Origin of the sequence: Methylocystis sp., assembly GCF_051062815.1 — a bacterium.
GTDB lineage: Bacteria > Pseudomonadota > Alphaproteobacteria > Rhizobiales > Beijerinckiaceae > Methylocystis.
Window position 1 is genome coordinate 227,264 of record NZ_JBPFDU010000074.1, and the last position, 56,064, is coordinate 283,327.

The following is a 56,064-nucleotide window of genomic DNA, read 5'->3' on the forward strand; positions in this document are numbered from 1 at the left end:
TCGGCGCATCATTGGAGCCGTCTTTCCTGGCGCCAAGCTATGGTTCGAGCACCGAATCCCAATAGAGATAGTCCATCCAGCTTTCGTGCAGGTAATTGGGCGGAAACAGCCGGCCGTTGCGATGCAGGTCGGCGACGCTCGGCTGAAAGGGCGCCTGCGCCGGCGACATATGCGCCTCCCTCGGCAGGCGGTCGCCCTTGCGCAGATTGCACGGCGAACATGCCGCGACGACGTTTTCCCACGTCGTCGCGCCTCCCTTCGAGCGAGGAATGACGTGATCGAACGTCAGTTCGTCATGTTCTCCGCAATATTGGCAGGTGAAGCGATCGCGCAGGAACACGTTGAACCGCGTGAACGCCGGCTGACGGGTCGGCCGCACATACTCCTTGAGCGACACGACCGACGGCAGACGCATCTCGAAGCTCGGGCTTTTGACGGTTTTGTCGTATTCCGAGACGATGTTCACGCGATCAAGAAAGACCGCCTTGATTGCGTCCTGCCACCCCCACAGCGAGAGCGGATAGTAGCTTAGCGGCCTGTAGTCGGCGTTGAGCACGAGCGCGGGGCACGCCTGCGGCGACACGGTCTGTTGACGAAAGTGTGCAGTCACCCTGCTTCCTCTCGGATTGAGGAGGGGCCTGACGGACCGCGCCAAGGTCCAGCCCTATGCGATGGCGCATATTTTACAGGCACGACGACAGGGTTGTGAAGGCCCGCGCCGCGACTTCCGCCGCGGAGGAGCGCCACGCCTCTAGAAAGAGATAAACGCTGGTGAAACAGTAAGCTGCAAGAAGCGGCCTGGATCTGAAAAGTAATCGGTATGTCTTTGTTTCGACGACTTCTACGCTGAACTATCGCCGCTCGCCTATTCGCCGCTCGTCCCTGGCTGTCAGATTGGGGCAAAAACCGCGAATTATTCGTCCCAACGCCTGCGCGCCCAAGCGTGGCCCTTGCCCAGCACCGAAGGCCTGATGCCTACTGCCGGAGTGATTCGCCTTCTTCACACGGCCGACTGGCATCTGGGCGCGACGCTGCAGGGCTGGTCGCGCGACGCCGAGCACCGCGACGCGCTGGCGCAGCTTGTCGCCATCGCCCGGGACCGGGCGGTCGACGCCGTCATCGTGGCGGGCGACGTTTTTGACAGCCTCAATCCTTCCGCCGACGCCCAGCGGCTGCTCTACGACACATTGCGCGACTTGCGCGTCGCCTGTCCGCATGCGCGCATCGCGCTCGTCGCCGGCAATCATGACCCGGCGGCGCGACTCGAAGCGCCGCGCGCATTGTTCGAGATGGCGGACGTTGTTTCGATCGGCGCCTTTGCGCGTCGCGACGGCGCCTTCGACGCGCGCGCGCATCTTTCGCCAATCCGCGACGCCAGCGGCAGAATTGGCGCATATTTACTCGCGCTGCCTTATCCGCGCGCGGTGGATCTGCCCGTAATGAGCGGAGGCGGCGCCGCCAGCGCCGTGCGTGAGGCCTATCGCGAGGCGGTCGAAAGCGCGCGGCGCGAAATCGGCGCGGCGCCGCTCATCGTCACCGGCCATCTTCATGTCGCAGGCGCGCTCGAATCGGAAGGGTCCGAACGACGGATTCTCGTCGGCGGCGAACACGCCCTTCCGTCCGACGTGTTTTCGCCGGATATCGCTTATGTTGCGCTTGGCCATCTGCATCGTCCGCAATCCGTCGACCGCGAGACGATCCGCTACTCCGGTTCGCTCATTCCCATGTCCAAGACCGAGATCGGCTATGCGCATGGCGTCAGCATCGTCGATGTCGATGACAGCGGCGCCGTTGTCGTCCAACATGCGCCGATCGTCCGCCCCGTCCGTCATTTGCGGGCGCCGGCGAGCGGCGCTCTGCGCCTTGCTGAAGTTGAGTCCGCGCTTGCGGCGCTCGATTTGGACGCCTCGGCGCCGATAGACGCCTGGCCGTTCGCGCATCTTGCGATCAGGGTCGACGGCCCGGCTGTTGGATTGAAAGCCGAGATCGACGCCATCTGCGAGAAATTCCCGCTGCGCGTCGTTTCGACCAGCGTCGAACGGCCGCAAGCGCCGGCGGCGGCCCCGACGCCGCTGCGCCTCGCCGAGCGCAAACCGATGGATTTGTTTCGCGAAGCCTTTGAGCAGGCGCACGGCGTCGCCCCGACCGACAATCATTTCGACTGTTTCGAGCGTCTTCTGCAGGAGGCGTAACATTGCGCATTCTGGCGATCAGAGGCGCTAATCTCGCCAGTCTCGCCGAAGGCTTCGCCATCGACTTCGACAGCGAGCCGCTGCGCTCGGCCGGCCTCTTCGCCATCACCGGCGAAACCGGGGCCGGCAAGTCGACGATTCTCGACGCGATCTGCCTCGCGCTTTACGACAAATTCCCGCGCGTCGTCGCAGCCGGTGCGAGCGAAGGCGCGCCAGACCCGTCCGGAGAGACGCTCGGCTCTGGCGACCCGCGCACAATTCTTCGCCGCGGCGCCGGACGCGGGTTCGCGGAGGTCGATTTTATTGGCAAGGACGGGCTGCGCTATCGCGCGCGCTGCGACCTGCAGCGGGCCCGCGGCAGAGCGTCGGGCGCGTTGCAAAAGCGCGCCAGGTCGCTGTGGCGAATCGACGAGGCCGGCGAAATCGTCGCGCCGGTCGAGAGCGGCATAGAGCCCGTCAACGCCCGGGTCGTCGATCTGACCGATCTGACCTTCGACCAGTTTCGTCGCACGGCGCTTTTGGCGCAGGGCGAATTCGACGCCTTTCTGCGCGCCGACGCGAAGGAGCGCGCCGAACTTCTCGAAAAGATCACCGGGGCCGAAATCTATGGCGTTCTGTCGCAGCGGGCCTTTGAGCGCGCCCGCGAGGCGCAGCAGGCGACAGCTCTTATCGAAAGCAGTTGCGCCCAGATCGGCGTGATGTCGGAAGACGAACGCGCCGCGATCGACGCAGACGTCGCAGCGGCCGAAGCCGAACGCGCGCAAGTCGCCGAAAGGCGCAGCGCGATGGCTGACGCGCTGCGCCGGTTCGACGCCTTGGCTCAGGCGCACGCAAAGCTCGCGCAGGCGATATCGGCGCGCGAGGGCGCCTTGCGGGCGTTTGACGAGATGGCGCCGCGGCGCGAAACGCTTGCGGCGTTGGCGCAGGTCGAGCCGATGCGCGCCCCGCGGGACGAGATGCGGCGCGCCGAGGAAACGCAAAAGGCGGCGATCGAAGACGCCGCCGACGCGAAAGCGAAAGCGGGCGCCGCTCAAGAAGCGTTCGTCGCTCAGGAGGCGCGAGCGCGCTCGGCTTCAGAGGAAGTCGCCGCCTGGGAAGCGGAAATCGCCCGGTTCGCGCCGATATGGAGCGAAGCTGCGGCGCTCGACGCGCGCATCGCGAATTTGTCGCAGGAGGAAGCGAAGGCGTGGAGCGTCGCTCAGGACGCCGCGTCGCGGGCGCAGGCGAAGCGGGACGAGCGCGCCGATGCGGTCGCACGGCTGGCCGACGTTCAAACTGAGAAGGTGGCGGCGAACGTCGAACTTCAGCGCCTCGCGCCGGCGCGCCCGCTCAGCGAGCGCTGGCCGGAAATCGACGAATGGCTGACGAAGCGGGGCGAGCTTCTGGAGGCCAAGCGCATATGTGACGGCGCGCTGGCGGCGGCGACCGCCGAACTCGGCCGCAGCGAAGCGACGCTCGCCGATTTCTATTCTCGCGATATGCAGGATCGAGCGGCCAGCGAGAGACTGACGACGCAGATCGACGAGCGCGATCGCGCGCTACTGGCCCTCGATGAGCCGGGTTTGCTCACGCGTGACGACGTCCTTTCGGCGTCGATCCAGCTGGTCGACGGCTTGCGCCGCTGGGCGCGCGCCTTTGACGAGGCCGGCGCGGCGGCGGCGTCGGCGCATCAGGAGATTGCGCGCAGCGCCGAGGACGAAGCCGCGCTTCGTCGGACGCTGGAGGAATTGCGGACGCGCCGCGCGCAACGTGTGGCGCAGAGCGCCGACGCCGAGCGCCTGGGCGAACTGGCGGACGCGGCGGCCGATCCCGATGCGCTGCGACTGCGCGCGGCGCTCAGCGACGACGCGCCATGCCCGGTCTGCGGCGCGCTGGAGCACCCGTTCGCCGACCGGCATGACGCAGCGAATGCACTGATCGAAGAGCTGCGCGCACGACGCGATGAGTCGCGGCGGACGGTCATCAAACTGGACGAAGAGATTTTCGCGCTGCGCGCGCGCGCCGCCGAAGCCCAAGCGCTTCATAAGGACGCGTCGCGTCGCGCGGCGGAAGCGCTGTCGTCGCGCGCGCGCGCCGAAGCCGAATATGCGTCGACGCTCGGCGACGATGGCGCGCGAAACATTGCGCGCCAATTTACGCCGCCGCCGTCGATCCTGTCAGCCTCGCCGCGGCTGGACGAACTGGCGAGGGAGGCGGCGGCGGCGCGTGGCGCCGTCGCGCAAAAGCTTCTCGTCGCGCGCCGGCTGCGCGAGGAGCGCGATCGACTGCGTGGCGCGCGCGAGGAGACCCGCCAGGCTCTGGACGCACGCCAGAAGGAGCGCGCGGGGCTCGCCCAGACGCTCCAGTCGGCGCGCGAGACGCGCGCCCGCGCCGAAGCGGAAGGCGCCGGACTCGTCGAGCGTCTGGAGTCGATCGATCGCGCGCTCGCGCCTTTTCTGCGGCTTTGCGAACTCTCGGCGGGCGACATTGATCGCGACGCCGATTCCGCGCGCCGGGCGCTCGAACTTGCGAGCGCGCGTTATCGGCAAGCGCTGGCAAGTTCGAACGAGTTCGACGCGATGCTCGCCGCGATCAGTCTCAAGGCGGAGCGCCTCGCGGCAGAGTCGGACGCCTTATCCGCCCGCGAGGCCGAAGCCAAAGGCGATCATGAGGGGCGCGCATGGAGCCTGACTGAGGCGCGCGATGGGCGCGCGCTGCTTCTGGAAGGAGAAGCGACGGCCGCGCATCGGTCCCGCCTCGAGGCGCGCCACCAGGCGGCTATTGCGGCGCGCGACGAGGCGCGCCAGAGGTTCGCTGAAGCCCAGCAGTCGAAAGCCGCCTGCGAGGCGCGTCACGCCCATTGTGCAAGCGCGGTGGAAAGCGCGGCGGCGCGCGCCGGGCAAGCGCGCGCGGTTTTTGCAATGGCGCTCGGGGGCGCTGGCTTCGACGAAGCGACTGCGGCGCCTCTTCTTGCGATGTCGCGCGAAGAGCAGGCGGAGCTGCGTCGCCTCGTGCAGGCGGCTGAATCGGATTGCGCCGCGGCACGAACCGCCGTCATGGAGCGCCAGAAGGACTTTGATGACGCGCAGGCGGTCGCCCCGGTTGAAGCGTCGCGCGAGATTCTCGCGGCTCAGGAGAAAGACATCGCTGGTCGCCTTGACGAATTGTCGGCGCGGCTCGGCGCGCTGCGCGAACGTGGCGCGAAGGACGATGAGGCGCGGGAACGCGCGACAGCGCTCGCCGACGAGCTCGAACGGGCGCGCATAAACGCCAAACTCTGGAGCGAGATCAATGAAGCCATCGGATCGGCGAGCGGCGACAAGTTCCGCCGTTTCGCGCAGGCCGCGACGCTGCAGCATCTCGTCGCGCTCGCCAATCAGCGCCTGGCGCTGCTTGCGCCGCGCTATGCCCTGGAGCGCTCGGGCGACGCGGGCTCGCTGGGCCTCCAGATCATCGACCGCGATCTTGGCGACGAGCGCCGTTCGACGCGTTCGCTCTCCGGCGGGGAGCGCTTCCTCGCGTCGCTCGCGCTTGCTTTAGCGCTTGCCGGGCTCGAGGGGCGCGATTCATTCGTCGACACGCTGTTCATCGATGAAGGATTCGGCGCGCTCGATTCCGCGACCCTCGACGTCGTCATAGACGCGTTGGAGACGCTGCAGGGGCAGGGCAGGCGGGTGGGGGTGATCAGCCATGTCGATTCGCTCCAGCAGCGCATCGCGACGAAAATCTGCGTCGAGCGTCGCGGCGGCGGAGTCAGCGTGGTGCGGCTGCGCGCGCCGAATTACGCATGAGCGTGATGCCACTCGCCAACCCCGAAAGAAGTAGCCGATCGATTCTTCCTGGGGATGAGTCGCGCTGAGACGGTCCCAAATTTGCGGCGACGACTCCAAAAAAACGGCTGCTGTGGCGGCAAAGCCACAAAAAACAATGATCAGCCGCCAGGACTGTGGCGCTGGCGCCACACCTGCTGTCCCTTGCAGCGTCACATTACAGCTAGGGCAAAGTTTGTCACGGCTCTGTCATCCAGCGTCGGCTTCACTGTCGCCCGAAAGTTAACCGGGGGATCAAACTTATGAAACTTGGAGTTGGACAACGCGCGCTCGCCATCGCTGCGTTCGGCTTATTTGCGACGGCTTCGGCCTCTCCGGCCGCGGCCGACACCGCGTCCGAACTTCGCGAGTTGAAGGCGCGACTGCAGCAGCTTGAAGCGCAGGTCGCCAAGCAGCGCGCCGAGGTCAAGCGCGCGACCAATGTCGCGAACGCCGCTCACGCGCATGTCAGTAAGGACGGTCATGGCCATCCGCCGCCGCCGCCGGTTTTCGTCAGCTTCAAGAACGGCCTGTTCGTCGAAACCGAAGATAAGGCCTTCTCGATCCATATCGGCGGCCGCGTCCATGCCGACGGCGGCTGGCAGAGCGACCCGGGCGATGGCGACGCGAGCAATGTGCTGCTGCGCCGCGCCCGTCTCGACATCGCCGGCAAGGCGTTCAAACATTGGTATTACCGGACGCAGTTTGAATTCGGCGGAAGCAGCGGCTCCGTAAGCTCAGCCAATGTCCGCGACGCCTGGCTGGCGTTCAAATACCCGCTGTTGACCACCGTCGGGCTTCCCTATGAGTGGCCCGTCGTCATTCAGCTGGCCAATCAGCTTCGGCCTCTCGGCCTCGAGGCGATGAGCACCTCGAATTCCGGCATCACCTTCATCGAGCGTTCGATGATGTCGGACGCCTTCAACACGCCAAGACGACATCTCGGCGCGTCGATCTCCAGCGGCGGCCATAATTGGGGCGTCAAGGCCGGCATCTACAGCACCAGTCCGCAAGACAAGCTCATTCGTCCGTTCAACAATCGGCTCGGCCAGTATTGGGAAGTCGACGGCCGCGCCGTCTTCCTGCCGATCCGCACCGAAGAAGATCTGATCCATATCGGCGCCACGGGCCGCTACTATCAAAACAATGGCGCGAGCGGCGCTTCGAACGACGAACTGCTCGTCGGACGCGGCGTGCGCAACGAAGCCAACGCGCTCAACACGCGCCTGCTCGGCACGCCGGATATGTCGTGCAATCCGGGCGGACCGTTCAATCTCACTGGCTCAGTGTGGGCGGCTAACCCGGCGTTTGGCGGCTCGCTCGCTCAGAATAACTGTCTGAAAAACTCCACCCAGTTCAACGTCGAATTCGTGGCCATTCACGGGCCCTTCAGCATTCAGGCCGAATACTCTCAGCAATACTACAACCGCAACTCCTACAACTCGGCCGCTCTGCTGATTACCCCCGGCGCGCTTACGGGCGTTCCCGCGCTTCAGGCGGCGCGGCTCGCTGCGGGACAGGGTCTCCAAAGCTCCGCAGCGTTTGACGGCTTTTATGCGCAGGCTCAGCTGTTCCTGACCGGCGAAACGCGCATCACGGCCTATACGGACATAGACCACAACATCAACACGCCCTACACCTTCTCGACGCAGCCCAAAATCCTCAATCCGATCAGCAAGGGCGGCTACGGGGCCTGGGAAGTCGCGGCGCGCTGGAGCTCGATCAACCTCGACAACGGCTCGCAAGGCGCCTGGAGCTATCTTCCGGCCTATGGCGCGCTCGGCCTCGTTCCCGGCGTCAACATTCCCGGGGGACTGTTCCCGGCCACTCTCGCCGCGAATTCGGTCGGGCTCACCGGCGGGCGGGTCAACAAGATCACGCTGGGCCTGAACTGGTATCCGGAAAAGGGCTACCGCTTCCTGTTCAACTACGGCCGCGTCCTTGCCAATGTCGCGCCATTCAACCAGCCCTGGCTCAGCGCGAACGACACCAACTCCTTCCTCACGCGCGCGGAAGTCTGGTGGTAACAATCTCTTCCGTCTGACTCTCAAGCAATCCCGCTGGGTTCTCCCGGCGGGATTTTCATTTTGAACTACCTTTGCAGGAACCGGATTCGAGGCGAAATTTCTTCACTCGTGCCACATCCGGATCAGATCGCCGATGATTTTGAGCTGCAGATCGGCGATCGCGTCATGTCCGTTCTTTTCCATATAGGCGCCAAGGACGGCATTGAGATCGCGTAGAACTTTGCGGCGGCCTTCGTCGCGGATGCGGCTCTTGATCCAGCCGACGCAGGCGAGACGGCTGCCGCGCGTCACCTTGGCGACGCGATGCGTCAGGCCGGTCGAATAGACGAAGATGCTGCCGATTTTCGGTTTGACCTTGATGAGCCCGTGCTCCTGCTCGAGCACAAGTTCGCCGCCATCGTAGTTGCTGTGATCCTCCAGAAACAAAGTGAAGGACAGATCGCAACGGACGCCTTCCATGATCGGCGAATCCGAATGATTGCCGTATTCCATTCCCTCGTCGTACCGATTGATGATCACGCCGACGAGCTTCTCCGGCATCGCGAAAAGATCGACGCCCGGGTGCGCAAAAATCAGTGACTTGATCTCGTCGACGACTTTGCCTGCCTTCCGCTCGTCAAGCTGAAGATTTTTCTTGACGTTCGCCGCCATTCCGCCGGCCGTGGACGCCCCCGAAACAAAGGGCGCGTTGAGAATGCGCTGGCGGAAGCGCGCGCATTGTTCTTCGTCGAGGAAATCATCGATGAGCAGCACGTTCGTCGCTTTCTACAGGAATATGTCGCAACGCGTCCCTCGCCACGCTCTACGAGAACATGCCGTTACGATAAAGCCGAGCGGACTGCGTTGTGATCGGCCTAAAGGCGTCCGATCTCGCATCGGCCCGCATACTGGAGCGCTCGCCAAAATGCCTAAAGATCGCGGGCGCAGCAAGTCCGGCTGTCTGGAGGAGCAGGACTCGATCCTCGCGATGGCGGAGTTCGCCTAACGCAAGCGTGAGCAGGCGTTGTCGGGGACCAGCGCCGAGGAGGCAAAAATGTCGCTAACCATTCGTTAAGGTTAACGCCGCACCCTGTGGCCGAGCATAAAAGGGACGTGCGGGGCTGGACTTGGCGATTCGGCGGGCGAAGCAAGCAGCTGTCCTGGCGACGCTCGGGGCATTGCTCTCGACCAGCGCCGGCGCGTCAGAGAGCGCCATCGAGGCGCGATTGCGCATGCTGGAAGCGGAGATCGCCAGGCTTCGTCCGCTGGAAGCCGAGGTCGCCAAGCTTCGTCAGGAGGCGCGCCAGTCGAAGTCGCCGTCGCGAAGTTCGAACTCGAAGGATCGCTCACAGCGAAGCGCAACGAACATCGCCAATGCCGCCGCCGCCGCGAAGGGGTCGTCCGATACGCCCCCACGGCCGCCGGTGTTTGTCAGCTTCAAGAACGGCCTCTTCGTCGAGACTGAAGACAAGGCGTATAGCTTCAAGGTCGGCGGCCGCATCATCATCGACGGCGGCGGCATCGCTCTGCCGCTCAACGGCTTCGACAATCAGGTCGGCGGGCGCCAGCTTCGGCTCGAGGTCGAAGGCAAGGCCGCGAAGATCTACTTCTACAAGCTGCAATACGACTTCACCGGAACAAGCCAGATCACCGGCGTCAATCACGTGTACGGCGGCATTCGCGACGCCTATTTTGGCATCCAAAGCCCGCTGTTCACGCTGCCTTTCGCCAAGGAGCCGGCCTACCTCATGGTCGGCAGCATGTTCGAGCCCTTCAGCGTCGAGGCGATCAATTCCTCAAAATACCGCGACTTCATCGAACGCTCGCTTGCGGTCGACACCTTCCAGCCGGATCGTCATATCGGCCTTGCAATGGGCGCCTACGGCGACGACTGGACCTTCAAGGGCGGCATATTCAGCACCAGCTTTGGCGATGCGAGCCTGAGCCCCGCGCGCGGTTATCCGGCGACCTGGGGCATTCCGCGACTTTACATACCCAACGCGGGCGGCGGCGCGCCATTCCCGTCCAACACGACTTGGTTCCAAGCCACAGGAGGCGGTCAGTATTTCGACGTGACCGGCCGCTTGACCTATGCGCCGATCCACACCGAGCATGATCTCCTCCACGTCGGGGCTTCCGGCCGATACCATCAGCCAAACGACTCCACGGCTGTGAACAACGACCGGGTCCTTGCGCTGGGCAACCGCATCAGATCGGAAGCCAATATCCTCGGCCAGGGCCTCATTGGCACGCCGGATCTTTCCTGCGGAACGATCGTGGGACCAATCCCCCAAAACCTCTTCAACAGCTCCGCCTTCGCCGGAAAATGCACCAAGAGCGTCGAATCCTTCGGAATTGAATTGGCGGCGTCGCATGGGCCGTTCGGCATCCAGGCGGAATATTTCGGCGCCTTTTACAACCGCGATCAAAACGCGATCAACCGTGCGACCTATCTAACGGCGGCTTCGGCGGCGACCGGCGCCATTCCCGTTAACGGCTCTCTGGTTCCATTCAATCCGGGAGGACGGTCCGCCTATTTCGACGGCTATTACATCCAGGGCACATATTGGATCACCGGCGAAGAGCGCGCGCAATCCTACGATATCCGCGACAAGAACGGCGCAACCTTTAATCAGCTCAAGATCAAAAATCCCCTCAGCGCAGGCGGTTATGGCGCCTGGGGCTTGGCTGCGCGCTTCAGTTCCGTTGATCTCAACAACGGGCCCTTCAACGGGAATACCCTCTATAACCTGATGGCGATGACGACCTTCGTCGCGCCAAATCCATTCGCCCGGACCTACATCGCCAACGCCGGGATAAACGGCGGCCGTCAGCAGAATCTTACGATCGGCGTGAACTGGTACCCGGACGTGGGCGTCGCATTCCAGGCGAACTGGACGCGCGTGATGAACGTCGTCGCGCCATTGAACCTTTACAATGGTGGTCCGCTGCCCATGCTTCTCGGCGCCAATTATACCGGCGCGCATCCCAATTTGTTTGAGGTTCGCGCCAAAATTTATTGGTAAGCGGCGCCGCTTTCAGGCAAACGACCGCCGGCGGGCGTTTCCTTGTACGCCCTGCGATGCTATATCTCGAGGAATCTAATCCGCCGAAAGGGAGCGTTCGGCTTCGCCGATGAGGTCGCTTGTGACGACGCTCAGGCGCCTCGTGGGGCGTCCATTTCCCCGGCGCTACGGGTCGAGAACGCGCATGAACCGCTATGACCGCCAGCCTCAGCCCGCTGAAGAGGCTGTCGTCGAATATCTCGACGGCGAATATCGCGTGCGCAAGCCCGGCGCCTATGTGCGCTGCGCCGTGACCGGCGAACCGATCCCGCTAGAGGATCTGCGCTATTGGAACGTCGATCTGCAGGAGCCTTACAGCGGGCCGCACGCCAAGCTGATGCGTCTTGGCGTCAAGAAGCCCGATTAAGGATCGGAAAGGCGCGCCTCACACAGCCCGCGAAGCGCCTCGTCCAAAACGTCGGCGTCATCGAAAACTAGAGTGACCGGTAGCGTATCGACGCCAAGCGTCGCAAGCTGACCGCCCATTCGCGCCGCATCCTTTTCCGTCGTGACGAGCCGCGCGCCATGCTCGTGCCGCAACTTCGATAGCATCGCGAAATCTCTTTGCGTGAATCGGCGGTGATCGCCGAAGGAGACCCGCGCCGCGACTTCGGCGCCGGATGCCTCCAACAAGCTGAAGAATTTCTCTGGCCGCGCGATGCCGGCGAAGGCGACGAGGCGCGCGCCGTTTATCGCCTCCGCGGCTCCGCTGTCGGGCGACAAATGGGCGGCGAAGACAGGCTTGCTGGCGCGCGCGGCGATGTCGCGCGCGCGCGCGCCATCGCCGATCACGACCAGAATATCCGCCGCCGCAAGCTGCGCATCGAGCGGCGCGCGCAAAGGACCGGCCGGGATGCAGCGGCCATTGCCCGCGCCATAGTCCGAGTCGATCACGATGAGCGTCAGGTCGGGCGCGATGCGACGGCTGTGGAAGCCGTCGTCGAGAATGACGACGGTGGCGCCGAGGCGCTGCGCCAGGTCTGCGCTCGCAAGTCGGTCTGCGCCGATGATCGTCGGCGCGACGCGCGCAAGCAGCAGCGCTTCGTCGCCAATCTCGTCCGCGCCGTGACGCGTCAAGTCCACGACGAAGGAGGACGCTCCGCCGCGCCTGCGGCGATAGCCGCGCGTGAGAAGGGCGGGGCGCTCTCCTGCCGCCTTGAGACGGCGCGCGAGGGCGATGGCGAGAGGCGTCTTGCCGTCGCCGCCCGCCGTCAGCCCGCCGACGACGATGGTCGGCAAATTGGCGCGCGGCGCTTCGCGCGCGAGCCGCTTGCGCGCGATGGCGCCGTAGAGCGCGCCAAGCGGAGACAGCAGCCGCGCCGTCGCGCCGTCTTCACGCCAGAAGGCGGGCGCGCGCATCTCAAAAAGCGGCGCCGCGCGCGACGCTCATTGCTGGGCCACCGCCATTTGCGCGAGATAGGGTTCGACGGCGGTCATGATGCCGCGCGAGGCGCCGCCCAATCTCTCGACGGTTTCCGCGGCCGCGCGTCCCATCTTGCGCATGCGCGCGGGTTCCGCGAGGAGATACTGCGCGGCCCGCGCCAGCGATGCGGCGTCTGTAACGCGCGCGGCCGCCTTTGCGGCTGCGAGCTCGCCATAGGCTTCGGTGAAGTTTTCGACATACGGGCCATGAAGAATCGCGCAGCCGAGCTTCGCCGGCTCGATTGGATTTTGTCCGCCGCCGCCGGGCAACAGCGACTTGCCCATCAGGACGACCCCGACGCTTCGGAAAATGAGGCCAAGCTCACCGACGCTGTCGACGACATAGACGTCGACATCGCGTCGCGGTTCTCTTTCCTGCGAACGCAAGGCCGCAGTCAATCCTCTGGCGCGCGCGGCTTCGACGATCTCGACGCCGCGCTCCCAGCGCCGTGGCGCGATGATCGTCAGCAGCGACGGGGTTTGCGCGGCCATGTCGACATGCGCGTCGAGCACGAGGTCTTCTTCGCCGGGATGGGTGGAGACCGCCGCCCAGGCTGGCCGCGCGCCGATCGCGCCATTGAACGCGGCAAGTTTTGCAGAGTCGGCCGGCGGCGGCGGCACGTCGAATTTGAGATTGCCGGCGATGCGCACGCAACGCGCGCCGAGCGCCAGAAAGCGGGCCGCATTATCCGAATCCTGCGCGAGGCATAGATCGACGGCGCCGAAGACGGATTTCGCCGCGCCGGGAACGGCGCGCCAGCGCTCGGCGGATTTGTGGGAGATGCGGGCGTTGGCGAGAACCAGCGGCGCGCCGCGCGCGCGCACGGCCGCGACGATATTAGGCCAAAGCTCCGACTCGGCGAAGACCGCGATGTCGGGACGCCAATGATCGAGGAAGCGCTCGACGAATTTCGGGGCGTCGATCGGCGCATATTGATGAAAGGCGCCCGCCGGCAAGCGCGCGCTGAGAACGCGCGCAGACGAGACGGTGCCGCTTGTCACGAGCACTTCGAGTCCGCGCTGAATGAAGCGGTCGATGAGCGGCAGCAGCGACAGGCTTTCGCCCACGCTCGCGCCGTGCAGCCAGACGAGTCGTCCGCGCGGTCGGGGGCGATTCGACTCGCCCATGCGTTCGGCCAATCGCGCGGGATCTTCCTTGCCATGGTTGGCGCGCCAATTGAGCGCGGCGCTGGCGAAGGGCGTCGCCGCGATCGTCGCCAGCCGGTACACTGTCAGAAGCGACATGTTTCCAATCTATTAAGAATCCGGTCCACATGCGCCATCTGACGGCGTCTTGTCCGCGCGCGCCCGGCCGACCGGAACGACAATTCTATGCCTGGCAAAACCGGCGATTTTTGGAAGGCCGCCTATAGCTTCTCCACATCCGGATCTAGCAGCCGATAAAGGTGAACCACGAAATAACGCATATGCGCATTGTCCACCGTGGATTGCGCTTTCGCTTTCCATGCGGCGAGCGCGCTATCATTGTCCGGATAGATGCCGACGACGTCGAGCTTGCTCGGATCGCGGAACGCGACGCCGTCGAGCGTCTCCAGCTCGCCGCCAAATACAAGATGCAACAGCTGTTTTTCTTTCTTCGCCGAGGTTGCTTGCGTCGTCTTGTTCATAATTTTCCTTCCAAGACCTCCCGCGCCAGCGCGAGGCTATCGTCGAACAGCGATTTCGGAGCCGCGATGAGCATGTCGCGGGCGAGTGACGCGCGATTATAGGTGAGCGCGACGCCCTCCGGCTCGCTCAACATTGCGCCCGCTTCTGCGAGGAGAATATCCGCGGCGGCGATGTCCCAGTCGCGCGCATTGGGCGCAGCGACCACGATATCATGCCGGCCGGAGGCGATATCGGCAAGCCGCAGCGCGAGCGAGGGCGTTCGCGGCGCCATCACGAATTCCCGTGGCGACGCGGCCAGCCGGTCCTGCATCGTACGAGGCGCGACGAGCGCCGCGCCGGCGATTTCGGCGCGCTGCGGCGCGATGAGGGGGGCGCCGTTGAGGAAGGCGCCGAGCCCAAGCGCGCCGACATAAGTCTCGCCCAGCGCCGGCGCGTGGATGATCCCGGCGACCGGCCGGCCGCCAACCACCAGAGCGATGGAAACCGACCAGCGCGCGTCGCCGCGCGAGAACGCCAGCGTTCCATCGATCGGATCGACGACCATCAAGGCGTCGCGCGTCAGGCGCTCGGCCGTGTCGACGCTCTCTTCAGAAAGCCACGCCGCCTCGGGCGCGATCCGCGCCATCTCATGGAACAGGAACCGATCGACCGCGAAATCGGCCTCGGTGACCGGCGAGCCGCCGTATTTGTAGGAAACAGCCGCGGTCGTCCGCTCGCCCGCGCGGAAATACGCCATGGCGATCTCGCCCGCCCTGCGCGTGACGCTCTCGAGTTGTGGAAGAAAAGCGGCGAGTTCCGCTTGGCTGGAGCCCATCATGAAGAGGAGTAGGCGAGGCGCCGACGGGCCGCAAGCGGGCGCGTTGCGCGGAATAGGAGCAATTTGAACGAATTCGTTTTCATGGACTTCACCCTCATCGCCTAAATCATGCGTAGAAGCAATGATTTACGTGCTGTTCACCAGGCTTTTTAGCGCCTTCGCGGGCAGGGTGCGGCAATATGGAGCCGAGACGGAATTCAAGCCGCAAGGAGCGATCGATGGTTGAGGCCAATACTGCGCGCAGGATCGAGGAAAATGTCTTTGTTCAGCGTGACCGCCGCGCCGACGGCGGGGCGCGGCGCATCCGCGTCACTCGCGACGACGTTTTGATCTCCCGTCGCTTCAGCGGCATCTCCATGGTCATCTCGGTGCCTGTCACCGCCTATTGCGGCGTCGCTCTCGAGGTGCAGCCCGCGGACGACGGATCGGCGCGCTACGTTCTTTCGCTGGCGCACAGCGACCCGGACCTCGACATTCTTCTCGGCGAGACTCAAGACTGCGGCGCCGCCGCCTCCGACTGGCGTCACTGGGCGGCCTGGCTTGGGCTGCCGCGGGTCACCGAGGAAGATGGCGCGCTGCGTTCGCGCGAGAGCGTTGACGAAGAGATCGCCGCCGCCTTCGTGCGCCGGCGCTGCGAGACCAGTCTGGGCAAGCGTCGTCCGCGATTTCTCATGCGCCGCAAGGCCGGCGACTCCCGCCGCGCGAAGGTCGTGTATGGCGCAGAGCGCGAGATCATTTCTTATGAATGAGACGTCTCCTGCGCGGCCGACGCGCCAAGGACGATCTTCTCGAAGCCCTCGCGGATCTCCTGCTCCTTGAGCTTCCTGCCAATGAAGACGAGGCGCGATTCGCGCTTCTCTCCTGCTTTCCATTCTCGCTGCAAATCGCCATCGAGGATCTGATGGACGCCTTGAAACACGAACCGCCGCGGTTCGTCCTTGAAGGCGATGATTCCCTTGCTGCGCAGAATGTCCGGTCCGTCGCGCTGAATCAGATCGTTCAGCCAGGGGACGAACCGTTCAGGATCCACCGGGCCGTCGTGGCGGATCGAGACGGAATGCATCTCGTCGTCATGGAAATGCTTCATCCCGGCGTGAGGCGCGTGATGATTTTCATGCGCGTGGCCAGGGCCATGCTGATGATCGTGGTCGTGATGATCATGGTCGCAATCTGGGCCGCATTCGTGATCATGGCCATCGTCATGATCGTGACTCGACTCCTCGGCGTCGAGGAACGCCGGCTCGATCTCCAGAATCCGGTCGAGGTCGAAGGCGTTGCGCTCCAAAACCGCTTGCAGGGGAACGTCCGACCTCACCGCGCGGTGCAGCGCGGCGTAGGGATTGATCGCGCGGATGCGGCCTTCGACGTCGGCAAGTTCTTCGTCTGACACGAGATCGGTTTTGTTCAGGACGATCACATCGGCGAAGGCGATCTGACTCTTCGCTTCCGGCGCGTCCTTCAGCCGTTCGCTGAGCCATTTGGCGTCGGCGACCGTCACCACCGCGTCGAGCCGCGCCGCCTCCTTGACGTCAGCGTCCATGAAGAAGGTCTGCGCGACGGGCGCCGGATTGGCGAGCCCCGTCGTCTCGACGACGATCGCGTCGAACTTGCCGCGTCGGCGCATCAGGCCCTCGATGATGCGAATGAGATCGCCGCGCACGGTGCAGCAGATGCAGCCGTTATTCATCTCGAAGACTTCTTCGTCGGCGCCGACGACAAGGTCATTGTCGATGCCGATCTCGCCGAACTCATTGACGATGACGGCGTAGCGTCGGCCATGCTGCTCGGTGAGAATGCGATTGAGAAGCGTCGTCTTGCCGGCGCCGAGATAGCCGGTGATGACGGTGACGGGGATTTTCTCGGTCAATGCCGCTTACTCCAGTTTCGTTCGCCCCCACCCTGTCCCTCCCCCGCAAGCGGGAGAGGGGACCCTAATGATCGGCCTTGCGCGAAACTCTCTAAGAGGGCCGGGCCTGCTCCCTCTCCCACGAAGTGGGGGAGGGGTGGAAAGGGGGCTACGGCGCCAAGGCTTTCGCCAATTGTCTTACATTGTGGCGCATCATGTCGATATAGGTCGCGCCATCGCCCTTGGCGTCGGACAGCGCGTCGGAATAGAGCACGCCGCCCATCCGGGCGCCGGTCTCGCTGGCGATCCTTTTGGCGAGGCGCGGATCGGCGATATTCTCGATGAAGACCGCCCGAACCTTATGCGCCCTGACCGCGTCGATGATCTTCGCGACGTCGCGGGCGCTGACGTCAGCCTCTGTCGACACGCCCTGCGGCGCGATGAACTCGACGCCGTAACGCGCGGCGAAATAGCCGAAGGCGTCATGGGTCGAAACCACCCGGCGCCGCTCCTGGGGAATGGCGGCGATCGCCTGCTGGATTTCCGCGTCGAGCGCGTCGAGCTTGGCGAGATAGGCGTCGGCGTTGGCCTTATAGGTCTGGGCGCCGTCAGGATCGACTGCCGTCAGCGCTTCCCTGATGGCCTCGACATAAACTTTTGCGTTGGCGACGTCCTGCCAGGCGTGCGGATCCTGTCCCTCTTCGTCCTTTCGCGCAGTGACGCCTTTGCCCAAGGTGAACACCTCGCCCTTGCTTTTGGCGGCAGTGACGAGACGGTCGAGCCAGCCTTCAAATCCGAGCCCGTTGACGAAAATCAGCCGGGCTTGCGCGATATTGCGGCCGTCGGCCGGACTGGGCTGGTAGACATGGGCGTCGCCGTCGGGCCCGACGATGGTGTTGACAGAAACCCGGTCGCCGCCGACCTGCCGCACAAGATCGCCGATAATCGAAAAGCTGGCGACGATTGGAATTTTCTGCGCCTCCGCCATCGCTGGCGCGACGAGCGCGGCGAGTGAAAACGCGAGCGCGCTGCGGCGTGTAAGCATCGCTTTCATCCTTCGAGATGCCGGCGCGGCCGTTTCAACCGCAGCACGCCGCCGGCGCGGCCAAAAATCATCGAGAAAAAATAGACGACGCCTGCGGCGAGAATTATGGCGGGTCCCGTCGGCGCGCTGGTCTCGTTGGAGAAGACGAGACCGCCGTAACAGCAGAGGGCGCCGATCGCCGCGGCGAGGGGCAGGGCGATGGCGAGATCGCGCGTCCACAACCGCGCCGCAGCGGCGGGAAGCATCATCACGCCGACGGCCATCAGCGTACCGAGCGCATGAAAGCCCGCGACGAGATTGAGCACCACCAGGGCGAGAAAGAGGAACGGCGTGAATTCGCCAAATGCGCTCGTCTGCCGCAAGAACAGAGGATCGAGCGTATCCAACACCAGCGCTCGGTAGAAAACCGCCAGCAGAATGAGCGTGACGGTCGAGACGCCGACGAGCAGCAGCAGCGCCGCGTCGTCCAGTCCGACGACCGAGCCGAAGAGCACGTGGAGCAGATCGACGTTGGAGCCGCGCAGCGATACGAGCGTCACGCCGAGCGCCAGCGAGACGAGATAGAAGGCCGCGAGCGACGCGTCCTCGCGCAGCGTCGTAAATCGCGAGGCCGCGCCGGCGGCGAGCGCGACGACGAGTCCGGCGAAGAGGCCGCCGAAGGTCATCGCCGGCAACGACAGGCCGGCGACGAGATAGCCGACGGCGGCCCCGGGCAGGATCGCATGGGACAGCGCGTCGCCGGCAAGCGACATGCGTCGAAGGATCAAGAAGACGCCGAGCGGCGCGCCCGAAAGCGCGAGCGCCAGGGAGCCGACAAGCGCCCGTCGCATGAATTCATAATCGGCGAATGGCGTGACGAAGACGTCAGTGAACATGCAGCTGATCTTCGGCGTCAAACTCATCGCGAAGACATTCGCGCGCGCGCTCGTCGAAGGCCTCCGACATCGCGCGCGCGCGAACGAGATTCTTTTCGCAAAGGGCGTCGCGCGTGTCGCCCCAGAAGATGCACTCGCGGGCAAGCAGCAGCGTGCGCGGGAAGGCGCGGCGGACAATGTCCAATTCGTGCAGAACGGCGACGACGGTGCGCCCTTCGGCGCGCCATCGCGCGATCAAGGCCAAAAGATCGTCGATCGTCGCTGCGTCGATCGCGCCGAAAGGCTCGTCGAGAAGAATGACCGGCTGATCCTGGACGATCAGACGCGCGAACAGCGCCCGCTGCATCTGTCCGCCGGACAGGGTTTCGAGCGTCCGCGATTCGAAGCCGACGAGTCCGACCGTTTCGATCGCCGCGCCCACCCGAGACTGCTCGGCCGCGTTCAGCGCCCCGAAAAGACCGACGCGCGCCAGAGCGCCCATGGCCACGAAATCGCGCACATTGATCGGGAAAGCGCGGTCAATGTCGACGACCTGCGGCAGATAGGCGACGGCGCGCGGCGACAGGGCGCCGAAATGGATATCTCCGCCAAGCGGCGTCAGCAGCCCGGCGAGCGCCTTGAGCAGCGTCGACTTGCCGGCGCCGTTCGGGCCGCAGACGGCCAGTCCTTCTCCAGGGGCGATTTCGCCCTCAAGGTGATGAACCGCGGGGCGACGATCATAGCCGAGGGTGAGATTGACGAGCCGGATCGCCGGCGCTTCGGCGGCCGCGCTCAATGCAGCGCCCAGTAGGCCCCGGCCCACAAGGCTGCGAGAAGCAGCGTGGCGACGATAACCCGGGCGCCGGCGGAAGCTCCGAGAGCTGTGAGCCGCGCCTCTTGAGCGCCGGCGGCTGCGCCGGCGCGCGCATGCTGGGGCAGGGCGCGTTCTTGCGTCGTCATGTCGAACATAGCCAATGTTATATTATAACGCCGGGATTGAACAAGGCGTCATGCGCCTCGCCAGCGCGGATAGGCGCCGGGGAGCGCCGCGTTAAGTATAGGTTGAGGCGCGTTCGCGCCAATCGGCCGTGGACAGGGGAAGGCGATTCTGTTATCCGGTGCCGCACGGGTCAGGCGCTCCGTCAGCGCCCGGAGACCTATTCCCTATTAAGGCCGCTCAACGACGGAGCCGTCGCGGCGGGTCCCAAACACAGGATGGATACGTGCAAGTTCTCGTTCGCGACAACAATGTCGATCAGGCGCTCAAGGCTCTGAAAAAGAAGATGCAACGCGAGGGCATCTTCCGCGAAATGAAACTGCGCGGTCACTATGAAAAGCCGTCCGAGAAGCGCGCGCGCGAGAAGGCCGAGGCCGTCCGTCGCGCCCGCAAGCTGGCCCGCAAGAAGCTCCAGCGCGAAGGCCTGCTGCCGGTGAAGGCGAAGCCGGTCGGCGCACGCTGATCCGGCTAGAGCCGTCGAATTCTCGCCGGATTGCACGCGCTTTTTAAAAATTGCGCATAGAAGAGACACGGGGAAGACGTATTGCGGCTGGGAGGATCTGAAGGCGTGGGCTTTTGCCGTGCGGCGACGTCGCGTCGCCCAGCTTCGCTCCTATCTGGTCAGGCCCTAACGCGCGGCGCGGCGGCGCTCGCCATCATCGCTCTGGCGGGCTGCGAAACCGCGAGCGGCATCCGGCCGCCGGGACGCGGCATCGCCGAGATCGCCGACACCGACCCGAACTCCGCCTCCGTCAACATTAATTCGCTCACCGAAGTGATTCGGCGCAATCCGTCGAGCGCTGAGGCGTACGACACCCGCGGCGTCGCTTACGCTCGCGTCGGGCGGTTCCAGGAGGCGATCGCCGACTTCACGCAGGCCATCAAGCTCGAGCCAAATAATTCGGCGGCCTACACCAATCGCGCGCTCGCGCTCCGCCAAATGGGCCAGAGCGACGCCGCCCGCGCCGACTTCGACCGAGCGATCGAAGTCAATCCCAAACATGCGCCGGCTTACGTCGGTCGCGCCAACCTGCTGCGCGCCCAGGGCAGCCTTGATCAGGCGCTTGCCGATCTCGACCAGGCGATTCGCCTCAATCCCGAAAGCGCGCAGGCGTTTCATGCGCGCGGGCTGATCCATCAGAAACGCGGCGATGATGCGCGCGCCGTGACTGATTTCGACAACGCCATCGACCGCGATCCCTTTGCGGCGGCTCCCTACCTGGCGCGCGGCGAAAGCCTGGTCACGCTCGGCAAATACGACAAGGCGGTCGAGGATTTCAACGCCGCGCTCAACGTCGACAGCAAGAGCGCGCTCGCGTGGGCCTGGCTCGGCGTCGCTTACGACAAGAGCGGCAACCGCTCCAAGGCGCGGGAATCCTTTCAACGCGCGCTCACGCTCGATCCGCAGCAGCCCCTCGCCAAACAGGGCATGGGACGCGGCTAGTCCAGGTTCCCAAAAAGCTGACAGACCTTTTCGCTGAGAACCTGCTCCACCATTTTGAATTTGAGCGATTCCTTATCGATCACATCTAGTCTCGATCGATCACATCTAGTCTCGCGAGACGCGCTGGTCCTCGCGCCATTGCCGGTAAATCGCAATCGCCAAGGCGACGGCCAGCACCAGAACGCAGCCGGCAATCGAAAGCCCAAGTTCGAGCGCGCCGTGGTTCGTGACATGCACGAATGTGGGCAGGGCTGGGTCGGCGCCCGCCATATCGCCCGCGACCCAGCCGAGAAGGCCTGCGCCGGCCCAGACCAGCGCCGGAAATCTCTCCAGCACCTTCAGCAGCGCGCCCGCGCCGAACATCACGATCGGCATCGAAACGAGAAGCCCGAAGACGATGAGATTGGTCGAGCCATGCGCCGCCGCCGCGATGGCGATCACATTGTCGAGCGACATCACGGCGTCCGCCATAATGATTGCGCCGACCGCGCTCCAGAGGTTGGGTTTGGCCTTGACGTCGGAATGCTCGGCTTCGTCGATCAGCAGTTTCACGGCGACGATGAGCAGCAGAATGGCGCCGACAATTTTCAGATAGGGAATCGCCATAAGCTCGACGACGACGAGCGTGAAAGCGATGCGCAGAATGACGCCGCCAAGCGCGCCTAGAAATACGCCCCAGCGCCGCTGACGCACCGGCAGTTGCCGGCACGCAAGGGCGATCAAAATTGCATTGTCGCCCGAGAGCAGCAGGTTGATCCAGATGATCTCGAAGACTTCCCAGCCAAGGCTGAATTCCGGAGACATGCGCGCTTCTTACCTGCCGGGCGAGGCCCATTGGTGCGACTGACGACAAGCGGACTCGGAAGGACGAATCCGCCTCGGCGCAATCCGCCTGATGCATTGGCGATGGGCGACTGTGGCCACCTGATGACTGAAGCTTTTCATTTGGAGGCGCCGCGCATCACGCACTTGCATTAGCGGCATTTTACCGAAGAAGGAAGACGTCGCTAAGCTTGTGTAGCCATCGATTTTTGGTTTTCGCGAGGAACAAGGGGCTTCACCCTGTGTTCTTTTGGGAAAGGCGCGGCAAGTTCGACAATGGCGTCGGCTAAGTGCGCGCTGCAGGAGGTTACTATGGGCATGGCACAGCCAAACGCCAACCTTATCTCCAGCGATAAGGTCGAAGGCACGGATGTGTATGACGCGGCCGGCAACAAGATTGGCGAAATCGATCACCTCATGATCGATCGCGTCTCTGGTTCGGTTCGATACGCGATCATGACTTTCGGCGGCTTTCTTGGCATCGGCGAAGGCGAGCATCCTTTGCCCTGGAAAGCGTTCCGTTACGACACCAATCTCGGCGGATATATCGCGGATGTGACGGAAGAGCAGCTGCAGAACGCTCCTGAATTCGCAGGCGAAGAAAGCTGGAGCGATCGCGATTGGGAAAGCCGGCTGCACAGGAACTACGGGTCCTCCCCCTATTGGGAAGACACAACGACGTCGACCATGTCGAGAGACCGGTGACGTCTAAGTGACTTTGACCGAAGCGGGAACCCGCGGTAGGGCGGAGCCGTAACTGGCTCCGCCCTTTTTGCCGCCTATATGGCGTCGAAAGGATATCCGAAAGGCCATTGAAATGCGCATTGGAGCCGCGGCATTTTTGCTTTTGTACACTTTCTGCGGTGCCGTCGCCGCCGCTCAGTCGGTTCCTCAAGACCGTCGTAGCGCAGAGATAGAATCAACTCTCAAGCGCATCAAACTTCCTCCAGGCTTCTCGATTTCGCTCTATGCTCTAGCGCCGCGGGCGCGCACGCTCGCCATCGGGCGAGAAGGAAAGACGATTTTTGTCGGCGCCGAGGAGAAGGACGTCTATGCGATCACGCCCGGCGGGAAGGCGGCCGCTGCGGTCGAGCGCGTCGCGCCGTCCATGCCATTCACGATGCCGCATGGCGTTTGCTTCTCAAACGGGGGCGCGCTTTTTCTCGTTGAGCGTAACCGCGTCACACGATTCGACGATGCGGAAAACACGTGGCGCGACGCGGCGGCGAACGCCAAGATCGTCGTAAAATCAGGCGATCTCATTCCAAGGAACGAAGAGAGCCGCGGCCATTCCTCCCGCGTGTGCCGCGTCGGACCTGACGACAAGCTCTACATTTCCCTTGGCCAGCCGCACAATGTCACGCCGCGAGACAAGCTCGCGCTTTACGAGAAGACGGGAATCGGCGGCATCATTCGGATGAATCTCGACGGATCGCAGCGCGAAGTCTTCGCGACCGGCATTCGCAATTCCGTCGGCATGGCGTTCGACACGGACGGGTCGCTCTGGTTCACCGACAATCAGGTCGACTCCATGGGCGACGATCGCCCGCCTGGCGAAATTAATCGCGCCGACAGGGCAGGATTGAACTTCGGTTTCCCCTGGTATGGCGGCGGTCATGTGCGCACCAACGAATATGCGCGCGCTGAGCCGCCGAAGGACGTCGTCTTCCCCATCGTGGAGACCGCGCCGCATGCGGCCGATCTTGGCGTGATGTTTTACCGCGGCGACATGTTTCCGAAGGAATATCGAGGCGCGATGTTTTACGCGCAGCACGGATCGTGGGACCGGAGCGTCCCGATCGGCGCGCGCGTGATGGTCACGCTCGCCGGGACGACCGCGAGCACGCCCTTCGCCGTGGGCTGGAACACCGGCTCCGGATACTATCTCGGCAGGCCGGTTGACGTTGCAGAACTTGCAGACGGCTCGCTTCTCGTCACCGACGACCAGAATGGCGCCATTTATCGGATTATCTACCAAGCGCCGTAGGGCGCGTCGTGAGCGCGCGCCCGTCGTGGCCCGTGCAGAGCGCCTCGACCATTATGCTCGCGTCGACGCCAGGCGTGTGCGCGAGGGTAAAATCGGCGGCGCGCGCCATGCCGCCGCGCTCGCTCAAGAGCTGCAAGGTCCTGCCGATCTGCGAGTCGAGATGGCGTCTCAGCGCGGCGTCGCCCTTTTCCCGCAATCGCGCCGCGCGCTCTTTGGCGATTTGCGGCGCGACTTGCGGCATGCGCGCCGCCGGCGTTCCGGGACGTGGCGAGAAGGGAAAGACATGAAGATGCGTGAGACCGCAGGCGTCGACGATGTCGAGCGTGGCGTCGAACATCTCCTCCGTCTCGGTCGGAAAGCCGACGATGAAGTCGGCGCCAAAGATGATGTCAGGTCGCGCCTCCCGCAACGCGTGGCAGAGGCTGATCGCGTCCTGTCGCGAATGGCGGCGCTTCATGCGCTTCAAGATCAGATCGTCGCCGGACTGCAGCGACAGATGAAGATGCGGGCAAAGCCGCGAATCTTCCGCAAAAGCCTCGACGAGATCTTCGTCGACTTCAATGCAATCGACCGACGAGAGACGCAGCCGTTCAAGTTCTGGAAGGCGGCGCAGCAGCAGACGCACGAGGCGCCCGAGCGTCCAACCTTCGCCAAGGTCGACGCCGTAGCTCGTGAGATCGACGCCCGTCAGGACGATCTCCTTCTTGCCGCTCGCGACAAGCGCGCCGGCCTGCGCGACGACCTCACTGGGCGGCGCCGAGCGCGCCGCGCCGCGTCCGAAGGGAATGATGCAGAAGGTGCAGCGATGATCGCAGCCGTTCTGCACGGCAAGCAGTCCGCGCGTGCCCTCAATGCTCGCAAGCGCACGATTTGGCGCATGTTCGGCGAGAACCCGCGTCACCCCCTCGATCTTGGAGAAACCCGGCGGGTCGAGCCGCGCCGCGCAGCCCGCGACGACGATCTCGGCCTCGGGCCGCTCGCGATGCAAGCGGCGGATCGCCTGACGGGCTTGTCGCGTGGCCTCGCCGGTGACAGCGCAGGTGTTGACGATCACCGTCTCGCGCGCGCTGGCGTGGGCTTTGGCGAGCGCCTGCGACTCGACGGCGTTAAGCCGGCACCCGAAGGTGACCACCTCGGCGTTGCGCAGCGGCGCGTTCACGCCGCGACGCCTTGAAAGATCTGGGGATCGAGCCTGGTTTCAAATTCGAATTCAACCGGCCCCGTCATCAGCACATGATCGTCCGTCCGCCATTCGATGTGGAGATCGCCGCCTGGCAGGCATAGACGCGCCGTGCGCTCGCCGAGCCCTGCGCGCGAGGCGGCGACGAGCGTCGCGCATGCGGCCGAGCCGCAGGCCTTGGTCGCGCCGGTTCCGCGCTCCCAGACGCGCAGCAGAATGTCGTCGCGCGAAAGCATCTGCGCGAAGGAGACATTGGCGCGTTCGGGAAAGAGCGGATGGCGCTCGATGCGCGGGCCAAGCGTCTCGAGATCAATCTGCGTCGCGTCGTCGACAAAGAACACCGCATGAGGATTGCCCATGCTTACCGCGGAGAAGCGCGTCGGAGCGCCAGCGACGGGCGGATTGAGCGCGACCTCGCGCGTATCCTCGACGGCGCGGGCAAGCGGAATCTCGCGCCAGCCCAGCCGCGGACGGCCCATGTCGACAGTGAAAACCATATCGGCTTGGCGGCGCGTTTCGATGAGGCCGGCGTCCGTCTCCAGACGCAGCGCGTCCTTGCCTTCGCGCGCCAGCGCATAGGCCACGCAGCGCGTGCCATTGCCGCAGGCGGCGGATAGCGAGCCGTCGATATTGTAGATGCGCATATACGCGTCGTCGCCCGGCCGGCGCGGCTTATGGAGCGCCATCAGCTGATCGAAGCGCAGGCCCGGCGCATTGGCGATGGCGCGCGCTTCCTGCGGCGCAAGCTCGTGGTCGCTCCCGCGCAAATCGAGAACGAGAATTTCGTTTCCCGCGCCATTCATGCGCAGAATCGGAAGATGGTCGAGCGGATGCGCCATGGGGCAGCTTTTCGCCTATTCTCCGGGAGACGCGCTCGTATATAGAGAAGGCTGCGCCGAAGCGCCACTGCGGCTCCCGCCGAACGCGCGTCGCATTTGCGCGCGAAAAGGCCATGATGGCCGCTTAGGGACGCTCGACGATGGAAGAAGAACCGGGCTTACTGGACAGCCTGCGACGCCATTGGCGCGCGCTGGCGATCTTCACAGTTCTTATCGCCGGCGCGGCGATCTACTCCGAACGCGCGCTGGTTCCGGTCGCCGGCGTTGAGGAGGCGGACAAATCCGCCACGCCGCAAAGGCCTGTACCGCCAAATGCGGCGCCAGACACGAAATCCAACGAGACGAGCGACGCCAAGCCTGGCGATGTGAAACCGGAAGAGGCAAAGCCAGGCGACGCGGCCCCGCCCACTGCCCACGACGAAGCGGCGCAGGCCATGATGAGCCAGACCGTTGCCGTCGACGCTCGCCCCGCCGCCGTCATCAAGGGACAGGGCAAGTGGGAGGAGGCGGCGAAGACGATCAGCGAGGCGCTCGGCAAGCTCAACGACGCCGTCGGAACGGCGGGACTTGCCGTCAACGGCCGGCCCATCGCCGTTTTCACCAAGACCGACGATACCGGCTTCGCCTTCGAGGCGATGGTTCCGCTTGCGGCGGCGCCGGAAGGCAAGCCCAAGCTGCCCGAGGGCGTCAGCATCGGCGCGTCGCCCGCCGGAAAGGCGCTCAAATTCCAGCATCGCGGCGCCTATGACGAGATCGAGGCCACCTATGAGGCGATCGCCGCCTATCTTGACGAGAAAGGGCTGGACACCAAGGATCTCATTCTCGAGGAATATTTGACCGACTTTAAGGGCGACGACGCGACTGTCGACGTCGATATTTATGTGTTTTTGAAGTGATGCATTATTTTGGAGCGTCGCCGCGCGAACGTTCCGAGAGATCGGAAATGAAGCGGCGCCAGAGTTCCGAAGGATTTTCGCCGAAAGCCGACTCGAATGACGGCCCGAAAGGCCTGCCCGCTTCGAGCGCGCGAAGGAGTTGCAGGAACGCCGTCTCGTCGCGCATGCGCAGCCAGCCGACGAACATGCCCGCCTGCCGATAGGCGAGCCGCTGGCGCTGGGTGAGCGCATCGAGCTTCGGATCGCGCGGCGGTTCGCGCTCAAAGGCGAGCCCGGCGAAATCGATCCATCGACGCTCGTCGAGCACGACGCGATAGCCGTCACGGATCGCCTGCGCGGCTTCGGCTTCGCTGACGCCCTCGGCGCCGCCGCCGTGCGACGCCATCACCGCGAGTCCTTCCGTGAACCATTGCGGCGGACGCGGCGCGCCAAACGGCCGCCACCCCGAAAGATGCACATGCGACAGCTCATGCGTGAGAACGCCTTCGAGGCGATCGCGCTCCTTGCTGCAGAGCGTCGGCGACAACAGCGCGGCGCCGCCGCGCGTCACGGCGGCGATGCCGGGATCATCCATGGCGTTGGCGTTCGCGTAAGTCTCGTAGGAGGCGTAGACGCCGACGATCGGCGGCTGCGCAAAGGGGCGTCCGTGCGCGGACTCGATTTGCGCGATGGCGCGCGGGGCGATTTCCGCCACGACTTCGGCGCAGGCTCGCGCCTCAGGCTCATAGTGAACGCGCGCATCGTCCGCGAAAGCGGGCAGTAGGCGAGGATCGTTCCAGGCGACGCGCGCGGCGAGGCGAAGGTCCGGTCGCAGCGCCAGCGCCAGCATGGCCGCTGCGATGAACGCCAATCCGAACCCCCAAGCCTTCGCCATGATACGCGGCATGCCCGTCTCGCGCCTGTTAGGCGGGTTTGTCGTCCGGCCGATATTCGAGAATGTCGCCCGGCTGACATTGCAGAATTTCGCAAATTTTTTCGAGCGTGTCGAAGCGCACGCCCTTCACCTTGCCCGACTTCAAGAGGCTCACATTCTGCTCGGCGATGCCGATCTGCGCGGCAAGATCGCGCGAGCGCATTTTGCGCTTCGCCAGCATCACGTCGAGATTGACGATGATCGGCATCAGACGATCTGCGCGTTTTCATCGGCGATGTCGGCCGCCGTCTTCTGGATATGGGCGAGCGCCAGGAGCGTCGCGAGCAGCATGAGCGTCGAAAGATCTTCAGGTCGCAGGTAGATCGACACCATATGCGCCCCCGCCGCCTTATGCGCCGTGAGGATGAGCGAAGTTAGCGGTCGCGTGGCGATATCGACGAGCGCCGCGATGAGGCCCGCTAACGCAAGACAGCGCAGCCATCCGGCCGCATCGGGCGTGAAGATGCGCCCCTCGAGATAGCCCGAGAACAATCTCCAGCCGGCGTAGCAGGCGACGACGAGCAGCGTCCAGATCACGAAGCTGACGCCGAAGGCCGCAAGCCGCTGATCGGCGGACAGGTCTTCGACATCGACCTTCAGCGACGCAAATCGCGAAACGACCAGCGACTCGTCGCTCCAGAACTTCACGATCGTCACGAGCATCCAGAGGCAATAGCCGACGAGCGCGAAGCGCAGCGTTTGGCAGAGCCAGCCGATGCGGCGGCGCAGCGAGTCGAGGCGACGGTCGTCAAAGGAAGAAAGGGCAGGGAAGTCAGTCATAGCGGTCTCCTTATGTCGCTTACGTTGACACAAGAAAAATTTAATGTCAAACATTAAAAACTAATCGATAAACATGAGGCATTCTATGTCGTGCATTGTTCGTCGCCTGTCTAGCCTGGCGCTCGCCGCCGCCTTGCTTGCCGCCTGCAGCCATGTGCCGGTCTCAACCATGTGGGCGCTGCGCAATTTCGACGCCGCTTCCGTCGATCCGGCCGTGCTGCGCGCGGCGGTACGACTGCCTGAAAGTTTCGAGCCGCAGAAGGGCGGCGTGACGTTGAAAATCGGCTGGTGGCGCGACGGCCAAGAAAACGCGAAGCATGAGATGATTTTCGCGCTTAGGGAAACGACCGCGCCGGAAGACGTCGCGCCGCTTTCCGGCGAGCGGAAGGCCGGAACGCGCCTCTATGCCTATCGCGTCGACCCGGCCGATTATGCGGCGATCCGCGCCCGGCAGAAGGAATTTCTGGAAGAGAAGGCGCGCGATCCCGGCAAGACGCATGGTTCCTTCGGCGTTGGCGCCGACGCCTGCCGGCGCGGCGACTTCCCGGAAGGTCCGCTGCTGACGACGACCTATTTGCGCACGCAGCCTTCGGGCCCCTATCTCACGGTGCTCAAGAATCTCGACATGCGCGAGGCGGCGACGAAGGAAAAGCCGCTCGATCAGCTCGTGCCGCCTTGCGAGAAATTCGCTAACCGCGCCGAGGCGCCGATGGTCGTAAACCGTTAGGCCGCCCGCGCCTTCTCCATCATCTCGACGAAGCGGCGGAAAAGATAATGGCTGTCCTGCGGGCCGGGCGAGGCTTCGGGATGATGCTGCACCGAGAAGGCCGGCCGGTCGGTGAGGGCGATGCCGCAGTTCGAGCCGTCGAAGAGCGAACGATGGGTCTCGACGGCGTTTGCCGGCAGGCTGTCGCGATCGACCGCGAAGCCGTGATTCATCGAGACGATCTCGACCTTGCCGGTGGTGAAGTCCTTGACCGGGTGATTGGCGCCGTGATGGCCCTGCGGCATTTTCTTCGTTCTCGCGCCGACGGCGAGCGCCATCATCTGATGTCCGAGACAAATCCCGAAGGTCGGCACCTTCGCCGCGAGCAGTTCGCGGATCACCGGCGCGGCGTATTTGCCGGTTTCGGCCGGATCGCCGGGGCCGTTCGAGAGGAAGACGCCGTCGGGTTTGAGCGCCAGAATTTCGCCGCTCGTCGCGGTTGCCGGCGCGACCACCACTTCGCAATCCTGTTCGGCGAGAAGCCGCAGGATGTTGCGCTTCACGCCATAGTCGATCGCGACCACGCGATACCTCGGCGCGCCGTTGCGCGCGCCATAGCCGCCGCCGAGTCGCCATGTTGTCTCGCGCCAGTCGTAGCGCTCCTTGGAGCCGACGCTCGGCACCAGGTCCATGCCGTCGATCCCCGGCCATGCGGCGGCCCTGGCTTTCATCGCCGCTATGTCAAAGCAGCCGTCCGGCGCATAGGCGATGACAGCGTTCTGCATGCCGCGTTCGCGAATGAGCGTCGTCAGCGCGCGCGTGTCGATGCCGCACATGCCGACAACGCCGCGCGAGGCGAGCCAGTCGGCGAGCGGCTTCTGGGCGCGGAAATTCGAGGGGTCGGTGCAGGGCGCGCCGAATATGGCGCCGACCGCGCCGGCGCTCTTGTCGAGATCGACGGTTTCGACATCTTCATCGTTGGTCCCGACATTGCCGATGTGGGGGAAGGTGAAGGTGACGATCTGCGCGGCGTAGGACGGGTCCGTGAGGATTTCCTGATAGCCGGTCATGGCGGTGTTGAAGCAGACTTCGCCGACCGCTTCGCCAACGGCGCCGAGCCCGTATCCTTCGATCACTTCGCCGCCGGCGAGAACCAGCACGCCGGTGTGGAGGGGTTTCTTCCAGCCGTTATCTTGATCGAGGGTCATATAGGTCTCAGCTCTCCGGCGCGTCGCTGGCTTGACAGCGCTCTCGCCGCGCGTCATGGCCGGACTTGATCCGGCCATCCACGGCGGCGACGCCACGTGGACGCCCGCGACAAGCGCGGACATGACGCAATTGGCTGTGGATGTAATGCATCCGCCCCGGAATTGGAAACCCCAAGGACATAACATGCGCGAGAAGATAGCGGCGGACCTCAAGACGGCGATGAAGGCGGGCGAGCGCGCCAAGGTCGACGCGCTGCGGCTCATCAACGCGGCGCTAAAGGACAAGGACATCGAGGCGCGCGGCGCGGGCAAGACGCTCAGCGGGGACGACGAGCTCGCGCTTTTACAGAAAATGATCAAAAGCCGGCAGGAGTCGCTGGAAATCTATGAAAAAGCCGGGCGCGAGGATCTCGCGGGCAAGGAGCGCGGCGAAATCGCGGTCATTTCCGCCTATTTGCCGCAGCAGCTCTCTGAGGTGGAAGTGGCCGAGGCCGTGAAGGCGGCGATCGCCGAGACCGGCGCGGCCTCGATCAAGGACATGGGCAAGGTCGTGGCTTCGCTCAAAGCGAAATATACGGGCCGCATGGATTTCGGAAAGGCCAGCGCGGCGGTGAAGGCGGCGCTGTCGGGCTAGGGGCAACGGATCGGCCCCTTCCGGCGCATAGCGCCGCCTTCCCCGCTAAAGCGGGAGAAGGGAGAACGGCGCGATTCATGCCTTGCAACAAGAATTCGCGAGGCTGCAAGAATTCTCCAGCGTTAATGACGGCGCAATCTCCCCCCTCTCCCGCGAAGCGGGGGAGGGCGGGGGAGGGGGCTCAGCGCCACAGAGCGTAAAAGTGATGAGGCGGGCCACGGCCCTCGCTCAATTGCAGCCGGTCCGCCGCCTCCAGCGCGCCCTCCAGCCAAACTTTCGCAGTCGCGATCGCATCGATCAGCGGCGCGCCTTTGGCGAGTTCGCAGGCGATGGCCGAGGAGAGGGCGCAGCCCGTTCCATGCGTGTTGCGAGTCGGAATGCGCCTTCCGTGAAAAACGCGCGCCTCTCCCGCTTCGAAAAGAACGTCGACAGGTTCGCCCTCGAGATCGCCGCCCTTGACCAGCACCGCGCGGGCGCCGGCGGCGCAGAGGAGCCGCCCCTGCGCCGCCATCTCATCGGGGTTTTTGGCGAGCGGCGTTTGCGTGAGCGCGCTCGCCTCATAGAGGTTGGGCGTCATGAGACGCGCTAGGGGAGGGAGGGCCGCAACCAGCGCAGCCTCCAGCCCGGCCGAGGCGAGGCTGACGCCCTGTGTCGGAACCAGCACTGGGTCGAGCACGACGTTGTGGGCATCATATCGCGCCAGCCTCTCGGCGACCGCCCGGGCGATGTCCGCCGTCGAAAGCATGCCGATCTTGATCGCATCAGGGGGTATGTCCGACAGCACGGCGTCGATCTGCGCGACAACGATATCCGCGGCGACGGGGTAGGCGGCGAACACGCCGCGCGTATTCTGCGCGGTCAGCGCCGTGATCGCCGCCATGCCGTAACAGCCGAAGGCCGAGAACGTCTTGAGATCAGCCTGAACGCCGGCGCCGCCGGATGGGTCGGAGCCGGCGATGGAGAGAAGCTTATGAACGGGCGCGGTCATGACAAGGAATGTCCGCGCTTCACGCCTCCAACGCAAACAGCGCTGGATCAGCTGTGCAATTCGCGTCCGCCGGGCCAAGCCGGCTCCTTCTTCTCTTCGTAGTCGCTGTAAGCCTTCTTCAACCCGGTCAGAACCTCGGCGGAGGTCTCGAACATGGCTTTGAGCTGTGGCTCCTCGACCTTCTCGATATCCTCACGCAGGAGATTGATCGTCTCCTGGAGGCGATTTTGGATGCTCTGAACGTGCTGGTGCGGATTGCTGTCGCTATGCAGGGTCATCGCTGTCTCCTGGCCGTGCCTCCCGTTATAAGGGTGTCAGGGCTTCAACCTCCTATGCGGACTGGAGTTCCGGCGTCTCATCCCGGTTTCGTCCGGCCGTGGTTTAAGCCGTGCGCAGCCTGTTCCGCGGGCTCCCCTTCGGCAGGCTCAGGGTTTCGGCAGGCTCAGCACGCCGGCGTCGCCGTTCTCCGCGCCGAAGGCGAGACGCGCGCCCTTCTCGTCCCAGGCGAGTGCGCTGATCCGCGCGCGGTCATCATCCTGCGCTGGACGGCGAACCAGAATCTCAGATCCGTCCGAAAGCCGCGCCAGCATGATCAGGCCGTCGTCGTAACCGATCGCCAAGACCAAAGCGGCGGGATGGAAGGCGACGCGCGTCACGATCGCCGAATGCACGCCGCATTCGCGTGGCGCCTGGCCCATCGGCCCATCCTTGCCCGAAAAGGGCCAGACGATGCAGGCGTCGGCGCCTGAGGTGGCCAGCCATTTCCCGTCATGCGACCAGGAGAAGCTGCGCGTTTTTCCCGGATATCCGGCCATCCGCATGTGCTTGCCGTCGGCGAGACGCCAGCCGTGCAGCGTGTTCTCCTGCATCGAGGTGACGAGAAAGCGCCCGTCGGGAGAGATCGTGGCGTCAAGGTGCGAGCCCGCCCAGTCGAGCGCTTCCGGCTTGCCGGCGTTCGGGAACCAGAGAGTCGCGCCGCCGTAATGCGCGATCGCCAGCCGGTAGCCTTTGGGGAAGAAGGCGAGGCCGCGCGAGGTCGACGGCAGATCCAGCGACTTCGCGTCGCCCTTGGCCGAGCGCGCTCGCGCCACCTTTCCTGCTGTCCACGCTACCGCGCCGCCCCGCGCGGCGACGGCGTCGATCCATTTGCCCTTTTCGTCGCCGATGAGTTCCACGCCGCCTTTCGCGTCGGTCGCCACGACGCGCCCGTCGTCTCCGCCGGTGACGAGCCGGTCGCGGTCATGAGCGACGACGAGGATGGCCGCGTCTTGATGGGCCGGAATGCGGCGTCCCTCCGCGCCGTCGCCGAAATGCAGCGTGCCTTCGGCGAGCGCGAACACCGGCGCGCCGCCGAGGAACGCCGCGGCAACGACAGGCTCACGAAGCCCGAGGGATTCGACTTTGTCGACGAGCGTAGGAGACAGCGTCACGGCTATGCTTGGTCCTCGGCAGGCGCGCTCCAGCCGATCGGCAGGCGCGGGCGACGTTTCCGGAATTGCCCGCGCATCACGAGCGCGAAGGCGATGGCGTCCAGTCCCGCGAGCGTCAGCCACCACAGCTGCTCGGCCGCGGGACCGAACAGGCAAATGGCGAATCCCGCGCCGAGGCCACCCAGAAGAAAGGGCGCAAGCGCCGGACGCGACTGGCCGACGAACAGGCTGGTGCGGGCGGCGACGAGCGCCGCCGCGGCCGCGCCGAGCGCGCCGAGATCGAACCAGATCTTGAAGATCAGGCTGCGCGGCGTCGCCGGCGTCAGATAGCCGCCGAGCACGCCCCAGGTGGCCGCGCCAAAGCCGTGTCCGATCAATGTGCGCCAGCCGTCCGCGTCGATCATCTGACCCCAAAAGGCGAGATGTCTGAAGAAGCCGGGCGGACGTTCGGGCCAGATCAGATGCGCCGCATAGGCGGTGAGCGGCGCGAGCAGCACGATCGCCGTCATGAGCGCCGCAAATATGATGGACATCAGCCGGGCGCGGCCGAAGGCGGCGGCGAAAACAACCGCTCCCACGGCCAGCGCCGGGACGCCGTTCGGGGCGCCGGACAGATAGCAGGCGATCGCCGTCGCCGCCGCGAGGGCGGCCGCCGAATACCACCGGCCGCGGACGGCGAGCGCGCCCATCGCCGGCCAAACGAGCAGCGCCAGTCCGAGTCCGGCGCGGCCAAGCGGTCCGACATCGAGAATGTCGTCGAGCGTATATTGCGGCTTCAGCAGCAAAGTGACGGCGGCAAGCGCAATCGTCGCCGCGGCGACGCCGATCGGCAGCAGGTTGAGATTCGAGGTTTTGGTGCGCAGCGGCAGAAATCCGGTGGCGAGCGCAACCAGGGCGAGCGTCGCCGTAATTTTGGCGAAGCGTTCCGCCGGTCCCTCGAACGGCGTCCAGAGAAGTGAAAGCGCCGTCCAGGCGGCGAGCAACAGCGCGGCGAGAAACGGCGGCGAGCGCAGGATCGCGCGCAGGGAGCGCCCCGACCCTTCCGCCGGCGTCAGTGTCGCGGCGGCGAGCAGCAGCGCCGCCCCGATCGGCAGCAGCACATAAACCGTCTGCCGCGCCAGAATTGGCGCGATGAGCGAGATCACGAACAGCAAAAACACGCCAATCCGCAGCAGAAGGCGAGAAGCCTCCTCTGCGGGTTCGTCGGCATTGCGGCGCGAAAGGACAGACATGGCGAGGGTGCGGTTGAGTAGGGGATCTTCGATAGAGATTAGAACGAAATCGCCGGCGAGTAGCCTGCCGCAACGCAGTAAATCTGGGAAAGACCCCGATTTTTAGGCGACTGTGGCGCTTTTGCCTGTTTCAGGGCGTTTGGCGCCATTCTTGGCGGACCGCCGCGTCGGGTTCAGCCGCCAGTCGATGGGGACGCAGCTCCGCCGCTCGCGTCGGCGCCAGTCTGCCGAGCGCCCAGACGGCGGCGCCGCGAACAATGGCGGCGGCGTCTTCGACCAGCCGCTCGGCCTCGGCGGCAAGCTCGGGCCGGGCCGAATTGCCGATGGCGATCAGAACATTGCGCAAGAAGTGGTCGCGTCCGACGCGTTTGATTGGGGAGCCCGAAAAAAGCGCGCGGAACGCCGCGTCGTCGAGGCGCGCCAATTCCGCCAGCGGTGGCGAGCCGAATTCGGGGCGCGCGGCGAGCTTCGCCTCGCGTCCGGCGCTCGCGTATTTGTTCCAGGGGCAGACCGCGAGACAGTCGTCACAGCCATAGATGCGATTGCCGATCTTGGCGCGAAATTCGAGGGGTATAGGGCCCTTGTGCTCGATCGTCAGATAGGAAATGCAGCGCCGCGCATCGAGCCGGTAAGGCGCTGGGAAGGCCGCCGTCGGGCAAACGTCGAGACATTTGCTGCACGAGCCGCAATGATCGCGCTCTAGCGGGTCGGGTTCGAGGCGAAGAGTCGTGAAGATTGCGCCCAGAAAGAGCCACGAGCCGAAATCGCGTGACACGAGGTTTGTGTGTTTGCCTTGCCAGCCGACGCCGGCCGTCTGCGCGAGCGGCTTTTCCATGACGGGCGCGGTGTCGACGAACACCTTGGCGTCGCCGCCGCCGGCGCGGCCGAGGATGAATCCGGCGAGTTGTTTCAGCCGGCCCTTGATGACGTCGTGATAGTCGCGGTTGCGCGCATAGACGGAGATCGTCGCGCGGTCCGGTTTCGTCAGCGAAGCGAGTGGATCTCCGTCCGGCCCATAGTTCAGGCCGAGCATGACGAGACTTGCCGCCTCGGGCCAGAGCGCGCGCGGCGCGGCCCGCCGCTCGGCCGTCTCGCGCATCCAGGCCATGTCGCCATGCGCGCCGTCCCGCAGCCATGCGCGCAGCCGATCGCCCTGCTCCGGCGTAACATCCGCCCGCGCGAAGCGGCAGACGTCAAAGCCAAGCTCGAACGCACGGGCGCGAATGTCCTCCTCGAGCGTCGAAGCGGGCCGTCGAGCATCATAACCTGCCGGCGAAGCCATCGATGCATTCGGGACATGCGCCTGCATGTCAGCAGGGCGCTCGTAGAGGGATCGAGACGATGAACTCGGCGCCAGGATCGTGCTTTTTTATTTCGATCGTTGCGCTGAGTTGGCGCGTAAATGACGCAATGATCCGCATGCCGAGCCCCTTGCGATCGAGCGGCGCGACGTCATCGGGGATTCCAGCGCCTTCGTCGCGCACGGAAACGATGAAATTCTCGCCGCCCTGGTGCGCGACCTTCACCGAAATGATTCCCGACTGGCTTTCGTAAGCGTATTTCGCCGCATTGGCGATGAACTCGTTGACGATCAGCGCGGTCGAAACCGCCCGGTCAGTTGCGATGACGATTCCTTCATCGATCTCGGTGCGCACGTCGCATTGCGCGACGCTTTCATCCAAATCATGACACAGCGCCTCGATATATTTGCCAACGTCCATGCAATCGACATCAGAGCCGCGAGACAGCTGGTCATGCGCCTTTGCGATCGCTTCGACGCGGTGAGAGGCTTCGTTGAGAAGTTCGGACACCTGTTCGTCGCCTGCGTCGTTGGCTTGCAGGCGGAGCATGCTGCCGACGATGGAAAGGCTGTTCTTCACGCGATGATTCATTTCTTTGAGCAGCGCTTCGTTGCGCGCGAGCGCCGCTCTTAGCTTGCGCTCTTCCCGCTCGCGTTCGATCGCCATGCCAAGAAGATTCGCGGCGCCCTGTAGAAAAGCAATGTCCTGCTCAACGAACTCGGCCGGCGAGCGGCTGTCGACTTCGAGGATGCCATAGGGTTTTCCGTCACCCTGCAGGATCACGTTCATTGCCCGGCGAACGCCGTGCTGGCGTAGCAATTCGGGAGTTCTGAACCGCGTCTCCTTTTCGAGATGATTAGAGATGACCGGCTGCCCGCTGCGTAATGCATATCCAGCAGGCGAGTCGAGATCCGCGCCGACTTTCGCGACGCCCACCACGCCGCGACTCCAGCCGACGCCGGCGCGAACAAGAAACTGATTCTCGGAAGGGAGCAGCTCCAGCACCTTGCAGAAGTCCGCGTCCAGTCCTTGCGCCGTCAGTCGCACGGTGTCCGTCAGCAGCTGATCGAACGAAGCGCCTTGGAGGGCGGTGACGCCGAGCTCCGCCAATATCTCCTGCTGCCGAATGCGCTGCTGCAGTCCGCGCGATGCATCGCCGGCGTTGGCGGCCTTCGACTTAACTATTTCACTCTCGCGCTCGTTAGGTGCGCTCATACGATGGTCCCGTATTGCGGCTACTTGCCTCACTCCATCCGATGGTTGTCAAGCGCGGCCGCAGTGCGGCCTTGCGACAGCGGCGCCTGAGCTTTCGGATCTGGCGCCGCCGACCGCTCAGCGACGTTAGAAATCCAGTTCCGCATAGTATCGGCCCGGCGTAAGTCCTGGGGCCCGATAAGACAGCAGCGGGCGAAACGCGGGGCGTGACTTGATGCGTTGATACCAGTGCTTCGCCGCCTCATCCTCGTCCCACGGCGCATCGCCAAGATAATCGGCGCAGGAGATATGCGCGGCCGCCGCGAAGTCGGCATAAGTCAAACGATCGCCCGCAAGCCAGTTGCGCGCATTGGTGAGATAGCCAATGTAGCGCATATGGTGCCGGATGTTGGCGCGCGCCACACGCACCGCGTCCATATCGGGCGCGCCGCCAGGAGGCGCAAAGCGCTTGTAGACCTTCTCCGTGATCAGCCAGTTGGTGACCTCGTCGAAAAACTTGACGTTGAACCAGTCGACAAGTCGACGCGTTTCGATGCGCTCCGCCATTTCCTGCGGCAGGAGCCGTTGCGCTCCGCGTTCGGCGCCATAGGTCTCGTCTATATATTCGGCGATGAGATTGGCGCCGGGCGCGACAAGGCCGTTATCGTCGACGAAGACCGGCGTGCGGCCGGCAGGATCAAGCGCGAGAAATTCTGGGCGGCGGTCGCTCACGCGCTCCTCGATGAGCGTTGCGTCTATTCCATATTCGGAGAGGACGAGCCGGACAAATCGCGAATGGGGGCAGAGGGGGTGATGATAAAGCGTGGGCATGATGCCTTTTCGAGCGGACGCGAGGCGACGGTCGGGCGCCGCCTTCTGTATGCTGGTTCGGGTTAGCGCCGCTAGCCGGCGGTTTTACGGCTTTGATGAGCTTTTTAGCGCGCAGCTTTTGCTAGGATATGCCATGATTCGTTTGCTCTTCGCACTTTTGCTCGGCCTGATGCTGTTCGCGGCCGCGGGGAACGCCGATACGCTGAAGGACGGCGTTCCAAATCTCTCCGTCATTGGCGAGGCTTACGAGGATGTTGCGCCCGACGTGGCGATCTTGCGGTTCGGCGTCGTCACCGAACGGCCGCTGGCCGCCGACGCCGCGGCGGAAAATGCGCGCGCGGTCGAAGCTGTTCTCGCCGAACTCAAGAAATTAGGCGTTCCCGACGCTGAAGTGCAGACGCAAGGCGTGACGCTCGCGCCCGTCATCGTCGAAGAGCGAGACCCCAAGACGGGCAAACCCAAGACATCACAAAAGTTTTTTCGCGCACGAAACGATCTGAGCGTGCGCGTGACGCGGATCGAAAAGGCCGGCGAGATCGCCGGCGGTCTGATCGACAAGGGCGTTAACAGCTTCGAAGGCATCGATTTCGAAATCGCGCATCCCAAGCAACGGCTTGACGCATTGCGGCGTGAAGCGGTCAAGGATGCGGAGCGGCAGGCGAAGATCTATGCGGAGGCGGCCGGACTGCGGCTGTCCCGCGTGATCGAAATTCGTCCGCTCGAGGAGATCGACGCGCGTCCGCGCGCCTATGCGGCGAAGGCCGCCGGGGCTTCCGGAGCCGCCGAGATTCCATTGCGTCCCGGGCTGCAGCGTCTCTCGGCGCGCGTGAACATGGTCTGGGGACTCTCGCGTTAGTTTGCGTCTGCCTGTCGAAGCGGCGAAAGCCCGCGCCGCTGCTCGCAATTTGTTCGCCTGAAGCCGTATCGCGCTGCACAATTTCACGCTAAGCTCTGGTCAGCGACTGATGGGCCGCAATGTGAGGGGTCGCGGATGGCTCATGTCATCTTTTACGAAAAGCCGGGCTGCGCCGGCAATGCGCGGCAGAAGGCGCTGCTCGTCGCCTCTGGACATGAGGTCGAGGCTCGAGACCTCCTGACCGAATCCTGGAGCCCGTCGAGTCTGCGTCCCTATTTCGGCTCCAAGCCGTTGCCGGAATGGTTTAACGCCGCCTCGCCGCGCATCAAATCCGGCGAGATCGACCTCGAGAAAGTCACGCCGCAGGAAGCGTTGGTGATGATGATGCTCGATCCGGTGCTCATCCGTCGCCCTCTGATGCGCATCGGCGATCATTGCGAGGCGGGTTTCGACTCGGCCGCGGTCGACGCGTGGATCGGGTTGAAGCGGACCGATGAAACGGTCAGCGACGTGTGCGTGCGCTCCATCGCCAACGACTCCTTCTAGCCCGCTCAACGGCGACTTGCCGCGCGCGCGGCGCTGCTAAACCTCTCCAGATAAGCCATAATGTAAAATGGACGCCGTTCGGCCGTCCGGCAGCATCTAATCGGTGCGGCCGGCGGTGAGTGTAGGGGAAGCCGCGGAGGAGGAGCCCTAAGCATGCAGCCTTCGGCGGAAGGAAAGGAATATTGGGCGATCGGAGCCGATGCGGCGCTTGAGCGCCTGGGCGTGACGCGTTTGGGTTTGAGCGAGGCTGAAGCCGAAAGGCGACTCGCCGTCCATGGCCCCAATCGCCTTCCGGCCGGCAGGCGGCGCAGCGCGCTCATGCGCTTCGCGCTGCAGTTCCACAACGTATTGATTTATGTGCTGCTCGCCGCCGCCTTCGTCACGGCGCTCATGCAACACTGGATCGACACCGCGGTCATCGTCGCGGTCGTCGTCATCAACGCGATCATCGGGTTCATTCAGGAGGGCAAGGCCGAAGAGGCCATGGAGGCCGTCCGTAACATGCTCTCTTCGCAAGCCACTGTCGTGCGCGACGGGCAGCGCGTCGTCATCGACGCAACCGACGTCGCGCCTGGCGACATCGTCTATGTCCAGTCGGGCGACAAGATTCCGGCGGACATCCGTCTCATCCGGGTCAAATCTCTGAAAGTGCAGGAGTCGGCGCTCACCGGCGAGTCGCTGCCTGTCGACAAGGACCCGGCGCCGGTCATGGCGGATGTGCCGCTCGGAGATCGGGCTCCTATGGCCTATTCGGGAACCGTCGTAACCTACGGTCAGGCGACGGGCGTCGTTGTCGCCACGGGGGCCGCGACCGAGATCGGGCGCATCAACGCCATGCTGTCGGAGGTGGAGACGCTCTCCACGCCCTTGTTGCAGCGCATGGACGAATTCGCGCGCTGGCTCACGGTCGTCATTCTGGTGGTGTGCGCCGCCGTCTTCGCTTTTGGCGCGCTGGTCTGGGGATTCGACGCCGGCGAGATGTTCATGGCGGCGGTCGGGCTCGCGGTTTCGGCGATCCCGGAAGGATTGCCGGCGATCATCACCATTACGCTGGCGATCGGCGTGGAGCGGATGGCCCGGCGCAAGGCGATCATCCGCCAGCTGCCGGCGGTCGAAACGCTCGGCGCAGTGAGCACGATCTGCTCGGACAAGACCGGCACGCTGACGCTCAATGAATTGATCGTGCGCTCGATCGTCACCTCCGGCGGGACCTACGACACGACCGGGTCGGGATACGATCCGCATGGCGGCTTCCTGCGCAATGGCAAAGACGTGGTGGTGCGCGAGGACATTCACCTGACCGCGGCTTTGCGCCCTCTTGCGCTCTGCAACGACGCCGTGCTGCGCGAGAAGGACGGCGCCTGGAGCGTCGAGGGCGATCCGACCGAAGGCGCCTTGCTCGCCGCCGCCGTAAAAGGCGGCGTCAATCTGCAAGAACTGGCGCTGGAGTTGCCGCGCACGGACGAGATCCCCTTCGAGTCGCAGCACCGTTTCATGGCGACGCTGCATCACGACCATGACGGCGTTGGCTACATTTTCGTCAAGGGCGCGCCTGAGCGGCTGCTCGAAATGTGCTTCTGGGAGCAGGACGTGCGAGGAGAGCAGCGTCCGCTCGACGACGCCTGCTGGCTCGACCGCATCATTGAGATGGCCACGCGCGGGCAGCGCGTTCTGGCGGTCGCCTCGAAGAAAGCCGAAGAGGGTCAGCAGCAACTCTCTTTCGGCGACGTTGACAGCGGGCTCGTCTTTGTCGGTCTCATCGGCCTGATTGATCCGCCGCGCCCCGAGGCCGTCGATGCGATCCGCGCATGCGCGACCGCCGGCATGTCCGTCAAAATGATCACGGGCGACCACGCCGCGACGGCGATCGCCATCGCCCGCGAACTCGGACTCAACCGGCCGGATTCCGTGCTCACCGGCCGCGACCTCGATGCGATCGGCGACGAGGCGCTCGGCGAGGCGGCAAGCGCCACGACGGTGTTCGCGCGCACCAGTCCCGAACATAAGCTGCGACTCGTTCAAGCGTTGCAGAAGCGGGGCGAAGTCGTCGCGATGACCGGCGACGGCGTCAACGACGCGCCTGCCCTAAAGCGCGCCGACATCGGCATCGCGATGGGCGTCAAAGGCACCGAGGCGGCGAAAGAGGCCGCGGAGATGGTGCTTGCCGACGACAATTTCGCATCGATCGTGCATGCGGTGCATGAGGGCCGCGTCGTCTACGAAAATCTGAAGAAGACCATCCTCTATATCTTGCCGACCAATGGCGGCGAGGGCCTCACGGTGATCGCGGCGATCGCCATGGGCGAGACCCTGCCGGTGACGCCGGTGCAGATCCTGTGGATCAATTTGATCACCGCCGTCACCCTCGGCCTCGCGCTCGCGTTTGAGCCGCCGACCAAGGGCGTCATGCTGCGCCCGCCGCGCCCGTCGGGCGAACCGATCCTGTCCCGCTATTTCGTCTGGCGTATCGTCTTCGTTTCTTTGCTGATGCTGATCGCGACCTTCGGTCTCTATGAATTGGAGAAGGCGCGGGGCATGGGGCTCGACAGCGCGCGAACGGTCGCGGTCAACACGCTCGTCGCCTGCGAAGTCGCTTATCTCTTCAACGCGCGTTTCCTTTCCGAGTCGTCGCTCTCGTTAAAGGGTCTGTTCGGCAGCCGCGCGGTGTTGATTTCCGTCGCCATCGTCGTCGTGCTGCAGGCGCTGTTCACTTACGCGCCCTTTATGCAGGCGCTGTTCAACACCACGCCGCTCGACCCGGAGATGTGGTGGCATATCGCCGGCGCGAGCATCGTGCTGTTTCTGCTCGTCGAGGTGGAGAAGGCCATTTTCCGGCGGCCCGCCAAGGCTCCTGCGCTTCGTGGCGTTCCCGCGGCGCCGGCGGCTGGCGCGGCCGCTGTCGTGGCGCCTGGCGACTGGGTCCGACCTGTCGTCGCCGGTTTATTGGGGCTGCTCATCATTGTCGTGAGCGGCGCGTTCTATCTTCACACCCGCGTCAGTCTCACGCGCGAAGAAGCGTCGATCGAGCGCGCGCCGACCGGCCGAACGATCGACGTCAGCGGCGTGATCGCCCCGGTAGCGCAGACGCCGATCGATGCGCCTGCGGCAGGCGTCGTCGCGACGCTGACGTGCGACCTCGGCGCGCAAGTGGAGAAGGGCGAGACCTGCGCGACGCTCGCGGCGTCTTCCTCCGACGAGGCTCTGGCGCGCGAGAAAAGCGCTCTGGCGACGGCGGAGTCACAATTGGCGCAGCGCGAGCGCGCGCAGGCGAGGGCGCAGGCCAATCTCGACAGACGGGAGGCGCGTTCAGGGCGTCGCGCCGCCAGCCGGAAGGCGCTGAGCGCGGCGCGTCGCGCTCTGGCGCGGGCGCAGGCGCGAGTCGAGCGCGCCGAAGCGGAAGTCGCTCTGCGCCGGAAGGCGGTGACGAAGGCGGAGGCGGGTCTCGCCGGCGCCGCGATTGTCGCGCCGATCGCCGGTTTCGTCTTAGAGCGAACGGCTGCTGTCGGCGCGCGCGTTGAAACGGGCGCGCCGCTGTTCATGATCGGCGACGCCAAGACCGTTCGCCTTCATGCGAAAGCGGAGGGGGAGGGCGTCCTGACGATCGCGCCGGGCGCCAAGGCGCTGCTGACGAGCGAGGCCGTCCCTGGCCGGACATTTTCAGGAAAGGTGATCGAGGTCCGCCGGCCCGCGGCGCCGCAAGCGGGCGCGGGGGTCGACGTGGTGGTTGAGTTCGAGAATTCCGACCTCGCACTTCGACCGGGAATGGCGGCTTCGTCGCGGATCGACATCGAGGAGCGCGCCGCGACGTTAGGCGAGGAAGAAATTTGAGTCGGCGCCGGGCCGGTTGACGCTGGGAGCGTCGCCGCCGGTGCGGGGACAGCCGCCATGGCCGCCGCCCCAGTGGCGGTCCCAACCGCCGCCATGGCGCAAGCCGCCGCCGCGGCCGTCCCATCCCCGTCGATGAATCCGTGGTGCCCCTGGCCAGCACGAAACTGAATCTCTGAAGTATTTAGATTCAATAACTTCAGTGAAGGCGCTCGATATGAGGCCCCACCGCTGGCCACACCTTGTCGCGCGGTGAAAATATTTGCGACGAAACGGATTGACATGCGCAGGCACAATGAACGATGTTCGTGGCGGCTTGTGTCTTGTCTATTGATCGTTTGATTTCTGATCTCCTGCGCCCCTGATCGCTCTGCGCCTTTGCGTCTGACGCCTGCGCCTTGATCTCCTGACCTCTGAAAATCCGTCAACCTTGCGCCCGAAGGCCGCGCCGTCGCGCGTCCGCGAGCGCGAATCGCAGAGGTTTCCATGACCGCACAATCCACTCCTATTGTCGACGATCCGCTTTTCGGCGGCCCCCGTGTTCGCGCTGAGTTGGGCGACGGCGAGCGGCCGATTTCCAACGCCACGTTTTGGCGCTGGCGCAAGAGCGGGAAAATTCCGCCGCCGGTCGACCTTCCTGGCGCGCCGCGTTGGCGCCGCTCAACGATTCTCAAAATTAAAGGGGTTGCGGCGTAATGACCTCTGCAATCGACACCTTCAAGGCCGCCGTCGTCGCGTCTCGCGGCGCCAAACCTCTCACGCCCCAACATTGGAACGCGCTGACGAATCCTCCGGCCGGCGTCGCCGTCGATGACGTGGCGTCATTCCTGGACGGGTTTGTCGGCCGCGACATTCGCTCATACGCGCGTTGGATGCGCGATGCGCATGCAGATCGCGTTGTGTTGTTTGACACGATCCGCGCGCGACTTCACGGCCGGCGGCCTGCAACGCCCGAAGAGGCGAAAAGACTCGCCGATGATTTGCGGCTGGTCCGCACGATCCCGGAAGACATCTTACGCGCGTTCGGACTGTCGGCGAGCGCGTCGCCGAGCCTTGCGGCCGATGCGCTTGAGGCGCGCCTGCCGAATCGCGAGGCGGAGGGCAGGGCGACGCGCCGGGCGGAACCCGTGCGCGAAATACGCTGCCGCGATATGGAGCCGACGCGATGATGGCGGCGCAGCCTTACGACAATGGCGCCGACCTCCGGCGCCATCTGCTTTCCCTTGACGACATAGCGTTCGCTCTAACTTGGCGCGACGCGCTTGAGGCGGGCGAGATGACAGACGAAGAGCGCGCGATCTTTCGCGATACCTCGGAAGAGCGCAGCCGAACGCATGATGCGCGCCATGAGCTTCAGGCTCGGCGCGACTTGGCCCTTCACATGGGCCGGGCACACACGGAACACTAAGGAGATAGCCCCATGACACAGCTTGTTGAATTGTCAGACCGCCACGGGTTTGCGCTCTATGTGCCGTTCGCGCGCATCCGCGAAATCAGACCTCCCGAGGAAGGCACCGGCGGCCCTATCGCCGTGAAGCTCAACGGCGACGATCGCGAATATTCGATCGATCCCGACGAACTTGATGCTTTACGTTACCCGGAAGCGGTCATCCCCGCCGCAGATGGTTGGTGGGGCTTCTGTGCCGCGCCCAGCGTCGCCATTGACGACGCAGCCGCACAATCGCTCCCGCAAGCGATGGAACGACACCCTGTCGTCGCGTGGCGCATCGGCGGCGCGTGGCCGGAGCCGATCTTTGCGACCAAACCCGACGCTCGCCGTCTGGTAGCGATTGCGAACATTCGAGAGAATGTTGTGATCGATAGCTTTGGGGGCGAGCCGCAGACATTCATTGCTTGGTATCGCAGCCGCCTTGGTTTGCGATTGGAGCGCGCCGGCGTGAAGCCTGACGACTTCTTTGGCGAGTTGCGGCGCATCGGCGAGGCGGAAGCGGCTGCGGCGGAGGCGAACGCGGAGTGACCGCAACAAAAAGCCCGGCGCGTCAACGCCGGGCGAAGTCGATTAACCCAGAAATGTGGGATTTATATAGTGCATAATGATATCGTAGTCAAGACGAACTTGACGCCCGATAATGACAGTTTTCCGCATGCCGTAAAGGATACAACCGGCAATCTATTGGAGCGCCTTCCCGCGCTCATGACGCCTTCCGCGGATCAAATCGCTGCCGCCAATCGTAACCCGGCGCTGCGGCGCCGGCACAACCGCGACCTTGCCTTGGGACTGGCCGCGGCGGGCTACTATGTCTTTCCCGTCGTGGACAAAATGCCCGTCTTGAAGCAGTGGCCTATCCCCGACACCGACACCGTTCGATCACCCGAGGAAGATGACTTCCGCGGATGCACTCGCAACGCGGACACGATCCGGGCCATGTGGCGGCAATACCCGGACGCAACGCCAGCTATTTCCTGCGGTCCGTCACGAGTGGTTGTATTGGACGCCGACTCCAAGCACGACGGACCTTCGAAATTGCGCGCATGGTTTGAAGAAAACGGAATCGATATCTCTCAGTTTCCCACGACGCACACGCGCTCGGGCGGCCTGCATGTCTTCATTCCGAATGACACACTGCGTCACGGTTGCAGTGGGGGAATATTCAAGGCGCAACTCGGAACTGACGTTAAAGGCGTTGGCGGACAGGTAGTTTCGCCGGGCGCAATTCGCGCGGATGGGGCCGCCTATGTCGCGGACGTGAGCCATCCGTTGCTCGCGAGTTTCGATCCTACGTTGTGTGAGGCCCCACCTGCCATAGCTGCGGCGTTAGTGACGGCGGCCAAACATGAGAAGTTATCCGATGATGCGCGGGAAGCGGCGTTGATCGAGCGGCTGAAATCCGAAGAATGGCCGGACGGGGAGAAGCTGCTTTCCGAATACGAACTCGATCGGCTAGGCGACAAAGATGTGCGGCTCGCGCATTTGCTTGAAACCGGCGGGAGTATGACGCACAGCGAAGCGCGCTGGCATTTGGCGCTCGCGCTTCACGCGGAATATGGCGGCTCGTTCGACGTGTTAGGCTTCGCGGGACTAATCGAACACCTTAACGAGACGGGCGCAACGGAAGGGGCGTTCGGCGTCTTCGTTGGCGACGACAAGCCCGCGGAAGGGGAATTTAGCTACCGCTCTCTCGCGCGTGACTTCTATCGTTCTGAGAACGAATGGCGTATTTCAACGGGCGACGCGTTCACTCCGGTCGAAGGCGAAGACGACGAAGATGTATTGTCAGACGAGCCGACGCCCCCGACGAAATACCGCCCCATCTGCGGCATGGTCGGGGACCTCACGGCGAATTGGCAGGCGCCCGGCTGGATCGTCAAAGACCTTCTCCCCGCAAGCGGAGTCGCTCTCATAGTTGCGGATGCGAATGTTGGAAAAAGTTGGCTGCTGATCGATTGGCTTTCAAGGCTGTCGCTCGGGATGCAGATTCCGGGCGCCGGCAAGGCGAAGCCGTGCGGCTCGATTTACATTACGGCCGAAGGCGCCGAGTTTATTCCCGGACGGTTTTTGGCTTGGCAGCGCCGACACGAAAAGATTCCGCGCGTCTTCCTTGAAGCTTCGGGGCTTGATCTTGTTGGCGATGGAACGCCCCAAACCGCGATCGTGCGCAAGCGGTCTGAGAAACGCCTGAGTGAAATAATTGCAGCATACGAAGCCGCGACGGGCGAGCGACCGCGCATCGTTGCGCTCGATACGCTCTCAGCCTGCTGTCCGCTGATTTCTGAGATTGACAATGATGCGGTGAAAGCCGCGACCGCCGAGCTTCGAAAGCTGGGCGCAAAGCTCGGCGTCCTTATCGTCATCACTCACCACACGCCGCAGAGTGACGCGACCCGCATTCGTGGCGCGACGGCGTGGCGCGGAATGGCCGAAGTCGTCGTGATCATTACCGACTCAGAGATTAAGAAAGGTGCGGGGCAGGGACGGGGCTTGCGGTGGTTCGTCAACAAGCTTCGCGACGGCGCAAAGGGCGCGTGCGTCAAGATGCGCCTTGAAGGTGGAATCCCGCTCGGCGTTGACGACGACGGCGACGCCGTGACGGGCGCCGTCATGATTTATCCCGAGCACGATGAAAACCGAGGCGCTGCCTTTGGCGCGGTCGGCGAAGATGGCGAGCTTGACGCCCCAACCATCTTGGACGCGACCGGCGCGCCTTTTACGGCCGGCGAAAACGGCGAGACGCCGCCTCCCGCGGTCGATGCGCCTGAGACGCCGGGGGAGCGCAAGGCCCGAGAGAGGGCGGAAGCGCTCGCCGCGAAAGAGGCGAAGGCGTTTGCGCAAACTAAGGAGGGTCGCCACGAATGGCTCATGCGAGCGCTCGCCGAAATGGGTAATGAGCCCTTCCGGCCGGACGAATTGCGGCTGCGGGCGAACGTCCTACGGGCGGCAGCGGACCTCGCCGGAATCGAGAGGGCAGCCTTTCGGCAGACAAACTGGCCAGAAATCTGCGCCGCGCGCAACGTTGAATATGTGAGCGGCGCCACAAGCTCGGCGACCTATCGTCGGACGCACTTTTGAGGCGTTTTGACGGGCCAAAAGGACGCCCGTGTCTTGTCGCCAGCTTGTCGTCGAACTTGTCGCCAGCTTGTCGTTGAAGGTTGTTCGACGACAAGTTGACGAGAAAAGGCGGCAAGAGACGATTTTAGCTAATGAAATCAATGCGTAAACTTGTCGTTGAAGCGCTCCGACGACAAGTTCAACGACAAGCTGGCGACAAGCTAAGAATCGTTGTCGACGACAAGCCGACGACAAGTTACGAAAATGGATATTCGCTTTATTTGTCAGATGTTTATCTTGTCGTTGAACTTGTCGCCAGCTTGTCGTCAATTGTGGCAAGGATCAAACCTGCCAACATCCAACACAAAACCACCGGCGCTCTTTAGAGCGCGGTTGTGAGTTGGGGCGAAAGTCGAATATAGGAAAATTCCACGCGAGAGACGGACACGCGCCAGCCCGAGCGCCCACCGCTGTGCAAATATCTGATGGGGCTCCTGGCGCTCGCCGCCGCGACTGCCCAGGACCCTCGCAGGTCCCGGCCGCCCGTCGACACCCGCCTTGACGGCTTCCTCGACGATCTTCGGGTCCATCTGCGCGAAGCGCACGCTGTCGCTCAAAGACAGCCTGTTGATGCCGAGTTCGCGGGCGCTGTCGGCTAAGCCGGTGCGCAGATGGGTGTTGCCCCCGCGTCCTTGATCATCCCGCCCTGATGTAGCTACATCAGGGCGGGTTTTTGTCGCGTCACGCATCCTGATCTCGTGAAGCTCCGCCTCGCGGAACATACGCTCCGCGGCCGTGAGATCGCGCCGGGCGACGTTCTCCCAAGCGTCGGCGCGCTCCTTGCTGACGGACTGCCATCCGGGCTCGGAAAACGTCAGACGCAGCGCCGGGCAGGGCTCTGAAGCCGGCGAGCAACCCTACGACAGCGCCCTCGCTGCGCCTGACCACAGCACGCCGACGCTCACCGGCCGCCGTCTAGAACGCGCCGAACAGATCGGCGAGTTCGATCGGCTGCGAAAACAGGTCGAGGCGCGGGATGGGAAGAGACAGACTGGTCAAGTTGACCAATCTGTCTCCCACCTATCTGACGGGCGAAGGAAAGGCCCGCAGCACAAACCCAACGGCATATCCCAACTCGCTCGCGAGCTTGGTCGGCCCCGCAAGGAAGTCAGCCGAGACATGCAGATTGCGAAGCTGTCGGAGCCTGCCAAGGCCGCCCGCCGCCTCGCCACCAAATTCGGCGCGCCTGCCGAACCGAGAATCGCATAGACAATTCACTTCAAAATCAGCAATCTATAGATAATCCCCCGAAATCGCCAAAAAATTTCTCACCGAAAGCTTGACTTATGCTATGTCAACTGCCTAAACTCAAGACGGTTAGAAGTGTGCCTTTACGGCCGCTCACCCTCATTCCCCTAAAATCGCATACTCAAAACGCGCCGATCCCCTCGGCGCGCGGTGACGTTCGCGCACAGGAATCCGAAAACATGACGACCGACAAAGCCCGGCGCCTTCTAGGCGTCGCCGCTTCCGCGCGCAAACTCGGCTGCTCCGCGCAGTCGATTCGGAACTGGCGCCGGGAGGGAGTCTTCCCGCAGCCGGTTTCCTGCCGCTCCCGCGGCTGGCCGAAGTGGACGGCCGATCAAATAGAGGCGTTCGCTCGCGGCGAAGCGCCCGAGGCCAACCTCGCGCCGGCCGGAGCCTATCTCGACGTCGGCGATATCGCGCAAGTCGCGAAGTGGGGCCTTATCGGCTGAAGCGCCGCGCCTTCCCAATTGGAGTTTCAATCATGGTTTCCTCTATCAATCCCGCCGATGCGATCGGCGGCGCGACTTTGCGCGCGCTCGAACATGGCGCGCGCATGCTTGACGGCGCAGTGCGCCTATACGAGCGGCTTGCGCTCATTGATCTTCCCGACCTCCCGCCGCGCGAAATGAACGCTTGGGGCGAGCCGACCCCCACGAAGTTTCCGAGAGACGCCGAGGTCGCGAATTATCGAGCGTCGCTTCGTCATGGCGCCGGGACGCCGATCGCGCAGCGGCTCGATTCCCCCGGCGCGCCCCGAGGCGAACATGTCGGACAGCGATAGTTTCTCATATCCACCGCCAAGGGACGAAGCCTATCAGTCGCGAATCCGGCAACAGGCGAGCGTTGCTCTTTGGGGCCTATTGAATCGAACGCGGCTTGCCCCTGGAGACAGGATCACCATGAGCCTGTCTGTCGAAACGCAGGCGGGCGTCATGCACGATCGGCGCGTTCTTGTCGCGCCATGTCGAAACGAGAAATAGGACGATGAGCGGAATCTACGTCACGGTCAAAGACACGTTTTCGCCCCTCCTAAAGCAGATCGCGCGCGAGACTCCGCAAGCTCTCGCGGGCGCGACCAATACGGCCACCAAGGCCGCTCGCAAATATACGGTTCCCGTCATTAAGCAAGACGCGAACCTGACCGAGTCCATCACAAAGGAAATCGGTCGGACTCAGCTTGCGTCGCCTGGAAACCTTACGGCGCGCGTCGCGTTTAAACCAGGAAGACACTCCATTCTGAGAACGGGCGGCGCAACGTTTTCGCCTGGACTGAGTTGGAACCGGGGCTCGCTTGCAGCGTCAACGCATCGCCTTTCCGGCGGCGGCAGCGCGAGTCTGAGCGTGTCGAAGACGTTCATTCTTCGCGGCTCGGGCCACGGGAAATTCATGGTTGCCTCCCGAACGGGGAAGGCGCGAAAGGCATTCAAGGTCATATACGCGGCGTCTGCAAAGGCGACGATGCACAACGAAGCGCAGAAGCCCGCGCAGACGTTCATTCAAACAGCGCAGCGGGAGTTGGACCGCGAGGTTTCGAGCGTGCTGCAAACCGTGTTTGACGGCGGCCACGTGTCGGCGGGCGGCCATGGCTCTGAGGGCGAGTGACCTCCTGTTGTGTGGATTTGATAGGCGAGCGTTTTCACGCATCGCGACGCGCCGGGGAAGAAATGTCGGCAACACGTAAGAGAACGCCCGAGCAAGTCGCCACACAAACGAAAGGCGCTCGCGCACGTCGGGCTAGTTGGACAGAGCAGCAATGGGTGAAAGAACGTCTGAGGCGAAAGCTCTATAAGCAGACATTACGCGGTAGGGCCAAGAAAAAGGCCGACGATCATAAGCGGCGAAGCGCGGCCATCTATGAGTCATCGTTTTATGCAGATGCGGTCGCCGAGTTGCACAGAACGGCGACCGAATGTTTCTATTGTGGAGCGCCGATAGATGCGACCACCTTGCACGTTGAGCACATTGTGCCGCTCGCGCGCGGAGGGGTTAACGCTCGCATCAATATTGCGCCCTCATGTCCGACCTGCAATCTCGCCAAACACGCGAACCTGCCCACTGATAAATGGGGCGCCAAGATATTAGACCGCGTGTTTGACGCGGAGCTTGCGGCGGAAGAATTCTGCCGTCGCGCTCGGGCGTTAGGCGATGATCCTGCGAAAGTGCTTCGCTTCAATCTTCGCGAGCAACGCGCCGAAGAAAGGCGTTGGGCGCGCATGGCGAAACGGCAGGTTGCACAAGAACGCCGCGCGATTGCTGACGGCTTCCTGCAACATTTGCATTCCCGATTGCGAACGATCGCGAAGACACGGCGACAGTCGTTGCGGCAGTTGCGGGGGACGGGGGGTAGGCTCGGCGTTCCGGGTCTGCGATATACAGCGCACGGCGGGTTCGCATGGCAACGGCAATATGCCGGCGAGTATGTGTTTATATATCTCGCCGACAGTCTCACACCACTGAGCGAAGGTCGGATATTGGCGCACCTCTGCAACGCACGCTTTCTGGCAGGCGACACGTTTGCGGAGATTGCGTTGATAGCGGAGCTTGCACGTGACGACCCGCGCAGGGTCGCTGTTGCGTTAGGTGTGCCCCTCTTTGAAAGCCTAGGAAAACAAACGGCTTTTGGGACCCCTCAACCAAACACGGCCATATCGACACGTTAATAGGTTCTCCGCCGACCTTATAACGTCGCGCCTCGGGGACGCGGCCGCGACAAAAACATTGAAAACACACACCTTTTCTAGTGTCCGGCCGTCAGAGCGATAGACAAAACCAATCAATCTCAGCCGCAATTTCCAACGTGAGGCAAGCAATTGGACGAAGAACTTGCGGTTGCCGAGCTTGGCGAGCGCGCGAACATAACGGCCATTTCCGACTATGCGAGCATGTCTCGCGGGCGCGTCGCAGAATTATTGAAAGTCTCTAAAATTCGCGCCGACAAGAATCGCCTGTATCCGGTCGCCGACGCCATTACCGCGCTTGTCGCTTTCAGCGACGCAGGCATTTCAATTGGAAAGCAGATTGGCGCCGACGCGCCGTCGACTCCTTCCGACGTTGGCGAGCGAAACATGCACCTCGCCGCGCTCGCTTCCGCACGCGCGGCTAGCGAGCAAGCGCGCGCCAGAAAACTGTTGCTTGAGTGCGAAACGAAAGAGCGGAGGTTGGTTGAACGCGAAGCCGTCACCAAAGCCGCGCTCGAATTTGCGATGCATATCAGGAACGGATTGCTCGGATTCCCCGCTCGCGTTGCTCACAAACTTGTCGGCGCCGCAGACGCGGAAGCAATCGAGCGCGTCTTAGATGACGCTATCCGCGAAGAGTTGGCCGCGCTGTCAGACATCGATCTTTTTGCATTAAACGACTGAGCCCCATGACATCTATGAATGATGCATCCGCGATTTTCGTGGCGATGCTGCGCACGCTCGCGCCGCCGCCTGCCATCAAGCCGAGCGAATGGGCCGAACAGAACCTTGTCCTACCAAGAGAGTCGAATGCCCGCCCCGGTAAGCTCCGCCTAACCAATCTCCAAAAGCAAATCGTCGACGCCGCAGCCGAGCCCGGAACACGCGAGCTGATCTTGATGACAAGCGCGCAAATCGGCAAGACGACGGCGATACATGCGATTCTAGGTCATGCGATATGTGGCGAAGGCGGGCCTCTTTTGAATGTCCGCCCGGATGAAAATGACGTTTCGAGCTACTGCAAAGAAACACTCGATCCGCTCATAGCTGCATCCCCGGCATTACGACAAGCCATTTCGCATTCGAACGCGAACTTAAAAACGTTTGCCGGCGGCAGTCTCGCGCTCGCGTCATCCTACAAGGCTCCGCAATTATCAGGCAAAGCTATCAGGTTCGGCATTATTGACGAACTCGACAGATGCGCCGCCGTTACGAGCAATGGGGAAGGGCGGCCCGAGGACCTTGTTCGTCGCCGCTTGCATACCTTTAGACGGTCACTATTGTTGCTCGCCAGCACGCCGACGTTCGCCGCAACCTCGCGCATTGCGTCGAATTACGAGCGTGGCGATAAGCGGCTTTTCTTCGTCAAATGCGAGCACTGCGGCGACGAAGCGCCGATTACACAAGATCGTCTGCATTTCGAATCCGGGCAACCGGATGGCGCTCGGCTTCTATGCGAGGGGTGCGGGGCTCTCGCGGACGAGGCCGAGCGCTTGCGGATGGTCGCAACCGGCGAGTTTCGTTCTACCGCGCAAGGTGAGCCCGGCGTTGTATCAATTTCCGCAAACGAATTGTGCAGCGAGTTTTCATCACTCGCGAAGGTCGCCGCTCAAGTCGATAGCGCCAAATCGCTGGAGCAAAAGAAAACCGTCGTCAACTTGTGTTGGGGCCTTCCGTTCGAAGCCTCAAGCGAAGTCGAAAACAATGCGTCGGAATTGCAGAGCCGAGCCGAGCCAATCGAGGCGCCATACGATTCCGCATTCGACTTTATCACCTGCGGCGTTGATATTCAGGCAAGCCGTATCGAGGCCCAGTTTGTCGCTAGCAAGGCCGATGGCACGGCCCGCGCCGTCCTAGATCACGTGATCTTACACGGCGACACTACGGGGCCGGCGCCATGGGCGGACCTTGACGCATTGATGGCGCGCCAATTTCGAATGCGTGACGGTCGCAACCTAACATCGTCTGTAACCTTTATCGATGGTGGCTTTCAAACGGAAACGGTTGCGCGCTTCGTCATGAAGCAACGCGCGAAAGGCCGCCGCACGCATATCGTTTTCGGCCGCGCCGGTTTTGACCGCGTTGCGGTGAAGGAAGGTGCGAAAGTGAAGGGCTTGCTGCGAGGGCTAATCCTTGGAGTCGATAACATCAAATTGAATGTTGCGAAGAGCCTTCAATCTGGCGGAATCAAATTACCTTCGCATCTCGACGCGGACTTTTTCGATCAAATGGCCTCAGAAAGACTTGCCGTTCGTTACGTCAAAGGATTTCCGCGCACACATTGGGAAAAAGACGCGGATGCGCGCAACGAGGCGTTTGACGCGCTCGTATATGCGACCGCCGCGGCGTCTCTTGTCAACGGCCGCGCTTCCCGAGCGGATGACAAGGCCAAACCTCGATCTACTGCCGATATCGTGAGCCGGTTAGCCGCGCTCAACTCCAATTATCGAAAGGCCGCGTAACTATGACCATTAAGCCGAAAATTGCTTCGTCCGCCAAATCGTTGGATGAAGCCATCTGCGAGACGAGAGCCGAAGAGCGCTTTCGAATCGCCGATGTGTTTGCTAGCCCGATCGCAAATGGTCGCGAACAGTTAGCGGTAAAGCTCATTACGACAACGCCGTTGTCAGCAAAAGCGATCTTAGGCATTCTCGGCGACGTTCCCAAGGTGGGCGCCACCAACTTCTTCGCCGCGATGGCCCAAGAGGGCAGCGTTGGAATTTCCAGTCCGATCGCCGCCGCGACCAATGACGACCCGAAAAGTGCGCGGCTCAGCGAGTTAAAGCAGACTGCGACACAGCACGCCGTTGCGCGCGGGTATGTTTCGGCCGAAAAGCTGAAGGCGTAAGCGAATGCAGATTGATCTAGTGCGAGAGGCCATCGCGCCGCCCGGCGCGCCGGCCGCCGTTTCCTTTGACGCCAAGCCGCAAGCCGGGTTCCAGGACTCAAACGTCGGCAATGAGCGCCGCCTTGCGTGGGCCGTGTCTTCGCAGGGCTCGGGGCAGTTCTTTGGAGGCGGCTATTGGACCGCGCAAGCCTTTGGCGGGCGCTATGCGAAGGAGTCGCTTCAGGCTTCCCGCGTCGCGAATGACATGGCGACCTCTAACAGCGTCGTCGCCACGATCCTGACAACGGGCGTCACCCAGGTTGTGGGGCAGGGGCTTTCTCTGTCATCGAAAATTCGCGGCGCCGATCTTGGGATTAGCGACCAGGAAGCCAGCCAACTGTCTTCGCAAATCGAGCAAGCATGGGCCGATTACATCTCGGAACCGCGCGAGGTGGACTCGACCGGCCGCTATAACCTGCATTCGTTGGCAGCGGGCGGATATCTGAGCTTCTTAAAGGCCGGCGCCCTTTTGGCGATTCTCGACTGGCAGCCGCGCGCGGATACGCAATACGCGAGCCGCGTGACGCTCCTAGACCCAGATCAAATTGCGAAAGACTACCATCGCAGCGACGAAGGCGGCTTGTCCTTTGTGGCGGGCGTTGGTTTCGACAAAGGCGGCCGATTTACCGCGCTCGCCTTGCGTGACGCGCCAATGGGGCAGCCGAACGTATCGAACAATGTGCGCATCGTGCGCGCATATAATTCGATCGGCCGTCGCCAGATCGTTTGGCTTCAGGAAAACACAGACCCGCGCGGCGTGCATTCCGTGAGCCCCATTGTCGGCGCTTTGACGCCTGCGAAGGAAGAGGCGAGTCTTCAGGAACTCACGCTGGACAAGCATATGACGCATGCCGGAGCGACGCTCGCTATAGAGACGGACGTTCCGACCAAAACGGCATTCGACGCCCTGTCTGCGAACGAAGCGCCGGCCGGCGGGCTGCTTTCCGACACCGAGTTGGCGGCCTTCCTTGACCGTAAGGAAGCGTTTTGGGGCGCATCGGGCCGCAATCGGGTCCCGCTGCGCGGAGCCTCGCTATATCACCTTCTCCCAAACGAGAAGCTGCATCTTTTGCAGAGCCAAGGCGACAGCACCTTTGCCGACTTCTCCAAGGCGCTGGTCCGACGCGCTGCGCGAGCGGCGGGCGAAGCAGCGCCCGTGATCGATGGCGACTTTTCCGAGGTGAATTTTAGCGCTGCCAAGATGGCTTTGGAGCCGGCATGGCGTCTCGCGCAGGTGCGCCGCAAGTTCATCGTCGAAGAGTTTTACGCCGCTGTCTTCCGCAATTGGCTTCAGGAAGCCGTGCATCGTGGCGTCATCGAACTTCCGCCCCACGTCGATTTTGACACGCATTCGAAAGCCATCACGCGAGCGAAGTGGACGGGCTCCGGGCCTATTCAGCCGGATATCGGC

General features: G+C 63.6%; 54 protein-coding genes and 1 pseudogene (2 of these 55 only partly in view). 28 read left to right on the forward strand and 27 right to left on the reverse strand.

What is annotated here, in order from left to right:
* Both ACR65W_RS13400 and ACR65W_RS13405 read right to left on the reverse strand, forming a co-directional pair.
* Positions 1–12, reverse strand: partial view of a hypothetical protein gene (locus tag ACR65W_RS13400; protein ID WP_123175916.1) — the beginning only. 501 nt of this gene lie to the left of the window's left edge; only the first 12 of its 513 coding nucleotides appear in the window; it begins with the start codon at positions 10–12; its stop codon lies beyond the left edge, outside the window.
* Positions 13–37: 25 nt separating this feature from the next.
* Positions 38–610: an HNH endonuclease gene (locus tag ACR65W_RS13405; RefSeq protein ID WP_434499359.1), complete on the reverse strand. Its 573-nt coding sequence runs from the start codon at positions 608–610 to the stop codon at positions 38–40.
* A 361-nt stretch (positions 611–971) separates the two neighbouring features.
* Here ACR65W_RS13405 and ACR65W_RS13410 point away from each other — a divergent pair, with 361 nt between their 5' ends.
* From ACR65W_RS13410 to ACR65W_RS13420, 3 genes are all read left to right on the forward strand, one after another.
* Positions 972–2,192, forward strand: coding sequence for an exonuclease SbcCD subunit D (locus tag ACR65W_RS13410; protein WP_434499360.1), 1,221 nt, complete (start codon positions 972–974; stop codon positions 2,190–2,192).
* Positions 2,193–2,194: 2 nt separating this feature from the next.
* Complete coding sequence (locus ACR65W_RS13415; protein WP_434499361.1) at positions 2,195–5,962, forward strand: AAA family ATPase; 3,768 nt, start codon at positions 2,195–2,197, stop codon at positions 5,960–5,962.
* A 281-nt stretch (positions 5,963–6,243) separates the two neighbouring features.
* Positions 6,244–8,007: an OprO/OprP family phosphate-selective porin gene (locus ACR65W_RS13420; protein WP_434499362.1), complete on the forward strand. Its 1,764-nt coding sequence runs from the start codon at positions 6,244–6,246 to the stop codon at positions 8,005–8,007.
* A 102-nt stretch (positions 8,008–8,109) separates the two neighbouring features.
* Here ACR65W_RS13420 and ACR65W_RS13425 read toward each other — a convergent pair whose 3' ends face one another.
* A complete protein-coding gene (locus ACR65W_RS13425) occupies positions 8,110–8,760 on the reverse strand; it encodes a Fe2+-dependent dioxygenase (protein ID WP_434499364.1) in 651 nt (216 codons plus the stop codon).
* 353 nt (positions 8,761–9,113) lie between these two features.
* On the opposite strand from ACR65W_RS13425, the gene ACR65W_RS13430 reads away from it, so the two are divergent.
* Together ACR65W_RS13430 and ACR65W_RS13435 are read left to right on the forward strand one after the other, a co-directional pair.
* Positions 9,114–11,012: a porin gene (locus ACR65W_RS13430; protein WP_434499365.1), complete on the forward strand. Its 1,899-nt coding sequence runs from the start codon at positions 9,114–9,116 to the stop codon at positions 11,010–11,012.
* Between the two features lie 184 nt (positions 11,013–11,196).
* A complete protein-coding gene (locus tag ACR65W_RS13435; RefSeq protein ID WP_014890019.1) occupies positions 11,197–11,418 on the forward strand; it encodes a DUF2093 domain-containing protein in 222 nt (73 codons plus the stop codon).
* Here the strand turns inward: ACR65W_RS13435 and lpxK are convergent.
* From lpxK to ACR65W_RS13455, 4 genes are all read right to left on the reverse strand, one after another.
* Entirely contained in the window at positions 11,415–12,410 is a 996-nt protein-coding gene (lpxK, locus tag ACR65W_RS13440) for a tetraacyldisaccharide 4'-kinase (RefSeq protein ID WP_434499366.1), read from the reverse strand. The genes ACR65W_RS13435 and lpxK overlap by 4 nt on opposite strands.
* A 27-nt stretch (positions 12,411–12,437) precedes the next feature.
* Positions 12,438–13,718, reverse strand: coding sequence for a 3-deoxy-D-manno-octulosonic acid transferase (locus ACR65W_RS13445; protein WP_434499367.1), 1,281 nt, complete (start codon positions 13,716–13,718; stop codon positions 12,438–12,440).
* 122 nt (positions 13,719–13,840) lie between these two features.
* The gene (locus ACR65W_RS13450) at positions 13,841–14,101 is read right to left on the reverse strand and encodes a DUF4170 domain-containing protein (protein ID WP_175094853.1); all 261 of its coding nucleotides are present in this window, start codon (positions 14,099–14,101) and stop codon (positions 13,841–13,843) included.
* The gene (locus tag ACR65W_RS13455) at positions 14,098–14,919 is read right to left on the reverse strand and encodes a 3'(2'),5'-bisphosphate nucleotidase CysQ (RefSeq protein WP_434499368.1); all 822 of its coding nucleotides are present in this window, start codon (positions 14,917–14,919) and stop codon (positions 14,098–14,100) included. Before ACR65W_RS13455 ends, ACR65W_RS13450 begins: the two co-directional genes overlap by 4 nt.
* A 218-nt stretch (positions 14,920–15,137) precedes the next feature.
* On the opposite strand from ACR65W_RS13455, the gene ACR65W_RS13460 reads away from it, so the two are divergent.
* Positions 15,138–15,668, forward strand: coding sequence for a DUF6101 family protein (locus ACR65W_RS13460; RefSeq protein WP_434499369.1), 531 nt, complete (start codon positions 15,138–15,140; stop codon positions 15,666–15,668).
* On the opposite strand, the gene ACR65W_RS13465 is transcribed toward ACR65W_RS13460, so the two are convergent.
* The 5 genes from ACR65W_RS13465 to ACR65W_RS13485 form a co-directional block, all read right to left on the reverse strand.
* Positions 15,659–16,786 carry a CobW family GTP-binding protein gene (locus tag ACR65W_RS13465; RefSeq protein WP_434499370.1) on the reverse strand — a complete coding sequence of 376 codons (1,128 nt, stop codon included), beginning with the start codon at positions 16,784–16,786 and terminating at the stop codon, positions 15,659–15,661. The two genes, ACR65W_RS13460 and ACR65W_RS13465, sit on opposite strands and share 10 nt — an antisense overlap.
* 148 nt (positions 16,787–16,934) lie before the next feature.
* Positions 16,935–17,810 (reverse strand): metal ABC transporter substrate-binding protein, encoded by an 876-nt coding sequence (locus ACR65W_RS13470; RefSeq protein WP_434499372.1) that lies wholly within the window; start codon positions 17,808–17,810, stop codon positions 16,935–16,937.
* Between the two features lie 5 nt (positions 17,811–17,815).
* Positions 17,816–18,685, reverse strand: a complete 870-nt coding sequence (locus tag ACR65W_RS13475; protein ID WP_434499373.1) for a metal ABC transporter permease — start codon at positions 18,683–18,685, stop codon at positions 17,816–17,818.
* A complete protein-coding gene (locus tag ACR65W_RS13480) occupies positions 18,675–19,460 on the reverse strand; it encodes a metal ABC transporter ATP-binding protein (RefSeq protein ID WP_434499374.1) in 786 nt (261 codons plus the stop codon). The genes ACR65W_RS13475 and ACR65W_RS13480 overlap by 11 nt, the downstream gene beginning before the upstream one ends.
* Positions 19,457–19,624, reverse strand: coding sequence for a hypothetical protein (locus ACR65W_RS13485; protein ID WP_434499375.1), 168 nt, complete (start codon positions 19,622–19,624; stop codon positions 19,457–19,459). The genes ACR65W_RS13480 and ACR65W_RS13485 overlap by 4 nt, the downstream gene beginning before the upstream one ends.
* A gap of 263 nt (positions 19,625–19,887) precedes the next feature.
* Between ACR65W_RS13485 and rpsU the strand changes: the two are divergent.
* Both rpsU and ACR65W_RS13495 read left to right on the forward strand, forming a co-directional pair.
* A pseudogene (gene rpsU, locus ACR65W_RS13490) lies at positions 19,888–20,112 on the forward strand (30S ribosomal protein S21); the annotation flags it as partial.
* A 117-nt stretch (positions 20,113–20,229) separates the two neighbouring features.
* Positions 20,230–21,105: a tetratricopeptide repeat protein gene (locus tag ACR65W_RS13495; protein ID WP_434499376.1), complete on the forward strand. Its 876-nt coding sequence runs from the start codon at positions 20,230–20,232 to the stop codon at positions 21,103–21,105.
* A 105-nt stretch (positions 21,106–21,210) separates the two neighbouring features.
* Here ACR65W_RS13495 and ACR65W_RS13500 read toward each other — a convergent pair whose 3' ends face one another.
* Positions 21,211–21,909, reverse strand: coding sequence for a TerC family protein (locus ACR65W_RS13500; protein ID WP_434499377.1), 699 nt, complete (start codon positions 21,907–21,909; stop codon positions 21,211–21,213).
* A 330-nt stretch (positions 21,910–22,239) separates the two neighbouring features.
* On the opposite strand from ACR65W_RS13500, the gene ACR65W_RS13505 reads away from it, so the two are divergent.
* Together ACR65W_RS13505 and ACR65W_RS13510 are read left to right on the forward strand one after the other, a co-directional pair.
* On the forward strand, positions 22,240–22,632 hold the full coding sequence (locus tag ACR65W_RS13505; RefSeq protein ID WP_196402167.1) for a PRC-barrel domain-containing protein: 393 nt from the start codon (positions 22,240–22,242) through the stop codon (positions 22,630–22,632).
* A 136-nt stretch (positions 22,633–22,768) separates the two neighbouring features.
* Positions 22,769–23,914, forward strand: coding sequence for a PQQ-dependent sugar dehydrogenase (locus tag ACR65W_RS13510; RefSeq protein ID WP_434499379.1), 1,146 nt, complete (start codon positions 22,769–22,771; stop codon positions 23,912–23,914).
* Here the strand turns inward: ACR65W_RS13510 and ACR65W_RS13515 are convergent.
* The gene (locus tag ACR65W_RS13515) at positions 23,895–25,073 is read right to left on the reverse strand and encodes a MiaB/RimO family radical SAM methylthiotransferase (protein ID WP_434499380.1); all 1,179 of its coding nucleotides are present in this window, start codon (positions 25,071–25,073) and stop codon (positions 23,895–23,897) included. The two genes, ACR65W_RS13510 and ACR65W_RS13515, sit on opposite strands and share 20 nt — an antisense overlap.
* Positions 25,070–25,933, reverse strand: coding sequence for a diaminopimelate epimerase (dapF, locus tag ACR65W_RS13520; RefSeq protein WP_434499381.1), 864 nt, complete (start codon positions 25,931–25,933; stop codon positions 25,070–25,072). The genes ACR65W_RS13515 and dapF overlap by 4 nt, the downstream gene beginning before the upstream one ends.
* A 140-nt stretch (positions 25,934–26,073) precedes the next feature.
* Between dapF and ACR65W_RS13525 the strand changes: the two genes are divergently transcribed.
* A complete protein-coding gene (locus ACR65W_RS13525; RefSeq protein WP_434499382.1) occupies positions 26,074–26,829 on the forward strand; it encodes a GyrI-like domain-containing protein in 756 nt (251 codons plus the stop codon).
* A 4-nt stretch (positions 26,830–26,833) separates the two neighbouring features.
* Here the strand turns inward: ACR65W_RS13525 and ACR65W_RS13530 are convergent, their stop codons facing one another.
* From ACR65W_RS13530 to ACR65W_RS13540, 3 genes are read right to left on the reverse strand one after another with little or no spacing between them, the layout of a single operon-like run.
* The gene (locus ACR65W_RS13530) at positions 26,834–27,715 is read right to left on the reverse strand and encodes a hypothetical protein (protein WP_434499383.1); all 882 of its coding nucleotides are present in this window, start codon (positions 27,713–27,715) and stop codon (positions 26,834–26,836) included.
* Between the two features lie 16 nt (positions 27,716–27,731).
* Complete coding sequence (locus tag ACR65W_RS13535) at positions 27,732–27,950, reverse strand: helix-turn-helix domain-containing protein (protein ID WP_175094867.1); 219 nt, start codon at positions 27,948–27,950, stop codon at positions 27,732–27,734.
* The gene (locus ACR65W_RS13540; RefSeq protein WP_434499384.1) at positions 27,950–28,522 is read right to left on the reverse strand and encodes a DUF2975 domain-containing protein; all 573 of its coding nucleotides are present in this window, start codon (positions 28,520–28,522) and stop codon (positions 27,950–27,952) included. Before ACR65W_RS13540 ends, ACR65W_RS13535 begins: the two co-directional genes overlap by 1 nt.
* Positions 28,523–28,607: 85 nt before the next feature.
* Here ACR65W_RS13540 and ACR65W_RS13545 point away from each other — a divergent pair, with 85 nt between their 5' ends.
* On the forward strand, positions 28,608–29,249 hold the full coding sequence (locus ACR65W_RS13545; protein ID WP_434499385.1) for a hypothetical protein: 642 nt from the start codon (positions 28,608–28,610) through the stop codon (positions 29,247–29,249).
* Here ACR65W_RS13545 and carA read toward each other — a convergent pair.
* Entirely contained in the window at positions 29,246–30,436 is a 1,191-nt protein-coding gene (gene carA, locus ACR65W_RS13550) for a glutamine-hydrolyzing carbamoyl-phosphate synthase small subunit (protein ID WP_434499386.1), read from the reverse strand. The genes ACR65W_RS13545 and carA overlap by 4 nt on opposite strands.
* A gap of 184 nt (positions 30,437–30,620) precedes the next feature.
* Here carA and ACR65W_RS13555 point away from each other — a divergent pair, with 184 nt between their 5' ends.
* Positions 30,621–31,070, forward strand: coding sequence for a GatB/YqeY domain-containing protein (locus tag ACR65W_RS13555; protein ID WP_434499388.1), 450 nt, complete (start codon positions 30,621–30,623; stop codon positions 31,068–31,070).
* A 181-nt stretch (positions 31,071–31,251) separates the two neighbouring features.
* Here the strand turns inward: ACR65W_RS13555 and thiD are convergent, their stop codons facing one another.
* The 7 genes from thiD to ACR65W_RS13590 form a co-directional block, all read right to left on the reverse strand.
* Complete coding sequence (gene thiD / locus ACR65W_RS13560) at positions 31,252–32,058, reverse strand: bifunctional hydroxymethylpyrimidine kinase/phosphomethylpyrimidine kinase (RefSeq protein WP_434499389.1); 807 nt, start codon at positions 32,056–32,058, stop codon at positions 31,252–31,254.
* Between the two features lie 47 nt (positions 32,059–32,105).
* Entirely contained in the window at positions 32,106–32,336 is a 231-nt protein-coding gene (locus ACR65W_RS13565; protein WP_434499390.1) for a hypothetical protein, read from the reverse strand.
* Between the two features lie 147 nt (positions 32,337–32,483).
* Positions 32,484–33,488, reverse strand: coding sequence for a WD40 repeat domain-containing protein (locus ACR65W_RS13570; protein WP_434499392.1), 1,005 nt, complete (start codon positions 33,486–33,488; stop codon positions 32,484–32,486).
* 2 nt (positions 33,489–33,490) lie between these two features.
* A complete protein-coding gene (locus ACR65W_RS13575; protein ID WP_434499393.1) occupies positions 33,491–34,720 on the reverse strand; it encodes a hypothetical protein in 1,230 nt (409 codons plus the stop codon).
* Positions 34,721–34,850: 130 nt separating this feature from the next.
* A complete protein-coding gene (gene queG, locus ACR65W_RS13580; protein ID WP_434499394.1) occupies positions 34,851–36,002 on the reverse strand; it encodes a tRNA epoxyqueuosine(34) reductase QueG in 1,152 nt (383 codons plus the stop codon).
* Between the two features lie 28 nt (positions 36,003–36,030).
* Positions 36,031–37,236, reverse strand: a complete 1,206-nt coding sequence (locus ACR65W_RS13585) for a sensor histidine kinase (RefSeq protein WP_434499395.1) — start codon at positions 37,234–37,236, stop codon at positions 36,031–36,033.
* Between the two features lie 126 nt (positions 37,237–37,362).
* Positions 37,363–38,046, reverse strand: a complete 684-nt coding sequence (locus ACR65W_RS13590) for a glutathione S-transferase family protein (RefSeq protein ID WP_434499396.1) — start codon at positions 38,044–38,046, stop codon at positions 37,363–37,365.
* Between the two features lie 133 nt (positions 38,047–38,179).
* On the opposite strand from ACR65W_RS13590, the gene ACR65W_RS13595 reads away from it, so the two are divergent.
* The 6 genes from ACR65W_RS13595 to ACR65W_RS13620 all read left to right on the forward strand — a co-directional run bounded on the left by ACR65W_RS13595 (position 38,180) and on the right by ACR65W_RS13620 (position 47,801).
* Positions 38,180–38,902, forward strand: coding sequence for an SIMPL domain-containing protein (locus tag ACR65W_RS13595; protein ID WP_434499397.1), 723 nt, complete (start codon positions 38,180–38,182; stop codon positions 38,900–38,902).
* A 135-nt stretch (positions 38,903–39,037) separates the two neighbouring features.
* Positions 39,038–39,448, forward strand: coding sequence for an ArsC/Spx/MgsR family protein (locus ACR65W_RS13600; RefSeq protein WP_434499398.1), 411 nt, complete (start codon positions 39,038–39,040; stop codon positions 39,446–39,448).
* 153 nt (positions 39,449–39,601) lie between these two features.
* The gene (locus ACR65W_RS13605; protein WP_434499399.1) at positions 39,602–43,276 is read left to right on the forward strand and encodes an HAD-IC family P-type ATPase; all 3,675 of its coding nucleotides are present in this window, start codon (positions 39,602–39,604) and stop codon (positions 43,274–43,276) included.
* A gap of 692 nt (positions 43,277–43,968) precedes the next feature.
* Positions 43,969–44,442 carry a hypothetical protein gene (locus tag ACR65W_RS13610; RefSeq protein WP_434499400.1) on the forward strand — a complete coding sequence of 158 codons (474 nt, stop codon included), beginning with the start codon at positions 43,969–43,971 and terminating at the stop codon, positions 44,440–44,442.
* 251 nt (positions 44,443–44,693) lie between these two features.
* On the forward strand, positions 44,694–45,251 hold the full coding sequence (locus tag ACR65W_RS13615) for a hypothetical protein (protein ID WP_434499401.1): 558 nt from the start codon (positions 44,694–44,696) through the stop codon (positions 45,249–45,251).
* Between the two features lie 69 nt (positions 45,252–45,320).
* Positions 45,321–47,801, forward strand: coding sequence for an AAA family ATPase (locus ACR65W_RS13620; RefSeq protein WP_434499402.1), 2,481 nt, complete (start codon positions 45,321–45,323; stop codon positions 47,799–47,801).
* A gap of 305 nt (positions 47,802–48,106) precedes the next feature.
* Here the strand turns inward: ACR65W_RS13620 and ACR65W_RS13625 are convergent, their stop codons facing one another.
* The gene (locus ACR65W_RS13625; protein WP_434499403.1) at positions 48,107–48,562 is read right to left on the reverse strand and encodes a hypothetical protein; all 456 of its coding nucleotides are present in this window, start codon (positions 48,560–48,562) and stop codon (positions 48,107–48,109) included.
* Between the two features lie 58 nt (positions 48,563–48,620).
* Here ACR65W_RS13625 and ACR65W_RS13630 point away from each other — a divergent pair, with 58 nt between their 5' ends.
* From ACR65W_RS13630 to ACR65W_RS13670, 9 genes are all read left to right on the forward strand, one after another.
* Positions 48,621–49,049 (forward strand): hypothetical protein, encoded by a 429-nt coding sequence (locus ACR65W_RS13630; protein ID WP_434499404.1) that lies wholly within the window; start codon positions 48,621–48,623, stop codon positions 49,047–49,049.
* 218 nt (positions 49,050–49,267) lie between these two features.
* Complete coding sequence (locus ACR65W_RS13635) at positions 49,268–49,537, forward strand: helix-turn-helix transcriptional regulator (RefSeq protein ID WP_434499405.1); 270 nt, start codon at positions 49,268–49,270, stop codon at positions 49,535–49,537.
* 32 nt (positions 49,538–49,569) lie between these two features.
* The gene (locus ACR65W_RS13640; protein ID WP_434499406.1) at positions 49,570–49,869 is read left to right on the forward strand and encodes a hypothetical protein; all 300 of its coding nucleotides are present in this window, start codon (positions 49,570–49,572) and stop codon (positions 49,867–49,869) included.
* Between the two features lie 203 nt (positions 49,870–50,072).
* Positions 50,073–50,690: a phage tail protein gene (locus ACR65W_RS13645; RefSeq protein ID WP_434499407.1), complete on the forward strand. Its 618-nt coding sequence runs from the start codon at positions 50,073–50,075 to the stop codon at positions 50,688–50,690.
* 155 nt (positions 50,691–50,845) lie between these two features.
* Positions 50,846–51,748, forward strand: a complete 903-nt coding sequence (locus ACR65W_RS13650) for an HNH endonuclease (RefSeq protein ID WP_434499408.1) — start codon at positions 50,846–50,848, stop codon at positions 51,746–51,748.
* A gap of 405 nt (positions 51,749–52,153) precedes the next feature.
* Positions 52,154–52,450, forward strand: a complete 297-nt coding sequence (locus ACR65W_RS13655; protein ID WP_434499409.1) for a hypothetical protein — start codon at positions 52,154–52,156, stop codon at positions 52,448–52,450.
* Positions 52,451–52,455: 5 nt separating this feature from the next.
* Positions 52,456–54,228, forward strand: a complete 1,773-nt coding sequence (locus ACR65W_RS13660) for a terminase gpA endonuclease subunit (protein ID WP_434499410.1) — start codon at positions 52,456–52,458, stop codon at positions 54,226–54,228.
* A 2-nt stretch (positions 54,229–54,230) separates the two neighbouring features.
* Complete coding sequence (locus tag ACR65W_RS13665) at positions 54,231–54,614, forward strand: hypothetical protein (RefSeq protein ID WP_434499411.1); 384 nt, start codon at positions 54,231–54,233, stop codon at positions 54,612–54,614.
* 4 nt (positions 54,615–54,618) lie between these two features.
* Positions 54,619–56,064: the 5' portion of a phage portal protein gene (locus tag ACR65W_RS13670; RefSeq protein WP_434499412.1), read on the forward strand. The gene runs 195 nt beyond the window's last position; the window shows 1,446 of its 1,641 coding nt (coding positions 1–1,446); the start codon lies at positions 54,619–54,621; its stop codon lies beyond the right edge, outside the window.

What these genes read in the sequence shown, in the direction of transcription:
- ACR65W_RS13410 (WP_434499360.1), top strand. Translation starts at nt 972, where the DNA reads ATGCCTACTGCCGGAGTGATTCGCCTTCTTCACACGGCCGACTGGCAT.
- ACR65W_RS13420 (WP_434499362.1), top strand. Translation starts at nt 6,244, where the DNA reads ATGAAACTTGGAGTTGGACAACGCGCGCTCGCCATCGCTGCGTTCGGC.
- ACR65W_RS13435 (WP_014890019.1), top strand. Translation starts at nt 11,197, where the DNA reads ATGAACCGCTATGACCGCCAGCCTCAGCCCGCTGAAGAGGCTGTCGTC.
- lpxK (WP_434499366.1), bottom strand. Translation starts at nt 12,410, where the DNA reads ATGCGCGCGCCCGCCTTCTGGCGTGAAGACGGCGCGACGGCGCGGCTG.
- ACR65W_RS13445 (WP_434499367.1), bottom strand. Translation starts at nt 13,718, where the DNA reads ATGTCGCTTCTGACAGTGTACCGGCTGGCGACGATCGCGGCGACGCCC.
- ACR65W_RS13450 (WP_175094853.1), bottom strand. Translation starts at nt 14,101, where the DNA reads ATGAACAAGACGACGCAAGCAACCTCGGCGAAGAAAGAAAAACAGCTG.
- ACR65W_RS13455 (WP_434499368.1), bottom strand. Translation starts at nt 14,919, where the DNA reads ATGATGGGCTCCAGCCAAGCGGAACTCGCCGCTTTTCTTCCACAACTC.
- ACR65W_RS13460 (WP_434499369.1), top strand. Translation starts at nt 15,138, where the DNA reads ATGGTTGAGGCCAATACTGCGCGCAGGATCGAGGAAAATGTCTTTGTT.
- ACR65W_RS13470 (WP_434499372.1), bottom strand. Translation starts at nt 17,810, where the DNA reads ATGCTTACACGCCGCAGCGCGCTCGCGTTTTCACTCGCCGCGCTCGTC.
- ACR65W_RS13475 (WP_434499373.1), bottom strand. Translation starts at nt 18,685, where the DNA reads ATGTTCACTGACGTCTTCGTCACGCCATTCGCCGATTATGAATTCATG.
- ACR65W_RS13485 (WP_434499375.1), bottom strand. Translation starts at nt 19,624, where the DNA reads ATGACGACGCAAGAACGCGCCCTGCCCCAGCATGCGCGCGCCGGCGCA.
- ACR65W_RS13500 (WP_434499377.1), bottom strand. Translation starts at nt 21,909, where the DNA reads ATGTCTCCGGAATTCAGCCTTGGCTGGGAAGTCTTCGAGATCATCTGG.
- ACR65W_RS13505 (WP_196402167.1), top strand. Translation starts at nt 22,240, where the DNA reads ATGGGCATGGCACAGCCAAACGCCAACCTTATCTCCAGCGATAAGGTC.
- dapF (WP_434499381.1), bottom strand. Translation starts at nt 25,933, where the DNA reads ATGGCGCATCCGCTCGACCATCTTCCGATTCTGCGCATGAATGGCGCG.
- ACR65W_RS13525 (WP_434499382.1), top strand. Translation starts at nt 26,074, where the DNA reads ATGGAAGAAGAACCGGGCTTACTGGACAGCCTGCGACGCCATTGGCGC.
- ACR65W_RS13530 (WP_434499383.1), bottom strand. Translation starts at nt 27,715, where the DNA reads ATGCCGCGTATCATGGCGAAGGCTTGGGGGTTCGGATTGGCGTTCATC.
- ACR65W_RS13535 (WP_175094867.1), bottom strand. Translation starts at nt 27,950, where the DNA reads ATGCCGATCATCGTCAATCTCGACGTGATGCTGGCGAAGCGCAAAATG.
- ACR65W_RS13540 (WP_434499384.1), bottom strand. Translation starts at nt 28,522, where the DNA reads ATGACTGACTTCCCTGCCCTTTCTTCCTTTGACGACCGTCGCCTCGAC.
- ACR65W_RS13545 (WP_434499385.1), top strand. Translation starts at nt 28,608, where the DNA reads ATGTCGTGCATTGTTCGTCGCCTGTCTAGCCTGGCGCTCGCCGCCGCC.
- carA (WP_434499386.1), bottom strand. Translation starts at nt 30,436, where the DNA reads ATGACCCTCGATCAAGATAACGGCTGGAAGAAACCCCTCCACACCGGC.
- ACR65W_RS13555 (WP_434499388.1), top strand. Translation starts at nt 30,621, where the DNA reads ATGCGCGAGAAGATAGCGGCGGACCTCAAGACGGCGATGAAGGCGGGC.
- thiD (WP_434499389.1), bottom strand. Translation starts at nt 32,058, where the DNA reads ATGACCGCGCCCGTTCATAAGCTTCTCTCCATCGCCGGCTCCGACCCA.
- ACR65W_RS13565 (WP_434499390.1), bottom strand. Translation starts at nt 32,336, where the DNA reads ATGACCCTGCATAGCGACAGCAATCCGCACCAGCACGTTCAGAGCATC.
- ACR65W_RS13575 (WP_434499393.1), bottom strand. Translation starts at nt 34,720, where the DNA reads ATGTCTGTCCTTTCGCGCCGCAATGCCGACGAACCCGCAGAGGAGGCT.
- queG (WP_434499394.1), bottom strand. Translation starts at nt 36,002, where the DNA reads ATGGCTTCGCCGGCAGGTTATGATGCTCGACGGCCCGCTTCGACGCTC.
- ACR65W_RS13585 (WP_434499395.1), bottom strand. Translation starts at nt 37,236, where the DNA reads ATGAGCGCACCTAACGAGCGCGAGAGTGAAATAGTTAAGTCGAAGGCC.
- ACR65W_RS13590 (WP_434499396.1), bottom strand. Translation starts at nt 38,046, where the DNA reads ATGCCCACGCTTTATCATCACCCCCTCTGCCCCCATTCGCGATTTGTC.
- ACR65W_RS13595 (WP_434499397.1), top strand. Translation starts at nt 38,180, where the DNA reads ATGATTCGTTTGCTCTTCGCACTTTTGCTCGGCCTGATGCTGTTCGCG.
- ACR65W_RS13600 (WP_434499398.1), top strand. Translation starts at nt 39,038, where the DNA reads ATGGCTCATGTCATCTTTTACGAAAAGCCGGGCTGCGCCGGCAATGCG.
- ACR65W_RS13605 (WP_434499399.1), top strand. Translation starts at nt 39,602, where the DNA reads ATGCAGCCTTCGGCGGAAGGAAAGGAATATTGGGCGATCGGAGCCGAT.
- ACR65W_RS13610 (WP_434499400.1), top strand. Translation starts at nt 43,969, where the DNA reads ATGACCTCTGCAATCGACACCTTCAAGGCCGCCGTCGTCGCGTCTCGC.
- ACR65W_RS13615 (WP_434499401.1), top strand. Translation starts at nt 44,694, where the DNA reads ATGACACAGCTTGTTGAATTGTCAGACCGCCACGGGTTTGCGCTCTAT.
- ACR65W_RS13625 (WP_434499403.1), bottom strand. Translation starts at nt 48,562, where the DNA reads ATGTTCCGCGAGGCGGAGCTTCACGAGATCAGGATGCGTGACGCGACA.
- ACR65W_RS13635 (WP_434499405.1), top strand. Translation starts at nt 49,268, where the DNA reads ATGACGACCGACAAAGCCCGGCGCCTTCTAGGCGTCGCCGCTTCCGCG.
- ACR65W_RS13640 (WP_434499406.1), top strand. Translation starts at nt 49,570, where the DNA reads ATGGTTTCCTCTATCAATCCCGCCGATGCGATCGGCGGCGCGACTTTG.
- ACR65W_RS13645 (WP_434499407.1), top strand. Translation starts at nt 50,073, where the DNA reads ATGAGCGGAATCTACGTCACGGTCAAAGACACGTTTTCGCCCCTCCTA.
- ACR65W_RS13655 (WP_434499409.1), top strand. Translation starts at nt 52,154, where the DNA reads ATGCACCTCGCCGCGCTCGCTTCCGCACGCGCGGCTAGCGAGCAAGCG.
- ACR65W_RS13660 (WP_434499410.1), top strand. Translation starts at nt 52,456, where the DNA reads ATGACATCTATGAATGATGCATCCGCGATTTTCGTGGCGATGCTGCGC.
- ACR65W_RS13665 (WP_434499411.1), top strand. Translation starts at nt 54,231, where the DNA reads ATGACCATTAAGCCGAAAATTGCTTCGTCCGCCAAATCGTTGGATGAA.